The organism is Sulfurospirillum sp. SCADC (assembly GCF_000743525.1).
Classification (GTDB): Bacteria; Campylobacterota; Campylobacteria; order Campylobacterales; family Sulfurospirillaceae; genus Sulfurospirillum.
In genome coordinates, this window is the sequence record NZ_JQGK01000002.1 from 115,344 (window position 1) to 173,014 (window position 57,671).

Annotated in this window: 54 protein-coding genes (2 of these 54 cut by a window edge); 34 read left to right on the forward strand and 20 right to left on the reverse strand. The window is 41.7% G+C overall.

Annotated features, from left to right (window positions below):
• The 6 genes in view from JU57_RS02025 to JU57_RS02050 are tightly spaced (at most 3 nt apart) and all read left to right on the forward strand, a layout consistent with a single transcriptional unit that may run on beyond the window.
• Nucleotides 1-161, forward strand: the 3' portion of a protein-coding gene (locus JU57_RS02025) for a DVU_1555 family C-GCAxxG-C-C protein (RefSeq protein ID WP_037956308.1). Its footprint begins 286 nt before the window's first position; 161 of the gene's 447 nt are visible here — the last part of the coding sequence; its start codon lies beyond the left edge, outside the window; the stop codon is at nt 159-161.
• The gene (trsS, locus tag JU57_RS02030) at nt 139-1,488 is read left to right on the forward strand and encodes a radical SAM (seleno)protein TrsS (RefSeq protein WP_037956479.1); all 1,350 of its coding nucleotides are present in this window, start codon (nt 139-141) and stop codon (nt 1,486-1,488) included. The genes JU57_RS02025 and trsS overlap by 23 nt, the downstream gene beginning before the upstream one ends.
• The gene (locus tag JU57_RS02035) at nt 1,488-2,789 is read left to right on the forward strand and encodes a DVU_1553 family AMP-dependent CoA ligase (protein WP_037956311.1); all 1,302 of its coding nucleotides are present in this window, start codon (nt 1,488-1,490) and stop codon (nt 2,787-2,789) included. The genes trsS and JU57_RS02035 overlap by 1 nt, the downstream gene beginning before the upstream one ends.
• Nucleotides 2,786-3,820, forward strand: a complete 1,035-nt coding sequence (locus tag JU57_RS02040; RefSeq protein ID WP_037956313.1) for an XdhC family aldehyde oxidoreductase maturation factor — start codon at nt 2,786-2,788, stop codon at nt 3,818-3,820. Before JU57_RS02035 ends, JU57_RS02040 begins: the two co-directional genes overlap by 4 nt.
• Nucleotides 3,821-3,823: 3 nt before the next feature.
• Nucleotides 3,824-4,930 carry a DVU_1551 family NTP transferase gene (locus JU57_RS02045; protein WP_037956315.1) on the forward strand — a complete coding sequence of 369 codons (1,107 nt, stop codon included), beginning with the start codon at nt 3,824-3,826 and terminating at the stop codon, nt 4,928-4,930.
• Nucleotides 4,923-5,504: a histidine phosphatase family protein gene (locus tag JU57_RS02050; RefSeq protein WP_037956317.1), complete on the forward strand. Its 582-nt coding sequence runs from the start codon at nt 4,923-4,925 to the stop codon at nt 5,502-5,504. The genes JU57_RS02045 and JU57_RS02050 overlap by 8 nt, the downstream gene beginning before the upstream one ends.
• Before the next feature lie 39 nt (nt 5,505-5,543).
• Here the strand turns inward: JU57_RS02050 and JU57_RS02055 are convergent, their stop codons facing one another.
• The 6 genes from JU57_RS02055 to JU57_RS02080 all read right to left on the reverse strand — a co-directional run bounded on the left by JU57_RS02055 (nt 5,544) and on the right by JU57_RS02080 (nt 10,940).
• The gene (locus tag JU57_RS02055) at nt 5,544-6,620 is read right to left on the reverse strand and encodes a hemolysin family protein (RefSeq protein WP_037956326.1); all 1,077 of its coding nucleotides are present in this window, start codon (nt 6,618-6,620) and stop codon (nt 5,544-5,546) included.
• A 112-nt stretch (nt 6,621-6,732) separates the two neighbouring features.
• Entirely contained in the window at nt 6,733-7,098 is a 366-nt protein-coding gene (locus tag JU57_RS02060; RefSeq protein WP_037956328.1) for a methionine-R-sulfoxide reductase, read from the reverse strand.
• 131 nt (nt 7,099-7,229) lie between these two features.
• The gene (locus JU57_RS02065; RefSeq protein WP_037956330.1) at nt 7,230-7,892 is read right to left on the reverse strand and encodes a TrkA family potassium uptake protein; all 663 of its coding nucleotides are present in this window, start codon (nt 7,890-7,892) and stop codon (nt 7,230-7,232) included.
• The gene (locus JU57_RS02070; RefSeq protein WP_037956331.1) at nt 7,889-9,220 is read right to left on the reverse strand and encodes a TrkH family potassium uptake protein; all 1,332 of its coding nucleotides are present in this window, start codon (nt 9,218-9,220) and stop codon (nt 7,889-7,891) included. The genes JU57_RS02065 and JU57_RS02070 overlap by 4 nt, the downstream gene beginning before the upstream one ends.
• The gene (locus tag JU57_RS02075; protein ID WP_037956333.1) at nt 9,217-9,924 is read right to left on the reverse strand and encodes a response regulator transcription factor; all 708 of its coding nucleotides are present in this window, start codon (nt 9,922-9,924) and stop codon (nt 9,217-9,219) included. The genes JU57_RS02070 and JU57_RS02075 overlap by 4 nt, the downstream gene beginning before the upstream one ends.
• Complete coding sequence (locus tag JU57_RS02080; protein ID WP_037956345.1) at nt 9,921-10,940, reverse strand: ATP-binding protein; 1,020 nt, start codon at nt 10,938-10,940, stop codon at nt 9,921-9,923. Before JU57_RS02080 ends, JU57_RS02075 begins: the two co-directional genes overlap by 4 nt.
• A gap of 111 nt (nt 10,941-11,051) precedes the next feature.
• Here JU57_RS02080 and JU57_RS02085 point away from each other — a divergent pair, with 111 nt between their 5' ends.
• The 8 genes from JU57_RS02085 to JU57_RS02120 all read left to right on the forward strand — a co-directional run bounded on the left by JU57_RS02085 (nt 11,052) and on the right by JU57_RS02120 (nt 22,108).
• The gene (locus JU57_RS02085) at nt 11,052-13,055 is read left to right on the forward strand and encodes a TonB-dependent receptor (protein ID WP_051906488.1); all 2,004 of its coding nucleotides are present in this window, start codon (nt 11,052-11,054) and stop codon (nt 13,053-13,055) included.
• Nucleotides 13,055-13,615 (forward strand): hypothetical protein, encoded by a 561-nt coding sequence (locus JU57_RS02090; RefSeq protein ID WP_037956347.1) that lies wholly within the window; start codon nt 13,055-13,057, stop codon nt 13,613-13,615. The genes JU57_RS02085 and JU57_RS02090 overlap by 1 nt, the downstream gene beginning before the upstream one ends.
• Nucleotides 13,616-13,695: 80 nt before the next feature.
• On the forward strand, nt 13,696-15,567 hold the full coding sequence (locus JU57_RS02095; protein ID WP_294875301.1) for an AMP-binding protein: 1,872 nt from the start codon (nt 13,696-13,698) through the stop codon (nt 15,565-15,567).
• Nucleotides 15,568-15,628: 61 nt separating this feature from the next.
• Complete coding sequence (locus JU57_RS02100; protein WP_037956352.1) at nt 15,629-17,023, forward strand: MBL fold metallo-hydrolase; 1,395 nt, start codon at nt 15,629-15,631, stop codon at nt 17,021-17,023.
• 129 nt (nt 17,024-17,152) lie between these two features.
• The gene (locus JU57_RS02105; protein WP_037956354.1) at nt 17,153-20,062 is read left to right on the forward strand and encodes a hybrid sensor histidine kinase/response regulator; all 2,910 of its coding nucleotides are present in this window, start codon (nt 17,153-17,155) and stop codon (nt 20,060-20,062) included.
• A complete protein-coding gene (locus JU57_RS02110) occupies nt 20,055-21,086 on the forward strand; it encodes an HD domain-containing phosphohydrolase (protein ID WP_051906490.1) in 1,032 nt (343 codons plus the stop codon). Before JU57_RS02105 ends, JU57_RS02110 begins: the two co-directional genes overlap by 8 nt.
• The gene (locus JU57_RS02115) at nt 21,071-21,757 is read left to right on the forward strand and encodes a transporter substrate-binding domain-containing protein (RefSeq protein WP_037956357.1); all 687 of its coding nucleotides are present in this window, start codon (nt 21,071-21,073) and stop codon (nt 21,755-21,757) included. Before JU57_RS02110 ends, JU57_RS02115 begins: the two co-directional genes overlap by 16 nt.
• 69 nt (nt 21,758-21,826) lie before the next feature.
• Nucleotides 21,827-22,108 (forward strand): flagellar basal body rod C-terminal domain-containing protein, encoded by a 282-nt coding sequence (locus JU57_RS02120; protein WP_037956363.1) that lies wholly within the window; start codon nt 21,827-21,829, stop codon nt 22,106-22,108.
• 196 nt (nt 22,109-22,304) lie between these two features.
• Here JU57_RS02120 and JU57_RS02125 read toward each other — a convergent pair whose 3' ends face one another.
• The 4 genes from JU57_RS02125 to tatB form a co-directional block, all read right to left on the reverse strand.
• Nucleotides 22,305-23,543 (reverse strand): asparagine synthase-related protein, encoded by a 1,239-nt coding sequence (locus tag JU57_RS02125; RefSeq protein ID WP_037956365.1) that lies wholly within the window; start codon nt 23,541-23,543, stop codon nt 22,305-22,307.
• Nucleotides 23,544-24,112: 569 nt separating this feature from the next.
• Complete coding sequence (gene queA, locus JU57_RS02130) at nt 24,113-25,132, reverse strand: tRNA preQ1(34) S-adenosylmethionine ribosyltransferase-isomerase QueA (protein ID WP_037956367.1); 1,020 nt, start codon at nt 25,130-25,132, stop codon at nt 24,113-24,115.
• Nucleotides 25,133-25,135: 3 nt separating this feature from the next.
• Nucleotides 25,136-25,894, reverse strand: a complete 759-nt coding sequence (gene tatC / locus JU57_RS02135; RefSeq protein ID WP_037956369.1) for a twin-arginine translocase subunit TatC — start codon at nt 25,892-25,894, stop codon at nt 25,136-25,138.
• Nucleotides 25,894-26,319 (reverse strand): Sec-independent protein translocase protein TatB, encoded by a 426-nt coding sequence (gene tatB, locus JU57_RS02140; RefSeq protein WP_037956371.1) that lies wholly within the window; start codon nt 26,317-26,319, stop codon nt 25,894-25,896. The genes tatC and tatB overlap by 1 nt, the downstream gene beginning before the upstream one ends.
• 147 nt (nt 26,320-26,466) lie before the next feature.
• Here tatB and JU57_RS02145 point away from each other — a divergent pair, with 147 nt between their 5' ends.
• Both JU57_RS02145 and purL read left to right on the forward strand, forming a co-directional pair.
• Entirely contained in the window at nt 26,467-28,353 is a 1,887-nt protein-coding gene (locus JU57_RS02145) for an EAL domain-containing protein (RefSeq protein ID WP_037956373.1), read from the forward strand.
• 60 nt (nt 28,354-28,413) lie between these two features.
• On the forward strand, nt 28,414-30,615 hold the full coding sequence (gene purL / locus JU57_RS02150) for a phosphoribosylformylglycinamidine synthase subunit PurL (RefSeq protein ID WP_037956376.1): 2,202 nt from the start codon (nt 28,414-28,416) through the stop codon (nt 30,613-30,615).
• Nucleotides 30,616-30,818: 203 nt separating this feature from the next.
• On the opposite strand, the gene JU57_RS02155 is transcribed toward purL, so the two are convergent.
• The 3 genes from JU57_RS02155 to JU57_RS02165 all read right to left on the reverse strand — a co-directional run bounded on the left by JU57_RS02155 (nt 30,819) and on the right by JU57_RS02165 (nt 33,410).
• The gene (locus tag JU57_RS02155) at nt 30,819-31,592 is read right to left on the reverse strand and encodes a hypothetical protein (protein ID WP_037956378.1); all 774 of its coding nucleotides are present in this window, start codon (nt 31,590-31,592) and stop codon (nt 30,819-30,821) included.
• Complete coding sequence (locus JU57_RS02160) at nt 31,589-32,209, reverse strand: hypothetical protein (protein WP_037956379.1); 621 nt, start codon at nt 32,207-32,209, stop codon at nt 31,589-31,591. Before JU57_RS02160 ends, JU57_RS02155 begins: the two co-directional genes overlap by 4 nt.
• A 61-nt stretch (nt 32,210-32,270) precedes the next feature.
• Nucleotides 32,271-33,410 carry a PatB family C-S lyase gene (locus JU57_RS02165; protein WP_037956380.1) on the reverse strand — a complete coding sequence of 380 codons (1,140 nt, stop codon included), beginning with the start codon at nt 33,408-33,410 and terminating at the stop codon, nt 32,271-32,273.
• 76 nt (nt 33,411-33,486) lie between these two features.
• Between JU57_RS02165 and JU57_RS02170 the strand changes: the two genes are divergently transcribed.
• Together JU57_RS02170 and JU57_RS02175 are read left to right on the forward strand one after the other, a co-directional pair.
• Nucleotides 33,487-34,239 (forward strand): DnaJ domain-containing protein, encoded by a 753-nt coding sequence (locus tag JU57_RS02170; protein WP_037956382.1) that lies wholly within the window; start codon nt 33,487-33,489, stop codon nt 34,237-34,239.
• A complete protein-coding gene (locus JU57_RS02175) occupies nt 34,240-34,722 on the forward strand; it encodes an acyl-CoA thioesterase (protein ID WP_037956385.1) in 483 nt (160 codons plus the stop codon). It abuts the gene before it with no gap.
• 10 nt (nt 34,723-34,732) lie between these two features.
• Here the strand turns inward: JU57_RS02175 and JU57_RS02180 are convergent, their stop codons facing one another.
• Nucleotides 34,733-35,359: a thioredoxin domain-containing protein gene (locus tag JU57_RS02180; protein ID WP_037956386.1), complete on the reverse strand. Its 627-nt coding sequence runs from the start codon at nt 35,357-35,359 to the stop codon at nt 34,733-34,735.
• Nucleotides 35,360-35,361: 2 nt separating this feature from the next.
• The gene (locus JU57_RS02185) at nt 35,362-35,796 is read right to left on the reverse strand and encodes a disulfide oxidoreductase (protein ID WP_051906492.1); all 435 of its coding nucleotides are present in this window, start codon (nt 35,794-35,796) and stop codon (nt 35,362-35,364) included.
• A gap of 102 nt (nt 35,797-35,898) precedes the next feature.
• Here JU57_RS02185 and purH point away from each other — a divergent pair, with 102 nt between their 5' ends.
• From purH to JU57_RS02215, 6 genes are all read left to right on the forward strand, one after another.
• Nucleotides 35,899-37,431 (forward strand): bifunctional phosphoribosylaminoimidazolecarboxamide formyltransferase/IMP cyclohydrolase, encoded by a 1,533-nt coding sequence (purH, locus tag JU57_RS02190; protein ID WP_037956387.1) that lies wholly within the window; start codon nt 35,899-35,901, stop codon nt 37,429-37,431.
• Between the two features lie 140 nt (nt 37,432-37,571).
• Nucleotides 37,572-37,925: a hypothetical protein gene (locus JU57_RS02195; RefSeq protein WP_037956388.1), complete on the forward strand. Its 354-nt coding sequence runs from the start codon at nt 37,572-37,574 to the stop codon at nt 37,923-37,925.
• On the forward strand, nt 37,885-39,192 hold the full coding sequence (locus JU57_RS02200) for a hypothetical protein (RefSeq protein ID WP_294875323.1): 1,308 nt from the start codon (nt 37,885-37,887) through the stop codon (nt 39,190-39,192). Before JU57_RS02195 ends, JU57_RS02200 begins: the two co-directional genes overlap by 41 nt.
• 3 nt (nt 39,193-39,195) lie before the next feature.
• Entirely contained in the window at nt 39,196-39,492 is a 297-nt protein-coding gene (locus tag JU57_RS02205; RefSeq protein WP_037956392.1) for a metal-sulfur cluster assembly factor, read from the forward strand.
• An 85-nt stretch (nt 39,493-39,577) separates the two neighbouring features.
• Nucleotides 39,578-39,901: a hypothetical protein gene (locus JU57_RS02210; protein WP_051906494.1), complete on the forward strand. Its 324-nt coding sequence runs from the start codon at nt 39,578-39,580 to the stop codon at nt 39,899-39,901.
• Nucleotides 39,886-41,475, forward strand: a complete 1,590-nt coding sequence (locus tag JU57_RS02215; protein WP_037956399.1) for a methyl-accepting chemotaxis protein — start codon at nt 39,886-39,888, stop codon at nt 41,473-41,475. The genes JU57_RS02210 and JU57_RS02215 overlap by 16 nt, the downstream gene beginning before the upstream one ends.
• Before the next feature lie 14 nt (nt 41,476-41,489).
• Here the strand turns inward: JU57_RS02215 and JU57_RS02220 are convergent, their stop codons facing one another.
• Entirely contained in the window at nt 41,490-43,448 is a 1,959-nt protein-coding gene (locus tag JU57_RS02220; protein WP_037956400.1) for an ABC-F family ATP-binding cassette domain-containing protein, read from the reverse strand.
• A 93-nt stretch (nt 43,449-43,541) separates the two neighbouring features.
• On the reverse strand, nt 43,542-45,152 hold the full coding sequence (locus tag JU57_RS02225) for a methyl-accepting chemotaxis protein (protein WP_037956401.1): 1,611 nt from the start codon (nt 45,150-45,152) through the stop codon (nt 43,542-43,544).
• Nucleotides 45,153-45,364: 212 nt separating this feature from the next.
• Between JU57_RS02225 and JU57_RS02230 the strand changes: the two genes are divergently transcribed.
• The 3 genes from JU57_RS02230 to JU57_RS02240 are packed head-to-tail and all read left to right on the forward strand — an operon-like array spanning nt 45,365 to nt 47,866.
• A complete protein-coding gene (locus tag JU57_RS02230) occupies nt 45,365-46,588 on the forward strand; it encodes a M48 family metallopeptidase (RefSeq protein ID WP_037956492.1) in 1,224 nt (407 codons plus the stop codon).
• Nucleotides 46,578-47,393 carry a peptide chain release factor N(5)-glutamine methyltransferase gene (prmC, locus tag JU57_RS02235; RefSeq protein ID WP_037956402.1) on the forward strand — a complete coding sequence of 272 codons (816 nt, stop codon included), beginning with the start codon at nt 46,578-46,580 and terminating at the stop codon, nt 47,391-47,393. The genes JU57_RS02230 and prmC overlap by 11 nt, the downstream gene beginning before the upstream one ends.
• A 2-nt stretch (nt 47,394-47,395) precedes the next feature.
• Nucleotides 47,396-47,866, forward strand: coding sequence for a DUF4149 domain-containing protein (locus tag JU57_RS02240; RefSeq protein ID WP_037956403.1), 471 nt, complete (start codon nt 47,396-47,398; stop codon nt 47,864-47,866).
• Between the two features lie 52 nt (nt 47,867-47,918).
• Here JU57_RS02240 and ftsZ read toward each other — a convergent pair whose 3' ends face one another.
• The 3 genes from ftsZ to JU57_RS02255 are packed head-to-tail and all read right to left on the reverse strand — an operon-like array spanning nt 47,919 to nt 51,889.
• Complete coding sequence (ftsZ, locus tag JU57_RS02245) at nt 47,919-49,037, reverse strand: cell division protein FtsZ (RefSeq protein ID WP_037956404.1); 1,119 nt, start codon at nt 49,035-49,037, stop codon at nt 47,919-47,921.
• 14 nt (nt 49,038-49,051) lie between these two features.
• On the reverse strand, nt 49,052-50,428 hold the full coding sequence (gene ftsA / locus JU57_RS02250) for a cell division protein FtsA (RefSeq protein ID WP_037956405.1): 1,377 nt from the start codon (nt 50,426-50,428) through the stop codon (nt 49,052-49,054).
• Entirely contained in the window at nt 50,429-51,889 is a 1,461-nt protein-coding gene (locus tag JU57_RS02255) for a SurA N-terminal domain-containing protein (RefSeq protein WP_037956406.1), read from the reverse strand.
• A 104-nt stretch (nt 51,890-51,993) separates the two neighbouring features.
• Between JU57_RS02255 and JU57_RS02260 the strand changes: the two genes are divergently transcribed.
• From JU57_RS02260 to JU57_RS02285, 7 genes are all read left to right on the forward strand, one after another.
• Nucleotides 51,994-53,298 carry an adenosylmethionine--8-amino-7-oxononanoate transaminase gene (locus JU57_RS02260; RefSeq protein WP_037956408.1) on the forward strand — a complete coding sequence of 435 codons (1,305 nt, stop codon included), beginning with the start codon at nt 51,994-51,996 and terminating at the stop codon, nt 53,296-53,298.
• Nucleotides 53,299-53,325: 27 nt separating this feature from the next.
• Nucleotides 53,326-54,243, forward strand: a complete 918-nt coding sequence (gene rsmH / locus JU57_RS02265) for a 16S rRNA (cytosine(1402)-N(4))-methyltransferase RsmH (protein ID WP_037956410.1) — start codon at nt 53,326-53,328, stop codon at nt 54,241-54,243.
• On the forward strand, nt 54,243-54,527 hold the full coding sequence (locus JU57_RS02270) for a hypothetical protein (RefSeq protein ID WP_037956411.1): 285 nt from the start codon (nt 54,243-54,245) through the stop codon (nt 54,525-54,527). Before rsmH ends, JU57_RS02270 begins: the two co-directional genes overlap by 1 nt.
• A 34-nt stretch (nt 54,528-54,561) precedes the next feature.
• Nucleotides 54,562-55,866: a DNA recombination protein RmuC gene (gene rmuC, locus JU57_RS02275; RefSeq protein ID WP_037956412.1), complete on the forward strand. Its 1,305-nt coding sequence runs from the start codon at nt 54,562-54,564 to the stop codon at nt 55,864-55,866.
• 97 nt (nt 55,867-55,963) lie between these two features.
• A complete protein-coding gene (locus JU57_RS02280; RefSeq protein WP_037956415.1) occupies nt 55,964-56,197 on the forward strand; it encodes a hypothetical protein in 234 nt (77 codons plus the stop codon).
• Nucleotides 56,198-56,393: 196 nt separating this feature from the next.
• Nucleotides 56,394-56,624, forward strand: coding sequence for a hypothetical protein (locus tag JU57_RS13625; protein ID WP_294875345.1), 231 nt, complete (start codon nt 56,394-56,396; stop codon nt 56,622-56,624).
• 102 nt (nt 56,625-56,726) lie between these two features.
• Nucleotides 56,727-57,671 carry the 5' portion of an HD domain-containing phosphohydrolase gene (locus JU57_RS02285; RefSeq protein ID WP_294875348.1) on the forward strand. The gene runs 492 nt beyond the window's last position, so the window shows 945 of its 1,437 coding nt (coding positions 1-945); the start codon lies at nt 56,727-56,729; its stop codon lies beyond the right edge, outside the window.

Genomic DNA, 57,671 nt, shown 5'->3' on the forward strand with positions numbered 1-57,671 from the left:
AATGTGGCTCAACGCAGTGTGCCGCGCTGATTGGCGTGAGAGATTTTCACAGTGGCGACCAAAGTTTCAAACCCATTTGCGCCGGAATCATCCAAAAAGCGTATGTCAAAGTCTATGAGATTTTGCTAGAACATGGCTATGACTACGGAAATAGAGCGTAATGCAATGATGCACACGGAGAGTTTATGTCCGATCTGCTTGCGCGTGCTTGAGGCGTTTATTGTTGAAGAAAACGGGAATGCTTCCATGCTTAAAACTTGCCCAGAACACGGATCGTTTGAGACGGTTTTGTGGCGAAGCAAAACGCCGATGAATGAGTGGATACGTACCAAAGAGAGAGCGTATATTAAAAATCCTATCACAGAGGTTGACAAAGGGTGTCCGTTTGATTGTGGTTTGTGCAGTGCGCACCGACAACACACCTGCACGGCACTGATTGAAGTAACGTCACGGTGTAATCTTAGTTGTCGTTTCTGTTTTGCAGACGCGATGGATGCTAAAAGCAATGACCCGACCTTGGAGCAGGTACGGTTTCAGTTTGAGAGCATTTTGAAAGTCTCAGGCAGATGCAATATCCAACTCTCAGGCGGTGAGCCAACGGTAAGAGATGATTTGGCGGAGATTATTCGCATCGGTGTAGAACTAGGCTTTCCATTCATTCAGGTTAATACCAATGGTATTCGCATGGCTAAAGATGAAGCCTATGTCAAAGCCTTAAAAGAAGCGGGACTGAGTTCTCTTTTTTTACAATTTGATGGCATTGATGATAGGATTTATGAAACATTACGAGGGCGTGCGCTTTTTGAGCTTAAAGTTAAAGCGATTGAAAATTGCCAAAAGTATGGCATTGGCGTTGTGCTCGTTCCCACCATCGTTCCTCATGTGAATGTGAAGAGTATCGGTGAGATTATCCGTTTTGGCATCAGCCATTCTCCTACGGTTCGAGGGGTGCATTTTCAGCCTGTGAGTTATTTTGGACGGATTCCAGAGCCTCCCAAGGATGAGGATAGAATCACCTTGCCTGAGGTAATGGAGCATATTTGCGAACAGATGAATGGCATGGTGGAGATGCAAAGTATGCAACCTCCAGGGTGTGAAAATGCGCTTTGTTCGTTCAATGGCAATTACCTTATTGAAGAGGGGACATTAAAGCCTGTAAGCAAACGCTCCTGCTGTTCAACCACTGTAGAAAAAGCTGAAGAGGGAGCGGACAAAGCCAAAGCTTTTGTGGCACGCAATTGGTCATACCAAAAACAAGCCAAAGAAGAAAAACTCTCCGATTGGGACAAAATCTTAAATGCTATTGCCAACAACACTTTTAGCCTCTCAGGTATGGCGTTTCAAGATGCGTGGAATGTCAATTTGGAGCGGATTCGGGATTGTTGTATTCATGTCTCCACGGCTGATGGAAGACTGATTCCTTTTTGTATGTACAACATCACCAACATGGACGGGATGTCACTTTACCGAGATGCAAAGAGGGCATGATGCAGGTTACACCGCTGGAAGACTGGATAATTGAGCGTACACACCTTGCGCATAAAAGCCAAGAGGCTTTGAGAGCATATCAGCTTGAAAAACTCATTCACACCTTAGCGTATGCCAAAGACAAAAGCCGATTTTATAACGAAAAATTAAAAGAGACTGACCTAAATTCTATTACCTCACTGGGGGATTTTGAGCAAATTCCTTTTACAAAGCCTTCCGATATTAAACACAATGCTCATGACTTTTTATGTGTTTCTGCCCATGAGATAGAGCGCATTGTAACCCTCAACACTTCAGGTACCACAGGCGATGAAAAGCGCCTCTTTTTTACGCATGAAGACCTAGAAGAGACCATCGACTTTTTTCAATACGGCATGAATTGTGTGGTGGAAAAAGGTGACAAGGTAATGGTACTGCTTCCAGGGTCTGCGTTTGGTAGCATCGGGGATTTGCTCAAAAAAGCTCTTTGGCGCTCTGGCATTGAGTGCGTTGTTCATGGTCTTTTGCAAGACATTGAAAAAACGGCGGCGTGCATTGAAGAACATCACATTACCTGTATTGTAGGCATTCCGATGCAAGTGCGCTACCTTAGTCTTATGAAACCTGAACTGTTTGAGCGACACATTCGCAAAGTGCTTTTAAGTACCGACTATGTCCCCGATGTACTCGTCAAAACCCTCAGTCGTAACGGTACATGTAAGGTTTTCAACCACTACGGCATGACCGAAATGGGCTATGGCGGAGGCGTGGAGTGTGAATGCCTGGGTGGCTACCACCTACGAGAAAACCATCTGTATTTTGAAATTATCGACCCAGAAACTGGCAAACTTGTGAGAGATGGCGAGTATGGTGAGGTGGTTTTTACCACGCTGAATCGCCAAGCGATGCCTTTGATTCGCTACAAAACGGGCGATAGGGCGCGGTTTTTAACAAAGCCTTGTGCGTGCGGTACGTTTTTGCGAACCATGGAAAAAGTGCAAGGGCGCATGGAAAACAGAGTTTTTATCCATGGGCATGAAATTCACCTAAAAGCGTTAGATGAAATCCTTTTACACTTTGATTCTATTTTAGATTATACGCTGAGCGTGGAGGAAAATAATACCTTACATGTAAAGCTCATTCTTGCAAATAAAGAGCGCTCAGTAGCGCTTAAAGAGGAGGTCATTAGACGCATTCGGGAGCATTTTCCTTTTGCGTTTACACTTCGGATCGACGCCCAAGAAGATGATCGTTCACCTAAAATAACCCGTAGCATGATCAAACGAACATTACACGACAACAGACAAGGAGCAAAGGTATGAAAACCATCGTAGAACACATTGTAGATAGTTTAAATGAACAACACGAAATCGTTACGGCAACCATATTGCACAAAAGTGGTTCAGCGCCTAGAGAAGCGGGCACGAAGATGGTGATTCGCAAAGATACGTCCATTGAAGGCACGATTGGGGGTGGCACTTTGGAAGCCATGGCGATGCAATTAGCCCCTGAGGTGTTTAAAACCAAACAGAGTTCCATCGAAGAGATTGAACTGACCGATGATGACGCAAGAGCTTCGGGTATGGTGTGTGGTGGCGAAGTCAGCGTGTTGTTGGAGCACATCGATGCGCTCGATATTGCGCAACTCAACATCTATCATAAAGCCAAAGAGCTTAAGGCATTGGGTACGGATTTTATTATGATCACAAACATTTCGCAGACGAACAGGCGTGTGAATGGCAAACATAAATGGATCTGCACTGAGGCGGATCTGTTTGGCGAGAAGGACAAAGAGGTACAAGGCATTGTGCAGGATCTTCGGGAAAATTTTTACCATGTCAAATTTCATTTACATGTAGGCAAAAATCGTTACATGATCGAGCCTTTTTACGCGATGGATCGGCTCTACATCGTGGGAGCTGGGCATGTTTCTCAGCAAATTGCCTTACTCTCCAAATCGCTTGGGTTTTACACGGTTGTCATTGATGATAGAGAAGCCTTTGCCAATCAAGAGCGTTTTCCCTCCGCCGATGAAATTCATGTGGTCTCTTCGACATATGAGGGATTGCTTCAAAAAGTGGGGATTCCGCCTAACAGTTACATTGTCATCGTGACCAGAGGCGTTGATAAAGTCGTGTTGGAGCAAGCCCTTCACATGCGCGCCAAATACATCGGGATGATTGGGAGTAAAACCAAACGAAATTATGTGTATGCTGAGCTGTTGAAAGAGGGATTTGCGCAACAAGCGTTAGATGAGGTGCATTGTCCTATCGGTGTGTCTATCAATGCGCAAACGCCTGAGGAGATCGCCGTTAGCATCGTTGCTGAATTAACCCAAGTGAAAAGAAGTTAGACGATGACAAAGCGTAGTATCGGTGTTTTGATTCTTGCCGCTGGGTATTCGTCGCGCATGCACGATTTTAAACCCCTCTTGCCTTTTGGAAAAACGAGTGCATTAAAACGGCTTATTTTGACCTACCAAGCGCATGGAATAGAGTCTATTTACGTGGTCGTTGGGCATCGCCAAGAAGAGATCAGAGAGGTCTTAAAAGAGGAAAAGGTTACGATTGTTTACAATGAGGATTACGATCAAGGGATGTTTAGCTCGATTCAAACAGGGCTTCGAGCGATGGATGAAACACTGAGTGCATTTTACATGCAACCTGTGGATATTCCGCTCATCAAAGCTCAAAGCCTTGAGCGGTTGTTTGAGGCGTATGCAAGCACGCGCAAAGGGGTCATTTACCCAACATTTTTGGGGCATAAAGGGCATCCTCCACTCATTGATAAGAAATATAAAGCGCAGATTTTAGCCAGTAACAGCGAAGGTGGACTTAAAAAAGTGCTCGAAGCGTTTCAGGATGATGCTTTACATGTAAACGTCTGCGAGCAGTCGGTTTTAATGGATATGGACACGAAGGAAGATTATGAAAACCTCCTGCGCTACGAAGCGTTGAGCGCGCCCAATAAAGAAGAGTGTTTGGCGATGATGCTTCAAAACGAGGTGCCACCCCACATCATCAAGCATTGCGAAGCGGTGGAAAAAATGGCGTGCAATCTGCATGAACAGATCGCCTGTTTTGGGATTGGCATCGACAAAGATGCTTTAAGTGCAGCGGCGTTGCTGCATGACATTGCGCGGAGAGAAAAAAACCATGCGCTGGTGGGTGCGCAAAAGCTTCGCGCGATGGGCTACGATGCCATTGGTGATCTGATCGCAACACACATGGACATTGACGTCGATGTGAATGCGCCGATCAGTGCGCATGAACTGCTCTTTTTAGCCGATAAATTGGTCGACGAAGATGAGGTGTGTGGTTTTGAAAAGCGCTTTATTAGGGCATTTCAAAAATGCGAAGGCAACCTCGAAGCACAACGTAACATCACCCAACGCTTAAATGCCACACGCATGATTATTTCCAAGATCGAAAAGCTTACATGTAAGGTGTTTCCTTATGGTTGAAAAAGTCTATCTGCTTCGTCATGGGCATGTTGATAACGGAAGTGAGAAAAGGTATTTGGGGCGTACGGATGTGCCACTGGATGCGTTAGGATTAGAGCAAGCACAAGTGTTCGGTGATTATTTTAAGGCGATTCCTTTTGATGCCATTTTTACCAGTCCTTTGAAGCGTTGCGTGCAAACGACACAGATGCTCTCTGAGAAATTTCAGATTGTGGAGGCATTGACTGAGATCGATATGGGGGATTGGGAAAATGTTCCGATGGCAGACATTCAGTCATGCTATCCTAAACTGTATGCGCAACGAGGTGAAAATTTGGAGTACTTTACCCCACCCAATGGTGAGAGCTTTCGCATGATGGCACAGCGTGTGAGGCAGGCATTTGAGAAAATCGTACAGAGTGGTGATGGAACCATCATCATCGTTGCCCACGCAGGAGTCAATCGCATGATTCTCTCACATCTCTTTGGCATTGAGATCAATGACATGTTTAGCATTGTCCAACCGTTTGCGTGTGTCAATGAATTAACATGGGATAGGGAACGTACGCAGTGGGAGTATCGAAACGTGTTGTAAAGAGGCTTTATTGACAAAGCCTCTGGTAGTTCAATATCTTTAATTAACCTTCGCTTTTTCGAGTTTTTTACGCTCGACTTTCATACGGTCTTGGAATTTTTTACTGCGATCTTTGGCAAAGAGTTGCATGTCTTCGACTTCGTCCATCTCATCCACGATCTCAACCCCTAAAAGCGTTTCAATCGCATCTTCAAGGGTTACAACACCCGCGGTTTGTCCGTAGCTATCAAAGACCACAAACAGATGCGTTTTACGTTTAATGAACTGATCGATAAGGTTAGGTACGGGAAGATTTTCAGAGACCATATGCACTTCGTGTGCGATGTGTTCGAGTGTGATGGTGTCGTGGTCTTCTACGCTCTCTTCAAGGATGCGTTGGTTAAAGACGATACCCACAACATCATCCAGCGTCTCACCAAAAACAGGGATACGTGAATGAATGTACATACGATCATCCTCAATCGCATCTTCGATGGTCGTTGTAGCAGGAAGCGCAAACACAACGCTACGTGGCGTCATAATGTCTTTGGCTTTAATGTTTTTGAGTTTTAAAAGATTTTCAATGAGGTCACTCTCTTTACTGAGGATCGATCCCTCTTTTTCGCCCATCGCAACAACAGCCATGATCTCATCACGCGAGAAATTGTTTTGGTGTTTTTTGTTTTTGGAAATAGAGTTGGTTAAAAGCGATGAAATCCATGTAAATGGCGTGGTGATCGTGACTAGAAACGAGATCAGGTACGCTGAGGGAATCAAGAGTTTTTTCCAGTAAAGAGCCCCGATGGTTTTAGGGATAATCTCTGAAACATACAAAATAAGCAGTGTCACAACAAACGCAACCGCTGTTTGCCACTCTTGTCCAAACAAGATTTGCGCTTGCGCACCCACACCTGCCGCTCCCATCGTGTGTGCGAAGGTATTGAACGTTAAAATTGAAGAGATCGGTTTGTCGATGTTGGCTTTGAGCTCTTTGAGTAGGACAATAGCATTTTCGTTCGTCTCTTTGGGAAGTGTTTCAATGTAAGAGTGCGTGCTTGAGAGCAAAACAGCTTCAAGAACAGAGCAGATAAACGAGATAATAAGCGCGATAGAAAGATACGTAATCAATAGCGTCATAGAAGTGCCCCTAAGAAAGAAGCAAAGTTAAAGCTACACGAGTCCGGTTCGCTTTGGGTCATACAGAATTCCTTTAAAATAATTTGTGTCGTATTATAGCATAAAGAAAAAACTACTTGATTACAGGCTCGAATAGGAGCGAGATGGAGTTGACACAATGACGCGTGTTTTTTGGGGTCAAATGCTCACCCTCAAAAACATGTCCTAAGTGCGCTTCACAGGCGTTGCAAAGGATTTCAGTGCGTCTGCCATCGCGGTCAGTTTCGCGCTTAATCGCCCCTTTGATCTCATCATCAAAACTGGGCCAGCCACAACCCGAATCAAACTTATCAGACGAAGTATAAAGAGGTGCATTGCACTGTTTGCAGTGGTAAACACCTGCTTCATGAAAGCTATTGTATTGCCCAGAATAGGGCATTTCCGTTCCTTTGTGAAGGATGACACGCTCTTCTTCTGGGCTAAGGGCGCGAAGCGTCATAAGGACTCCTTTGGCATGTGATGAAAAATAGTGCAATGGCGTTTGAAAAATCGTTGAAAACGAGCTCAAAACCTCTTTACATGTAAAACGTTATAACGACTTTGTGCTAAAAGAGGCTTTACATGTAAAGATTAGCTCTCTTCTTTGGTAAGGTTTCTCAGCTTCTCAATAAAGGCTTTTTTACCGATAAACGAGAGCATGTCATTTTCGCGAACTTTGTAGGTTTTATCGACATCAAAGGTCCAGTTATCTCTGGTTTTGCAAGCAATAAGATGGATCTCATTTTCAAACATCAGCTCGATCTCTTGTACCATTTTGCCCATCAAAGATTTGGTGACCGTAAACTTTGCAATTTTGATCGTGCTGCTAAAATCAATTTGGTCGATGACGACGTTTCCGACAAGGTTTTCCACGAGCTTTTTAGCCGATTCGCGTTCAGGATAGATGACCTTAAACGCTCCTAAGCGCGCTAGAATTTCACCATGCGTCAGCGTGATGGCTTTGGCGATGATGGTTTTATTGTCCAACTCTTTAAGCGCCATCAGGGTTAAAATACTCGCCTCGATGTTCTCGCCAATGCTGATAATAACCGTATCAAGCCCCACAACGCCCGCTTCTTGAAGGGCTTTGATGTCGGTACTGTCTAAAATAAGCGCGTCTTCAATGTGGTCGCTGATCAGTTGAATTTTGTGGGGATCGTTGTCAATGGCGATGATGTCCATGCCTTGTTCCGCTAACCCTTTGGCGATGTGAAAGCCAAATTTCCCCAAACCTATAACAGCGTATGTTTTCATAATAAAATCCTTCCTTCTGGGTATTGAATATGTTTGATTTTTTCTTTGCCGATGATGAGAAATCCAAAGGCAAAAATGCCCATCCGTCCGATGAGCATAAGGGCGATAATGATGGATTTACCAAAAGGGCTAAAGTGATCTGAGAGGCTCAGAATGTCGCCATTGCCAACGGAAACTCCCACCGTACAAAAAGCCGATACGACTTCAAAGAGTGTTTTCATAAAGGTTGTGTGTTGGGTTTCGACTAACACAACGGTGGAGGTGATTGTGATAAACGAAGCGACTAAAATGATTGCAGACGAGCGATTGATGATCTCTTGCGTAATGGTACGTTTAAAGGCGTGTGGCGCTTGATTGCTGATCTTCATCGTGTGGATAGTCGCGATGATAAGCACGGCAACGGTCGTGATTTTGATGCCGCCTGCGGTACTGCCTGCTCCTCCTCCGATCATCATGTAAATGGTCGAGCAAAAAAGCGATGCGTCACTCAGAAGTGAGAGATCAATACTGTTAAAGCCAGAGGTTCTAAAGTTGACGGAGAGAAAAAAGCTGTTCAGAAGCTTGTGATAAAGCGACATGTGTGTAAAAAGACCTTTGGTGTCCCACTCGATGGCTAAAAAGAGCATCATGCCTGAGAGGAGCAAAATCAGTGTCCCTAAAAGAGTGATTTTGGTGTGCGCGGAGAGCATAAAACGTTTGTGGGTCGCTTTGGAATGAAGCTCTACCAAGACCAAATAGCCCACACCGCCCAAAATAATTAAAAAAGCAATCGTGATTAAAACGGTAAAATCGGTTTGGTACCCCAAGAGATTGTCACGAAAGGTTGAAAACCCAGCATTATTGAACGCAGCAACCGAGTGGAAAATACCTTGCCAGATCGCTTTATTAAGAGGCATATGGGTGGCAAAACGCATCGTTAAGATGAGTGCACCTAGCGATTCGATGATGAGCGTAAAGAGAAAAACCTTTTTTAAAAAGCTTTGAATGTCGAGGTTATGGGCGTAATTGAGCGAATCTTTTGCCATGTTTTTTTCATGAATGGTCAGGTTCTTCTTCATAAATAAGAAGAAGAGGGTGACGATACTCATATACCCAACACCACCCACTTGCATCAAAATCAAAATAACACATTGCCCAAAAAAGGTAAAATGTTCAGGGGTTACTTTAACCACAAGCCCTGTCACGCACGTTGCAGAAGTCGAGGTAAAAAGTGCATCGATAAACGCGAGTCTTCCCACATGGGCAAACGGGAGCATCAAGACAATGGCACCACAAAAAATAACCGCTAAATAGCTAAAAAGGATGATCCTTAAGGTTTTTTGATTCATTCATCTCCTTGTTCGTGTTCACATTGGCAAAAACGATACCCAATGCTGGACTCTGTTGTGATGTACTCGGGTCTGGTCGAGCTTTTTTCAATTTTCTTGCGCAAAGAATTGATGTAGGTTCTGAGATACTGCATTTCGTTTTGATACCCAACACCCCATACCGCTTTTAAAATCTGCTGATGCGGAAGGACTTTGTTGGCATTTTGCATCAAGTAACGCAACAGTGCGTATTCTGTGGGCGTGAGCTTTAAGAAAGATCCCTTTAACGTTACCTCTTTCTTGGTAAAATCAATGGTAAGATCTTTACATGTAAGGATTTCGTGGGAAATTTCATGGTGCACGCGTCGTAGCGTTGAGCGCACACGTGCAAGCAGTTCACTGGTCGAAAAGGGCTTGGTGACATAGTCATCCGCACCCAAATCCAGTGCCGCGATAATCTCTTTTTCATCGCTTTTCGCTGAGAGAACAATGATGGGCGTTTTGCTCTCTTTGCGCACCGCTTTGATCAGTGTTTTACCATCGCCATCAGGCAATCCAAGATCTAAAATAATGAGCGTAGGATTGTGGCTGATGTATTCACGTTTTGCAAGTGTGAGCGTATTGGCACAGCGCGTTTTATAACCGTATTCGAACAGTGAAATGGTTAAAAGTTTGGAGATGGCATCGTCATCTTCAACGATTAAAATAAGCTCATTGGGTTTCATTCTGCCTCTTTTTGGAGCGCACTGAGGTGTTTGAGCCTTGGTAAGGTTATCTCAAAACAGACGCCATTTTCGTGGTTATACGCTTTTATTTTTCCATGGTGTGCGGCGACGATGCTTTGGCAAATGAACAGTCCAATGCCACTGCCTGAAATATCTTTCGCGTTTTCAAGGCGGTAAAATTTATCGAAAATTGTCTCTAAATACTGCTCTTTGAGGGGATTGCTTTCGTTGAAGAAGGTGATCTTCACATGTTTGGGTTCTTGAATGATCGTGACACTGATCTGTTTGGTCTGGTTGGAGTATTTAAATGCGTTGTCTAAAAGATTGGCAAAAAGGCGCACTAAAAGATTGTAATCACCCCAGAAAAGCTCCAAATTTGCATCTACATGTAAACGTAAAGAGCGCTGTATGTGGGCTTCATCAAAATCTTGCAACGCAACACCCAAACTATCTTCCAGATCGCACCATTCCATCTTCAGCTCTAAGTGCTTGTCTTTCAGGCGCGCATTGTCTAAGAGGTTATTGATGAGGCGGTTCATGCGATCCGAGCCATTTTTGATCTCGTGAAGCAGTGTATTTTGCGTCTCTTCGCTCATTTTTCGATCTTCCAAGAGCAGTGTAATCGAGCCCAAAATGGAAGAGAGCGGTGTTTTAAGGTCGTGCGAGAGGGTGCTTAGTAAAATCTCTCGTATCTCATTGGTTTGAATTTTTTTCGCTTGTGCCGTGATGATGTAGCCCACCAGTACAAAAATAGCAAAACTCCAGAGATAAATCGCATCATGGACGCTGAAGCTGTAAACGGGCGGAACATATAAAACATTGAAAAGTAAAATCGCCATAAGAGTGATCACGGCTGTAGCAGAAAAGTTACCACGAAGGGCAACCACAATGATGGGAATCAGATGAATCAGTGCGATGTTCACTAACTCCAGATAGCTTTGAAACACAACGCTAATCAGCGTAATAATCCCCAAGACACCCAAAGCAGTTAAAATGTAATTGTAGCGATGAAACACGCCTGATCCTCATAGTCTATTTGGGATTATTATAGAGCAGAATCCATCAAAAAGTTATCAAAATAGTGACTTTTAGGATAAAATAGTTTTCCCAATTTTCAAGGAGAATGAATGAAAAATCTCAAAGGTTTTCGAGGAAAGTATTTCAGCCTAGCCGCGATACTTGCTTTAAATGCTACATTAACTTTGGCAAGCGATGTTCAAAGTGTTGTAGACACTGAAAAGCAACTCTCTACGCCAAAAGTTGAAGCATCCGCGGAATCAACAGAAGTGCTCGAAGAAAGCAGCGCCCCTGTTGTGGTGATCTCGAAAAAGATCAAAGCCCAAAAGTCTGAAGTCTACACCGCTTCTAAATCCTTGGTCAGTGCGACCAATGTCACCGATAATGTCAGCATTATCACCTCCGAAGAACTCTCCCTCAAAGGCATTACTACTGTTGTTGAAGCGCTCAATACCATCGCAGGTCTTAGCTTTACTTCCAATGGTGGGCTTGGCAAATCAACTGCTGTAACGATGCAAGGTATGGCAAATCAATATATTCTCTTAATGGTGGATGGTGTGCGTTATAATGACCCGAGTGCGCTTTTAGGCGACGCTGATTTTAGCCATCTTTTGGTTGGAGATATTGAGCGTATTGAAGTGATCAAAGGAGCTCAAAGTGGTGTGTGGGGAGCGGACGCGGCTGCGGGTGTTATTAATATCATCACAAAAAATTCGCAAAATGGAACGCATGCCAGTGCGGGTGTTGAAGTTGGAAGCTATGGACATAAAAATGTCAATACGTCATTCTCTCATAAAACCGATAAATTCGATGTCATGCTCTCTGTACAACGTCTCACGGAAGATGGATTTACAACGTATGCACCAAGAGGTGAAAACATAGATCAATATGAAGATGATGCCTATCGTAATACAACGCTAAATCTTAAAATGGGTTACTGGATTGATGAGCGTAACCGCATTGAAGCAGGATACCATGATGTCAATGCGATGAGCAATTATGATGACTTTGGCAATCCAAACAGTGCACAACATACCGATGCCCATCTGCAATCGGCTTATTTAACCTATAAATATTTTACTACTAACCATGCGATTGAAACAACGCTGTCTCAAAGCTCCTTTCATAAAAAAGAGTTGGATGCTTCGTATACAGGCGATTTAAATGATTATCAAGGCAAAGTGCCTTCCATAGAGCTTAAAGATACATGGAAATACTATGATAATAGCTCTTTAGTATTCGGAACTTCGTATGAAAAACGAGAACTGACCTACACGGCAATAGGCGATAGTGAAAAAGAGCGCGATGAAAACTCCAAAGCCCTTTACATGAACAATACCAATCGATTTGGCAATGTCATCCTAACAGAAGCGTTGCGTTACGATAGCTTTAGTGCCTTTGATGATAAAGTAACGGGTAAAATTGGTGCAAAATACCTCTTTAGTGATCAGTTTAATATCTATACCAATTATGGTACCGCGTATAAAACACCTTCGATGTTTGAGATGATTTACCCTTGGGCAAGCTATGGCATCAGCAATTTTGATCTTAAACCTGAAAATATTAAAAGCTTTAATGTCGGTATGCAATATGCTGGATTTACGATGAATATCTTTAGGAATGAAATCGAAGATATGATTGATGCACGACTTAATTCTTCTTGGAAATACCAATACGTCAATCTTGATGGCACGTCCGTTATGAAGGGCATAGAGCTTTCGTATGAACAACAGCTGTTTCAATCACTTTTAATGGGAGCAAACTATACGTATGTGGATGCTAAAAGTGAAGATGGCGAGAGACTTAAAAAACGACCGCGTTATCAAAGTACTGTGTATGCAACATATATGCCGACAAGCAAAATTAAAATCAATGTTAATGGTACCTATATCGGTTCACGTGAGGATGTCTCAATCGATCCAAGCACGTATGCAACATCACCTGTTGATACCGGAAACTATTTTGTTGCCAATACCAAAGTGAGTTACCAAGTGGATAAAATATGGAATGTCTATGCCAAAGCCAATAACTTGCTTGATCGCTACTACCAAACCGTCGATGGTTATGCAACGGCAAGACGAAGCTATTACGCTGGTGTTGAGGCGAGATTTTAATGAAACTAACCTTGCGACCCTACCTATGGTATAAACTGCTCAATTCACTTTTTTTTGGGCTGGCGGTGGGGAGTGTTTTTGTGCTTTACACGCCGCTTGAGCCCTCTGTCTTTTCGCTTGGAGGCATTGGGCTTGCCATTGGTTTGCTTGTGGTGGCAAAAGTCTACGAGAAGATGATGAATCTTCTCGTTTTTTACCGCATCACACTTTTGGTGGAGTTTTTAGCGCTTCTCATTGTGGTGAGTTTTCTTCTGTTTCGCTACAGTTACAGCAGTGTCTTATTTATCTATATCTCATATCAGCTGACTTTTGTGTTTGGCAATTACCTGATGCGTATTGAAACGCTTGCTTTGAAACGTACCATCTTACTCTCGTTTGCGGATGTTCTGAAGCAAAAGGGCTATCTGATCGGTATGGTGCTTTCGTATCTGTTTTACAAGAGCATTGAATGGTATGGCATTAGTGACAAACAAGAGCAAGTGTATGCTTTACATGTAGGACTTTTGTTTATTCAAATCGTTATTATTTTTCTTGTTTTCAAGGCATTTCGCCCACGTTGAGCCTCTCTTTCAGGAATTTATGATTACAATTCATTAATTTGAAATGTTAAGGATTGTGCTTGCATCGTGAAGAGAACACGTTGTTTCATAGGTTCATTGCGAGCTATGAGCAGTATAAAGAGAGAAAAGCCTTTATTTACAGAATAGGCGATCAAGAGTTTGAAGTCAGTTACGAGAAATTATTTGAAGATGTTTTGATTCTTTCACGTGCGTTAAAAGCTAAAAAGGTCACAAAAGGCTCTAAGGTGATGTTTTTGTGTGACAACCGCTATGAGTGGATGGTCACCGATCAGGCGTTAATCGCCCTTGGTGCCATCGGCATTCCAAGAGGCTGTGACACACCCACACAAGAGTTAGAGTTTATTCTCTCCCATTCTAGTGCCGAATTTTTGATCATTGAAAATGAGAGCGTGTATGCACGACATGAAGCGATGCTAGATAGTTTTAAACTTAAAGCTATTTTTATTGTCGAAGCACCTAAGGTTCACTCCCTTTTAAGCAACCTCTATTCGTATAACGATATTTTAAAAGATCGTACGATTCATGCGGATGAGGTTGAAGCGTTTATCAAAGGTAAAGAGGCGCTTGACGAAGAAGATCCTGTCACGCTTATTTATACTTCAGGTACGACTGGCACGCCTAAAGGCGTTATGCTGAGTCATAAAAATATCATGTACAACGTACGTGAAATTCCGCCATTGATTGCGCTTCAAAGTGACGATGTGTGGGTTTCGATCCTTCCTTCGTGGCATATTTTTGAACGTGCTGCCGAATACGTCGCCCTTTCACGAGGATGCTGTACGGTGTATTCGACCATTAAAACCTTTGCTGCCGATTTGGAGCAGTATAAACCCACCATTGTGGCGACGGTGCCAAGGCTGTGGGAGTCGATGTACACACGCATTATGACTACGCTGGAGAAGAAAGATCCTAAAAAAGCCAAACTTTTTAACAAACTTGTCGCCATTTCAGCCGCTTACCGACATGCAAATCGCGTTTTAAACGACGAACTTCCCTGTTATCAAAAGCCCTCATTGATGTTTACATGTAAAGCTAAAACCATTGCATTTGTGACGCGTTTAGCGCTCTATCCACTCTACGTGTTTGCTCAAAAAAAGCTCGCACTCGTTCAAGAAAAATTTGGAGGAAGACTACGCCTTGCCGTCAGTGGGGGAGGTGCTTTGCCTGATTTTTTAGATGCGTGGATTGATGCCATTGGGATTCGCATTGTGAATGCGTATGGTATGAGTGAGTGTGCACCAACAATCGCAGGGCGAGCGTTACAATGTAATACTTTCTCAACACTCGGACTCCCTCTTTACAACACACATCTCAAAATTGTCAACAAAATGGGCGTTATGTTAGGTGCAGGTGAAGTAGGTGAAATTTGGGTGAAAGGTGAGCAGGTATTTAACGGTTATTACAAAAATACCGAAGAGAATGTCAAAAGTTTTAGTGAAGATGGCTTCTTTAAAACAGGCGATCTTGGCAAGCTGACCCTCAAAGGTGAGTTGGTTATCACGGGGCGCTCTAAAGAGATTATTGTCTTAGCCAGCGGTGAAAATGTCGATCCAAGTCGCATCGAATCTACGCTCTCCATGTTGCCGTTTATTACCGATGCGATTTTAGTCGGGCATACCAAAAAAGGGTTGGGTGCGCTCATCGTGCCTGATTTTGAAAAGCTCAAAGAGTATGTCGCGTTAAATTTCAACAAAGCCGTACACAGCATTGAGCAAGTGATGGAAGATAAACAGATCGTATCAAAAATCAAAAGTGAGATGAATGAGCTTTTGCATCAAGGACAAGGGTTTAAGCCCTTTGAGAAGTTGCAAAATATTCACTTTTTAGACCAAGAGTTTACCGTAGGCGAAGAGCTGACCAACACATTTAAGAAAAAACGACACGTCATCGAGAAAAAGTACAAAGAAATCATCGATAAATTTATACATTAAAGCATTTCGTGCCATAATGGTGTCAGAGCCTTTTAAAGGCGTTTTTGACAAAGGAGAACAGATGGCAAACGTCACATCATACGGTGCTGCTTCCATGGTTACGGGTTCGTGTCATCTCTTAGAGATTAACTCCATTAAAATCTTAATTGATTGTGGCATGATCCAAGGGGAGCTGTGGAAGAGCAACTATGAGCCTTTTGGGTTTGAGCCTTCTTCGATTGATTACCTCATTTTAACGCATGCGCATAACGACCACATCGGGCGCGTTCCAAAACTGGTCAAAGAGGGGTTTCGTGGCGAGATTATATCCACGGAAGCGACGTTGGATATTGCCTACATTATGCTTTTAGACAGTGCCAATTTATTGCAAGAAGAGTACGAGACACAGCTTCGCAAAGCGTTGCGCAGAGGGGAAGAGGCAAGTGTAGTTGAGCCTCTTTACACCAAAGAGCATGTTGAGCAGGTTTTCACCCACAAAATGCGTCGTGTGCAGTACGATGAGATCATCACCATTGCCCCTTTTTTAAAGCTAAGCCTTCACAATGCAGGGCATATTATGGGAAGTGCGTTTGTTGAGATTAATTATGACGAAGAAAATGTCTCCAAAACGGTTGTTTTTTCAGGCGATTTGGGCAGTAAAAACCGTCTGCTTCTCAATGATCTTGTGCCGATTTTCCATGCAGATACCCTTTTTATCGAATCGACCTATGGCGATAGGGAACACAGGGCACTCAAAGAGAGCCTTCAAGAGTTTAAAGACGCTGTGGTTTCAACCCTCAATGATGGCGGAAATATCGTCATTCCTTCCTTTGCGCTGGAGCGAACGCAAGAGATTTTGTGGCTGTTGCATCAGATGCACCAAGAGGGGCTTTTGCACAATTGCCATGTCTTTTTAGACAGTCCTTTAGCGATTGAAGCGACCAAAATTTACCAAAAATACCCTGCACAAATGAACCAAACGGTAGGGTTACATGTAAGCTTGGGTGATGATCCTTTTTCATTTCCTCAACTCAAACATACACCGCGTCGCAAAGACTCTATGCAAATTAATGATGTCGATAAACGTGCTATCATTATCGCAGGAAGTGGCATGTGTACGGGTGGGCGCGTGTTACACCATCTCAGACAGCGCATCTGGAACCCTAAAAATGCCGTTATTTTTGTAGGGTTTCAGGTCAAAGGCACGTTGGGACGTGATATTATCGATGGGGAGCCTTTTATTCGCATTTATGGGGAAGATATTAAAGTGCGCTCCAAAATCTATACGATCAACGGACTCTCAGCCCACGCCGATAGAGCGGATATGCTCGCTTGGATTCAACACATTGAAGGGCTAGCGATGATTCATCTGATTCATGGTGAGATAGATAAAATGGAGCTTTTTAAAGCCTATTTGAAAGAAAACATCGAAAGTAAGGTACATATTGTCAAAAAAGCGGAAACAATTTACCTTTAAAATTGACAAGGGCGATTTGAAAATGTTATAGTTTATTTTGACTTCGTTTATTGCTTCCTGATAGGGTCTATAAGCTTTAATGCCTTCGTGGTAAATGTCGTAAAATAGCTTTAGAAAGAGTCCTTGAAAATGATTAGAGCGATGTTGTACCGTGTCTCCTTATTGCAAGCTTTAGCGGTGATGATTATTATCTCACTGTTGCTTCCTTTACCTCTTGTCATCCTGACGTATGTTAACAGTACGTATAAAAATAAACAAGCAACCTTTACCACACTCAATACCAAAAAATTTAACCTCTCTTCCGCTGTGTTTGTTGAGTCTTTATGGAATTTTTACCCAGAACTTGGGCAGAAGATGATCGACCAGCTTTTGCTTGATCCGAGTGTTCAATTTGTACATGTTAAAGACAGTGACGACAAGCTCTTTTTAGGGTGGGAAACGCACGAAAGAATTGCAGACAACGACAATACGCTCTTTTTACAGAAAATTTTAGAAAAAGATGGGGTGGTCGTTGGCTCATTAGAGATGGGTTTTAAACGCCAAGATCTTGTAGACTCTATACTCTCTGACATGACGCTGTTTGGGGGCATGATTTTTTTGCAACTGCTCTTTTTAATCACCGTGATTTCATGGATTTACTACTACAAAATTATCCGTCCGATTCGTCGTTTGGTCGGGCACTCCACCCTTTTGGCACAGCAAAAACTGAATGAGCCTTTTGTGTGGGATGAAAACGATGAGATCGGCACCTTGGGCTTTGCATTAGATAAAACACGCATGAAGCTCAAAGGCTTTTTTGAAGCGCTCAAACATGAAAATGAGATACTCGATGAAAAAGTCAAACAACGCACCAAAGAGCTTGAAGATGCGAGTCGCTATAAGTCTGAATTTCTTGCCAATATGAGCCATGAAATTCGTACACCGATGAATGCCATCATGGGAATGTCCCATTTGATGAGCAAGACAGCGATGAACAGTACGCAAGTGGGGTATGTGGCTAAAATTAAAGAGGCATCTTCGGTTTTGCTTCGTATTATCAACGATATTTTGGATTTTTCCAAAATTGAAGCGGGCAAAATGGAGGTTGAATCCATCGCGTTTGATCTGCACAAAGAGCTTAAAAAAAGCAGTTCGATCTTCTCAGTGCTTGCCAAAGAGAAAGGGATCGATTTTCAGTGTGACTTTGTGGAAACCAATCGCTTTTTCAAGGGCGATCCATGCAAGATTATGCAAATTGTCAACAATTTTTTAAGCAATGCGATCAAGTTTACCAAAGAGGGCGCTGTTGTGTTAAGCGTTGAAGAGCAGATTCAGGATGACCAGAGCGCAACGCTGAGCTTTCATGTCAAAGACAGTGGCATTGGCATCGCTAAAGAGAAACAGTCGCTTCTGTTTAAAGCCTTTGGTCAACTAGACGCTTCCATCACACGAAAATACGGTGGAACAGGGCTTGGGCTTTACATCTGCACACAGCTTGCGGAGATGATGCACGGGCGTATCCGTTTGGAGAGCGAGGAGGGCAGAGGAAGTCTTTTTAGCCTTACATTGACGCTTCCACTTGCTAAAGGCATTGATATACAGCATGAAAACAGTGCACTCGATTATGAGCCACTGCATATTTTAGTCATTTGCGATCAAAAAAAAGTAAGCGAGGCATTAAGTGAGCTGATTCGCTCTTTTGGATTTTTTGTCACCGTCTGTAAAAGCAGCGATAATGTCAATGCCATTTTTCACAAAGAGGGTGAACCTTTTCATCTGGCTCTTTTGGATTATGAACTGGCTAAAAAAGCCAATGGTGTTGATTTTTACGAGCAACTGGTTAATAAAGTCGGTATGGAGGCACTTCCTCCGTTCTTGATGATGGCAAGTAATGACGATGCGGAGCTCAAAGAGCGCATTTTGGGCACAGGCATCAAAGCGTTACTCAAAAAACCCATCAACCCTTCGATGCTCTATGATGAAGCCGTCTCTTTATGCGCGATAAGGTCGCAAGTGTCACTTTTCGACCCTTCTAAAATCAACCTCTCCTCCAAACGAATTTTGGTTGTGGAAGACAATGACATCAATCTTGAGGTCGCAACCTATCTGCTCAAAGAGACACATGCCACTGTTGAAATAGCACGCAATGGGCTGGAAGCGGTGGAGATCATTCAAGAGCAAATCCACCCGTTTGATCTTATCTTAATGGATGTTCAGATGCCACTGATGGATGGGTATGAAGCCACACGCATCATTCGCAAAGAGCTCAACCTTCTGACACCCATCGTTGCGATGACCGCCAATGTGATGATTCATGATATTGAAAAATGCCTTGCCGCTGGAATGGATGCGCACATTGGCAAACCTTTTGAAGTGGAAGACTTCTATGGTACGCTCTTGGAGGTTTTACATGTAAACGTTCCCATGACGCCAAAAACACATCCTATCGCTCCCAAAAGCCCTAAAACTCTTTTTGCGAAGCAAGAGGCGATTAAGCGCTTAGGAGGCAATGAGGCGCTGTGGGAGAAGATTTTTCGAAACTTTTTTGAGACCTATCTTCACTTGCCTGAGCAATTGCACACTTTGATCGCTGCGGAAAATAGAACCACCTTGATGGATTATGTGCATACCACCAAAGGGCTAAGTGGTACGGTTGGATTGAGCCAGTTGGAGCAGAGTCTTGGAGTGTTGGAACGCTCAATTAAAGAGCAAAATAGCTTTGAAAATCTGCCTTTAGACGCCGTTTTAAAAGAGCATCACGCACTGATGAGCATCTTGCGCAGTGAGTATGAAAAACTAAGCACGCCTTCATCTTTCCACCAAATCCATTTTTCCTTTGAAGAGAAAAAGGTTTTAGAGTCCCTTTTGGTAGAACTTCAAATGGCGCTTGAACTCTCCAATGTCTCCAAAGTGACGTTTGTGCTTGAACAACTTCTTTCCCATGGCGAGGTGGCAGGTAAGGCATCGTTTAAAGAGCTTCTTTTTACATGTAAACAGTTTGATTTTGAAGCCGCCTTGCAAAGTTTGGAGCGTTTAAGTGAGGAGTTAAGCAATGGCTAGAATTTTAGTCATCGATGACACGCCAGAGTATCTTGAAATGCTCAGTTCGCTTTTGAATGAGCATGAAGTGTATGCCGCGAAAGAGGGCAAACGGGGCTTGAGTTTAGCGCAAACGGTGATGCCCGATCTCATTTTACTGGACATCAATATGCCTCTGATGACAGGGTATGAAGTGTGTCGTAGGCTTAAAACGATGGAAAACGTACGCGCGATTCCTGTCATTTTCCTTACCGCCAATGAGGGCAGTGATTATGAAGAGATCGGGTTCAATTTAGGAGCAGTCGATTTTATCGCCAAGCCGTTTCATGCAGGACTCTTAAAAGCCAGAGTTCAGACGCACATCGCGTTATACCAACTGCAATCCAACCTGCAAAGCCAAGTGACAAATCAAACTGAAGAGATTCGCAAACTCAACCATGAAATGACCTATCTCTCCGCTTCGATTGCGGAGCTCAAATCTAAAGAAACCGGCGAGCATTTAAGACGTGTCGCGGAGTTTTGTTACCTTTTTTGTAAGTTTTTAGGCAAAGAGGAAGCTGAATGCGAAAAGATCAAAATGGCAGCTGTCCTTCACGACATCGGCAAAGTGGGCATTAGCGATGAGATTTTGAACAAGCCTACCAAATTGGATGATGCTGAATGGGAAATTATGAAAAATCACTCCATGCTTGGGTATGAGATGCTCATCGACTCTGAATTTGAGCTGATGCAACACGCTGCGATGATTGCGCTTGAACATCATGAACGTTGGGATGGCGAGGGGTATCCGCATGGGAAAAAAGGTGAAAATATCTCACTGATTGGACGCATTTGCGCGGTGGCGGATGTGTTTGATTCACTTTTGGACAAACGCGTTTACAAAGAGCCTTGGGAAGAAAAAGCTGTAAGAGACTATTTTATCATGATGCGTGGAAGCCAATTTGACCCTCAGATAACCGACATTTTACTGGAAAATTTTGATATGTTTCTCTACACATGGAAATCACTCCAAAGACCTAAAGGGAAACGATGCGACAGGGTTTAGTCCTCGCACTTTTGGCTCTTTGTGCGTATGCGGACGTCTTTAAAGTCTACACGGAGCAAAATCCACCGTATAATTTTATGGAAAATGGCACGGTTACAGGAAGTTCTACCAAGCTTTTAGAAGCACTTTTGCAACACTCTGGACATCAGCTAGAAGGAAATCGTATTTGGTTTTTGCCATGGACGCAAGCTTATCATGAAGCGTTACATGTCAAAAACAGCCTTCTTTATAGTACTGCTCGAACGCCTGAGCGAGAAGCACTTTTTCAATGGGTTGGTCCCATCGGTAAAATGACCTTAGGTGTGGTTGCAAAAAAACAAACGCATATTCGCATCGCTTCATCTGATCAGCTACAACGTTATAAAATTGCGACAATTCCAAATACAGCTTCTGAGAAACTTTTACTCAAGCTAGGTGTGCATGAAACAACATTAGAGCGTTTTGGGCATGTGCCTTCACAAATTAAAAAATTGGCACAAAATCGTGTGGACGCTGTTGCTTACAGTGTGGATGCCACGTTTAATATTTTGCAAGAAATGGGGTATGACACAGACGATTATGAAGTGGTGTATCTGCTCAAAGAGAGTGATCTCTACTTTGCATTTCATAAAGAGACCAATCCTCAAACCATCACAACACTCAACGAAACGCTCAAAACCCTCTTAAAATAGCACCAAAAATTTCTTTAGAATTTTTTCAAGAGAAGTAGAGTATAGTTCAAAAAATATAAAGGAGCGATCATGAACATCAATGCTACTTCCATGACAGCCATGTCCAACTGGATGAACAACAGCGCTCAAAATGTCGCCAATGTCAACACCGAGAACTACAATGCCACGCAAACGACCATCTCCAATCAAGGTAACGCCGTGGTTGCCCAAAGTAGCCAAACCGAAAACGGTACGGATCTAGCAACCGAATTTACCGATCAAATCGCACTTGAAACGAATTTTGAAGCCAACACCAAACCCATTCAAGCCGAAGACGAGATGATCGGCAGCCTCTTGGATATGAAGGCGTAATAAGTCAATCACCATTGTCTTAAATTCTTTTTTTGTTTGAAGATTTGTCTAATAGGATCCATTTTATCCGGATATTTGGTTACAGTATTTCTTTTGGTCACAATGTATTTAAAAGCTAGTAGTTGTGTCCTTAGCTGCTATGTTGGCTTTATTTATGTTCTCTTGCTTACGTAGGCAGCATCCTAGCCTATTATTTTTAATCTTTTATTAACGCATATAGGCTAGCAACTTCTAGATTACGAATGTATTTTGCATTGACTTCTAAGCGCTGACTATCGATATTAAGATATTTATTGATAATAGCGTCAGTTTTACTTTTATGGAAATTAATATATTTTTTTGGATCCCATCGTAGACCTTGATCATCTTTTCTCCAAACGACTTCATCTGAAATAATTTTATCCATTGCTAATCGTGATATGATTTTAGGAATTTTTTGATGAAATCGTCCTTCTAATTCAAGCATCATATACTTCTCTAAAAGTTTATTAAAATATGGAGTAAATGAAGAAATTCCAGATACTTCTATGTTGTTTCTTACTCTGTTAGTATCATGTTTAACACTACCACAGCATAAATTATACATATGCAAATAATCAAGATTTATATTTTTTATATTTTTATATTTTTTTAATATAGAAAAAACTTCTTTTTGTTTTATTTTTCTTAAGTTAAAAATCTGTTTTAAAAGTTTTAAATATTTACTATCTCTAAACAAAACTTGTAAATAATTTTCTTCTAAACTCTTATAAATATTTATCGAAATAGTTTCACCTGCCATACCATGCATTAAACAGCTACCTCCATTAAATTTTACAGCCTTCCCTATGAAACTTAATGGAACAACACCAATATTGGCTGGACCAAAATTAAGATTTGACGATTCCTTTAAAATATCAAAATCAAATTCTGATTCATAATTGACTTCTATAGTATTCAATTTGATACCCACTGAATCAGCAGATTTTTTAGCAAAGTAGTAATCATTCCCTGCAGGTGTCTTAGTTGTCCATACTCTAACCTTATGTAGCCAGTCTGCATCAGCTAAGACAGCAAGTAAAAGAGAACTATCTACCCCCCCCGATATAACTAAATCAATATCTTTATCTTTATAATGATTAGCAATGATATTGAATAATTCCTCTCGTAATATTGATGCATTAAAATTGCTCATAGAAATGTTCTCCAAGGGCATTTCAAGTTCAAGTTTTTCGTTTTTATTATGATTTTCAAACGTATAAGAATGAGCATTTTTTAATAGTTCAATTCCTTCAATAAAATTTTGTCTAGTACCATTTCTTAAAAATGTTTCTATGTGTTTGGATATACAAAGGCGATCTTTAAATTCTACTAATTTTGAGTTACATAAAACAGTATTTTCAGAATTATCATATATATAATTATAATATGCATACTGATCAACATGAAAAAACATTTTTTCTCCTAAGCGCTATTATTCTAAGAAAATATTATAACCCAAAATACTTGTTAAATAAAGAGTTTAAGTTTGCCTAAAACTCCATAAAAAGACATGAATGAGACGTTTATGGAGTGGAATATTATAACAGTTTATTGTTTAATTGAAAACATTGACGCTAATTAAGTTTTAAACTGTTGTCTCGAATTGACTACATCGGTGATTGAATATACAAAAACTGCATATCTGTTCCCAAGAAGACATACGAGCATGAGTAAAAATCGGATACGAAAAGCCATTGGATTCCTTAACATAAATGTGTGTGTCTTTTGGACACTGCAAAGGCGGATATAAAATGGGGCTTTTCAGAGTGAATGTAATACATCTGAGGATATTAGCAGATATGTGTACAATGCTCATTAGCCCCCGCTTTGAGAAAATAACATAATTTTGATGCGTATAGTGTGATATAAAAGTGGTATTTTATTCGTTATAACCTTAAATCTTATAACGATAGATATTATTTTTTATAAGATAATGAGAAATTATGAATAAATATTCAATGAAACAGCGTCGTAAACTTAGTTTTAAACGATTAGCATCGCATCACCGTAAGAAAAGAAACGGTACTGCTCTTTTACGGCCTCTTCGTAGAGTTCAAGTGTTTTTTCAATCCCCACAAATGAAGCTACTAGCATAATCAATGTCGATTTGGGAAGATGAAAATTGGTTAAGAGATGGTTGACACGAAGAGGGGGATTTTGCGGATGCAAAAAGAGGTCGCATTTTCCTATAGGCTCTTTGGTTCTGGCAAAATACTCCACTGTTCGTGTGACCGTTGTTCCCACCGCTAAGATGTTTTTTGGGCTTTCAATGCGTTTACATGTAAGTTCTGGAATGGCGTAAATCTCGGAGTGCATCACATGATTGTGAATGTGTTCGGCTTCGACGGGTTTAAACGTTCCTGCGCCTACATGTAAGGTTAAAAAGTGAGTTTCGTAACGCTTTTTTAACGCTTCAAACATCGCATCGGTAAAGTGCAACGAAGCCGTTGGTGCAGCCACAGCACCTTGCTCTTTGGCAAACACGGTTTGATAATCCACGCTGTCTTCATCAGTGTCTTCGCGTTTGATGTACGGTGGGAGTGGAATGTGTCCGATTTTATCTAACACAGTAAAAAGCACTTGGGTGTGCAGAGGTTTTTCTGCTTGAAAAAAGGCAACAACACGCGTACCGTCCTCTTTGAGTTCCATAATTTTGGCGTGCATTTTTTCATCAAAAAAGAGCTTGGTTCCTACTTTGACACGACCTCTGATGTAGACCGAGTAGAGATTGTCTTGCAAAGGAGCGTTCAGCAGTACTTCAACCTCTCCGCCGCTCTCTTTTTTCCCAAAAACACGTGCTTTAATGACTTTGGTGTCATTGAGAAGTACGGCAATGTCTAAGGGTAAAAAGTCAAAAAGGTGTTTGAAATGGGTGTGTGTGATGCGACCACTTTGGCGATCAAATACCAAAAGCCTCGCCTCATCCCTAGGTTCAACGGGATGGGTGGCGATCAGCTCTGGTGGAAGTGTGTAGTCGTAGGTCGATTTTAAAAGCGGGTCTATGGTCTATTCCTCACTCTTTTGTTCAGCTTCTTCTGTGTCATCCTCTTCAGGTGGAATGTACGGATTGACAATTTTGGCGACCAAAATAGAGATACCATAAAGGATAAGAAGCGGTGCTGCCATTAAGAACTGAGAGAGAATGTCGGGAGGCGTTAAGATACCTGCGACGACAAAGATAATGACAATGGCATAGCGGAAGAACTCTTTTAAGCCTTTATCATCCACAAGCCCTAATTTTGCAAAGAAAAAGATGACAACAGGCATCTCAAAGGAGAGTCCAAATCCGACTAAAAATTTTGTAAAGAAGCCAACGTATTCGCCAATGCTAGGAAGTGCGGTAAAGAGTGCACTACCAAAACCAATAAGAAAAGCAAAGGCTAATGGGACAACAACGTAATAGCAAAAAGAGGCACCTATAGCAAACATCATCGTTGCTGCAAGCACAAAAGGAATCACCAATTTTTTTTCATTCTCATAAAGGCCAGGGGCTACAAAAAGCCAAAATTGCCAAAATATCACGGGTAGTGAGAGTACAAATCCTGCAAAGAAAGCGACCTTCATTGCGGTGAAGAAAGGTTCTTGCACACCCGTAAAGATGACATTGCTTCCTTCTGGGAGAACGGCTTTTAGAGGGGAGATCATCCATGCAAGAATGGGTTGCCAAAATGAAAAACAGATAATAAACATCACAAGAATAGTAACGAGTGAAACGGAAAGTCTTTTACGAAGTTCTGCTAAATGGGGCTTTAACTCATCAAACATTATACATTTTCCTCTTTTTTTGTCTCTTTAGGTGTTTCGATCACTTGAACGGGAATGGGTTCAGATGAGAGCGTTGAAGGCGTCTCAAGCGAGGCACTCTCTTTCACACTGCTTTCAAGTTCTTTTAAAGAGTCATTGACTCCTTGGGTTGTTTTTTTGATCTCTTCGAGTTCATCGAAGGTGATGACTTTACGGACACTGCTAGCCGCTTCATCCAGTTTTTTCTTGTAAGTGAGGGCTTCATCTTTGAGTTCTTGAATTTTCATCTCTTGCTCAAAACTGCTTTTGACATCATTGATGCTGTTTTTAAAAGATTTGAAAAATTTTGCACCTTTGACCATAGCGTCAGGAAGTTTTTCCGGACCTAAAAATATAATAGCGATTATTGCGATAAGAAGGATTTCTCCTATACCCATACCAAACATGAAAGGCACCGCCTTGAAGTTAAATTGAAGTTGGATTTTATCTGAATTTTTATCAAAATACTATAAATGTCACGAACGTGGGGTATAATAGGATTAAATAGTGTGACAAACGCTTTGCCTAAAAACTTCGACAACAGAGGTAAGAGGATGCAGATTCGTATCAGTCCGTTACGTATAGTTCTTATTTATGCACTTTTCGCGACACTGTGGATTCTCTTTTCCGATCATTTGGTTGAGTCTTTGATCGATAATGTTGCTTACTTAACATTGATTCAGACTTACAAAGGGCTTTTTTTTATTGTTGTGACTTCCTTGCTGCTGTATGGGCTGATTCGCGCGACAGTGACGAAGCTTGAGATGATGCAAAAAAAGCTCAAAGTGCATGAAGAGCGCTTGGAGTATGTAATCCAAGGATCCAATCTTGGGTATTGGGACTGGGACTACGTGCATCAACACCATGTTGTCAACGACAAATGGCTCTCGTTTTTGGGGTTAAAACGTGAGGATATTGAGAATGATGTGACGGATTGGGAAGAGCGTATTCATCCTGAAGATCGTATGTTGACCCATAAAGCAGTGGAGCATACCATCAAACACCATCAACCCTATGTCGTAGAGTTTCGTATGCGCCATAAAGATGGGCATTGGGTTTGGATCGAGGGTTCTGGTGCGGTGGTGGAGCGCGATGATAAAACAGGTGCACCGCTTCGGCTTGCCGGAACTCATCGTGACATCAGTGATCGTAAAAATGCCCAAAGAGATATGCTTTTTCTAGCCCTCAACGACACACTAACGAAACTTCCCAATCGTGCATACCTGAGGCAAGAGCTTGAAAAGCGCTTGATGGAAGAGTCGTCGTTGTGCTTTTTATTTTTAGACTTGGATCGTTTCAAAATCATTAACGATATGTATGGACACACGATAGGCGACAAAGTGATTCAAGTGGTCGCCGAACGGTTAAAATCATTGTTGAATCATTCCGATTTTATTGCCCGCGTTGGTGGTGATGAGTTCGTTATCTTAAGCAATGAATCCTTACATGTAGAAGCGTTGTGCCAAAAACTCATTGCAGGTTTGGACGCGCCCATTGTCGTGGCAGATGAACATTTTAAGCTGAGTGTGAGCATTGGCGTTGCGTGTTCTCCTCATGATGGCAAAAGTTTTGAAGCACTTTTTAAAAATGCCGATACCGCCATGTACGAAGCTAAAAATCACCCGTCTAAACATTATCTTTTTTACACATCATCGATGACAGAGCACCTTTTAAATATCTCAAAATTTGACAATGATCTCAAACATGCGATTGAAAATGATGAATTTGTCCTGCATTATCAGCCGCAGATCAACCTTCATAACAATGCAGTGATTGGCATTGAAGCGCTTGTTCGGTGGCAACACCCTGCTCAGGGCTTGCTCTCGCCTTATAATTTTATTGCAAGGGCAGAAGAAACCAGACTCATCATCCCTCTTGGATTGCTGATTTTCAAAAAAGCGTTGGAGCAGATGAAACGGTGGCAAGATGAGATTTTTTTCAATGGCATCATCGCGATTAACATCTCGAGTGTTCAGATTGAAGAAGAAGATTTTATCGATCAGATCGAGGCGATACGCCAAAAAATAGAGGTGAGTGCGCTTAGCATTGAGCTTGAAGTCGCAGAGAGCAGTTTTATGAACAATCCGATGCAATCGTCCAAAACACTGCAAAAACTTGAAAATTTGGGCTATAAAATCTCGATTGATGATTTTGGAACAGGCTATTCGTCTTTGAGTTATCTCAAACAATTACCCTTGCATAAACTCAAAATTGACCGCTCGTTTATAAGTGATTTACCGCGCGATAGAGACGATCAAGCGATTGCTAAAGCGATCATTGTGCTTGGGAAGACCTTGGAGTTGGAAGTTTTAGCCGAAGGGGTGGAAACAGAGGAGCAAAAAGCGTTTCTCATCGAAAATGGATGCGACAGCATGCAAGGGTTCCTTTTCTCAAAACCCATGAGTGCGGAAGCGTTGAAAACCTCTTTATATCAAAACTAACTTTTAGCTCCTTTTTTGTACAATAAGCGCACTTTAATTACACACATAGGGCGATAATCCATGGAAAATTTAGACGCAGTGTTAAAAAAACATAAGTTAACCAAAGACGAATATGAAAATATTTTGAACATTTTAGGACGTGAGCCAAACATGCTTGAAATTGGCATCTTCTCGTCGATGTGGAGTGAGCACTGCTCGTATAAATCCAGTAAAAAATACCTCAATGGTTTCCCAACCAAAGCGCCATGGGTGATTCAAGGACCTGGTGAAAATGCGGGTGTTATCGATGTGGGTGATGGAATGGCAGCCGTCTTTAAGATGGAGTCACACAACCACCCAAGCTTTATTGAACCGTATCAAGGTGCCGCAACGGGTGTGGGTGGAATCCTCAGAGACGTCTTTACGATGGGTGCGCGCCCCGTTGCAAACATGAACTCTCTTCGTTTTGGCAATGTCACTAACAATGACGACACATCGCATCATCAACGCTACCTCGTGCGTGGTGTGGTTGCAGGTATCGGCGGATACGGTAACTGCATGGGTGTGCCTACCATCGGTGGCGAGACCTTCTTTGATGAAAGCTACAATGGCAATATCTTGGTTAATGCGTTTACCCTTGGTCTTGCAAAAAGTGATGAAATTTTTTACGGAAAAGCGGAAGGCCTTGGTAACCCTGTTGTGTATGTGGGTTCAAAAACAGGTCGTGACGGTCTGGGTGGTGCTGTTATGGCGAGCGATAGCTTCACTGAAGCCAACAAAAGCCTACGCCCAACCGTTCAAGTAGGTGATCCATTTGCTGAAAAACTACTTTTGGAAGCGTGTTTAGAACTCTTTAAAACAGACTATATCGTGGGCATCCAAGATATGGGTGCTGCGGGTCTTACTTCAAGCTCATTTGAGATGGCAGGACGAAGTGGAAGCGGTATGATTATGCACTTAGATAAAGTTCCTGCTCGTGAAGAGGGGATGCAACCCTTTGAATTTATGCTCTCTGAGTCACAAGAGCGAATGCTCATCTGTGCGAAAAAAGGGTATGAAGATAAAGTGGTTGACATCTTTAGAAAATGGGACTTGAATGCTGAAATCATCGGTGAAGTAACGGCGACGGGCAACATGGAGCTTTTCTGGCATGGTGAGAGAGTGGCAAATATGCCCGTACAACCTGTCAGCGAGCAAGCACCGATTTACGATAGACCAACCAAAGAGCCAGCTTATTTGGCTACTATTAAAAACACAACGATTAATGATTTTGCAAAAGTTGAGAACCAAAAAGCATTTGACACACTCCTCAATTCAGTTGAAATTAGCGACAAATCATGGATTTTTAACCAATACGATTCAACGGTACAGACTAATACGATTAAAGCACCAGGTAGTTTGGATGCAAGCGTGATTCGTATCAAAGAAAACGGCAAAGCACTTTCTATGAGCAGTGACTGTAACCCACGTTATAACTACATCGACCCTAAAATGGGTGCTGCTGCGGCAGTAGCTGAGAGTGGAAGAAATGTTGCGATGAGTGGCGCACGACCTTTAGCCATTACCGATTGTCTCAACTACGGAAATCCTGAAAATCCTGAAGTGATGTGGCAATTTGCACAAGGGTGTTATGGCATCAAAGAGGCGTGCGCAAAACTCAATACCCCTGTTGTCAGTGGTAACGTTTCCCTTTACAACGAAACCAATGGTGTGGGCGTTTTCCCAACCCCTGCGATTGTGATGGTAGGTTTGAATGATGATGCGAACACAACCCTTCCATCCAGTTTCCAAAAAGAGGGTGCAAGCGTTTATCTCATTGGCGATACCCAAAGTGATTTTGGCGGTAGCTTGTATATGAAAGAGCTTTTTGGCAAAGTTGAAGGTACATTAGCAGAGCTTGATTATGACAAAGAGTTGAAATTGTGGGAGCTTGTCATCGAAGCCAATAAAAAAGGTTTCTTGAACGCAGCCAAAGATGTTAACGTTGGCGGTATCGCGATTGCTCTTGCTAAAATGGTCGCCAAAAGTGGAAAAGGCGTTACATGTAAGTTTACATGTAATGATGCTAAAGACATTTTTGCTGAGAGTTTCTCTCGCGCTATCGTTGAAGTCAATGATGAAGCAAGCTTTGAAACAATGGCTAAAACGATTGGAATTACTGTTGCAAAAATTGGAAATGTTGGTGGAGAGAGCTTTACATGTAATGATATTTCTAAGTCAGTTGAAGCTATTAAAGAGCGTTATTTTAACCGCTTTCAAGAAGTGATTGAACAAGACATCTAAATTATTGTATATGAACCTAAAGGCTAAGTACATTAATAGACTTAGCCTTTAGGGAATTATTTTTTTGGAGGGTTGTTACCGCGTCCACCACCAGATGGTTTTCCCGTAGTACTTGGCCAATTTGGGTTATTTGCCATTTGATCTCCTTTATAAATTTATTGACATCATTATACAATAAGCTTAGCTTTCTTTACATGTAAAATCTAAAACGTTCCATAAGCGACAAAAAAGGCGATATTCATACACTGAGGTTGTGCCGCACCTTGTTTGGAGGGGCAGCGTTTCATATAGGTGTTGATGACTTTACCGTCTTTGTTGGTGAGCATCGGATAGTTAAAATTCATATAATCCAAAACATTTTTACCATTGGAGTGGTGGATAAACTCAACCGTTCCATCAGGTTCTACTTTCGTGACAATGCCTACGTGTGTGATGTTTTCCGCCACTTGCACTGCCGGTTGTTTAGTCGCTACTTTTTCTTTGCCTTTGGCTTTGGCTTTTGTTTTCACCGCAGGTTTGCGCTCGGTATTTTCAAAGAAGACGAGATCGCCGAGGTTGGGAAGTCGGGTCTCATACGCATTGCCTTTTTTAGACATCAGGTTGAACATGGCGCGTGATTTTCTGGCGTTATCAAAACTTTGACTGAGCTCTTTTTCTTGGTAAAAAGGTGTTCCTGTTTTGTAGTTAATCAGACTTACAAAGCCCGAGCAGTCGCCTCCGTCACGTTTCCCCAAATACATCATGGCATTGTGTACGATGGCTTCACGCATAGAGAGTTCAGGCACGGGGCGCAAGTCAAAACTCTCATGCTCTTGTCTGAGGAAAAAATCGTTGGAAGGTTTTTCACCCAGATATATTTTGGGCTCTACTGGAGTTTTTTCTTCTGCAATGGGAAGTGTGGGTGTCTCAATTGTTGTTTGTTGTGCACACCCTGCGAGTAGAAGCGCTGTGACGCCTAAAGCGATCCAACGTCTCATTTGATGCTCCCATACGCGCTAAAATAAGCAGGTGCTAAGCATTTATGCCCTTCATCTTTAGGGCATTTTTCCATGTAGGAGTTGACGACTTTTGTATCGTTCATCGTGACCGTTGGATAGTTGAGATTCATTTGGCTAATCAAATTTTTTCCTTTGGTATGGTGAATAAAATAGACGGTTTCATCAGGATCAATTTTCGTGATGATACCGATATGGGTGATGTTATCGACGCTTTTTTTCGCCTTAGCATACTTTTTAACGGTATTGGCAAAAAAGATCAAGTCTCCCACTTTGGGTTTTTCGTGATAGAGGCGGTTTTGGTCCTCTAAAAGGTTGTAGATTGCAAGAGAGCGTCTCGCATCTTCAAAATAATCATTGAGCTCAGTTGCGCTAAAGTAGGGCTGAATACTCTCTTTATTGACCAAAGTTACAAAGCCTGAACAATCACCCCCGTTAGGTTTGCCTTGGTATTTAAGCGCGTTTTTGATGATCTCTTGGCGTTTGGGTGTGTCGTCTTTAACCTGTGGAAGTTCGGGAGCATTTTGTGTTAACTCTTTTTGAGCACAACCGCTCAGTAAAAATGTGCAGGCACACAGTGCCACTAGATACAGTCTCATTCAAATCCTCATGATAATTTCATTATGGTAACGATTTTTTCCTAAAAATTTGGAATAAATTTTATATGTTTAGGCTATCCATCGCTTTTTGCATACGTTCTAAAATCATTTTTAAAACACTTTTTTGGGTTCCAAAGTTGAGGCGTACAAAGTTTGGATTGCCAAAGGGTTCTCCATCGCTCAATCCTACGCCAAAGTCCAGAAAAAACGCATACAGACTCTTTACATGTAAAGCGCTTGCGTCGATCCACGCGAGAAAGGTTGCTTCTTGATCTAGGAGTTTAAGCTTAGGATTATGCGCGACAAACTCTTGAACCATTGTGAGGTTTTCAGCCAAGTAGAGACGAAGTTCTGCTAGCCACGCATCGCCTTCTAGGTACGCTGCTTTAAGAGCGGTAATGCCCAAAAGATTGATGCCTCCGACCATACTTCCCATCGTTTTTTGAAAACGTTTACGCAGTTCCACATTGGGAATAACCGCAAACGAGGCTTGAAGTCCCGCGATATTAAACGTTTTGCTCGGTGCCATCAGCGTAATGCTTTTTTGCGCTAATGCCTCGCTAAGAGATGCGATAGGAATGTGTTTTGCCTCTGGATTTAAAAGCAAATCGGCATGAATTTCATCGGAGCAGATAGTAAGGTCGTACTTTAAACAAAAATCTCCCAGTCTCTCCAACTCTTTACATGTAAAAACCGTTCCTGCTGGATTGTACGGATTGCAGAGCATAAAGAGTTTACATGTAGGCGTTATGGCTTGCTCCATTGCTTCAAAATCAAGTGTCCAACGGTTTTTCTCTTCTTTCATCGCAATGGCTAAAACCTCTTTATTCGCATGACGAGGCGCTTTGATAAAGTGCGGATAAATCGGTGTCGTGGTCATCACGCTTTCCCCTTGCGTCGCAAGGCACGCCACATTCATACTGCTGACAACCCCATGCGTAAATAAAATCCACTCTTTTTTGATCTCCCAATTGTAATGGCGTTTCAAAAAGGAAATGATCGCATCGTAGGTTTCATCGTCAATGCCGGTATACCCAAAAACACCCTCGCTCACTCTTTTTTGAAGGGCGTCTATCACACATGGAGGCGATTTAAAATCCATATCGGCAACCCACGCAGGGATGATGTCTTGGTCTTTGTATTTGTCCCATTTCTCACACGGTGTTTTAGTTCTATCAACGATTTCATCAAAATTAAACATCAAAATTGTCCTTTTTTTTAGTGTAATGATTGTAGCATATTTGCCAAAAATTCGTTTTACATGTAAAGGTGAAAAAATGACCTATATCATTATTGCAGTCGTTATTGTAGTGTTTTATTTGTTAACCAAAAACTATCAAACCGAAGCGTATCAGCACATCAATATCGATGCAAAACAGACACTTAGAGGTGATTTGGCGGAGCATGAGGCTGGGCTTTTGGTTGCATTGATGGCAAAAGTGGCAAAAGCTGATGGCAGGGTGTGTGAACTGGAAGCGGAGCTTTTAAAGCATACGTTTAGTGACATCGCACGTGTGTTTGAAAACAGCGAAAGCATTCGTGAAGCGCTCAAATCAATTTATGAGAAAGAGATAAAAAGCTTTGATAATACGCTTATTGTCTCACAAAAATACCTTAAACTCACCCAAAACGACTATACTAAACGTCTCAAAGTGATGGAGTATCTGCTCAATCTTGCCTTTATCGACAAGAGTTTTTCGCAAGCGGAGCTGATGATCACCGAAGATATTGCGGATGCACTCATGATCAAACGCGCTGATTTTGAAAGACTCATCGCTGCGTTTGAGCAATTTTATGCGAACAAAGCCTCACACGCACAGATGGGAATACAAAATGCCTATGCCATTTTAGGCGCAGATCCGAGTGAAGATATGGAGAGTATTAAGAAAAAGTACCGTGCGTTAGTCAAAGAGTATCATCCTGACATTTTAATGGGGCAGGGGAAAGATCAAAACATCATTGATGCCGCAACGACAAAGCTTCAAGAGATCAATGAAGCGTATGAGATGATTAAAAAGGAAAAAAACTAGATGTTAACAACCCCGTTTGAGAGGCACACCTTGAGTATGTCCGTGTTAATGACGCCCGATAAAGCCAATTTTTCAGGCAATGTGCACGGAGGTGATCTGTTAAAATTGCTCGATCAAGTGGCTTACGCATGCGCATCACGCTATTGTGGAGGCTATGTCGTAACGATGTCGGTCGATCAGGTCATTTTTAAACAAGCGATTCCAGTAGGTACGTTGGTGACCTTTTTAGCCAGTGTAAATTTTACAGGAAAAACATCGATGGAAGTGGGCATTAAAGTGATTGCGGAGAACATTCAAAAAGGGATTGCAACGCACACAAACAGCTGTTTTTTCACGATGGTTGCGGTGGATGAGAACGGACGTCCCAAACCAGTTCCTGCGTTAGTGCCAGAAACCGATGTGGAAAAAAGACGCTATCATGATGGCAAACGCCGCCGTGACATCAGGCTTCACGGCTACAATGAGATCGCACCCCAAAAATGAGGGGTGATCTTTAGAGTTCAGATTTGATAAGGTCTTCTAACTCTTGTTTTCCAAATTTGACCAGTGGTTTTCCATTGACAAAAAACTCTGGGGTCGCGTTGACGCCTAGGGTTTTGGTATCGGCGATATCTTGCTTAATCAGCGCATCAATCTCAGGTTTTTTCATATCATTTTTTAATGTGTCGATGTCAATTCCCACTTCGGGTAAAAATCCCCAAATCAGCCCAATATTGGGTGTGCCATGGCTTGCCCATTTGTCTTGGTATTTGTAGATGACTTCGAGTGCTTCGAGGTATTTACCTTGCAAACGTGCCGCTTCGATCATCGCGACGACATAGTAAGAGTCGGTGTGAAAAGGAGCGTAACGAAGAACCAGTTTGAGTGTGTCAGGATTTTGTTTGAGAATGTTTTTGACAAACGGGTAAAAACTTTTACATGTACCACACGCTGGGTCAAAAAACTCGACTATCGTGGTTTTCGCGTTGGGATTGCCAAGCACATAGGCGTGAGGTCTCACCAATGCAGACGTTTTTTCGCTGGAAACCGAATGGTCAGCATTCTTATACAGATAACTTCCTCCGACAAAAAGAAGCACAAGAACAAAGAGTGACGCAATAATAAGGGTCTGTTTTTTCATGGTTACGAAGCCTTTGGTTTGATAAAAATTAAAGTAATAAAAATAAGCGCAAATGCAACGAGTGAGAGGAATTGAATCGTGACAAATCCAAACCAGTTGATGTAGTCACTCGTGCATGAAACACCTTGCGAACACGGAGCAAGCGTTTCTGGAACGATGCCAAAGTAGAGCAAATTATGGTAAATCGCAAAGAAAAGTCCGATGAGGACGAGTGGCATGGCGTATTTAAACACATGTGTATCATTGCTAAAAAGTGCGACGAGAAAAATAACGCTTAAAGGGTACATACAAATGCGTTGATACCAGCACATAACACAGGGTGGAAACATCATAATTTCACTGAAAAAGAGGCTTCCCAGTGTTGCGACCATCGAAACGATCCATGCAAAAAAAAGCAGTGTAAAAAGCGTATTTGAGCACGTTTGCGTTTGATTCATTCAATCTCCAAAAATTTGACTATCTTCTTTAATCCGTCCTAAAAGGAACGTATTGTAAAATAAAATCATCAATAAATTATTAATACGATAAAAAGGACGAGTGTGAGAGCGTTAATAAGTGTCAGCGATAAAACGGGGATTATGGAGTTTGCCAAGGAGTTGGTGGCGTTGGGTTTTGAGATCATCTCAACGGGTGGAACCTATAAACTTTTAAGCGAAGAGGGTGTTCGTGCGCTTGAAATCAGTGAGGTGACCAAGTTTCCTGAGATGTTCGACGGACGTGTGAAAACGCTTAATCCAATGATCCACGGAGGCATATTACACCGAAGGGATTTACCTTTACATGTAACGCTTGCTAAAGAGCATGGCATCGAGGGAATTGATCTTGTGTGTGTCAATCTGTATCCGTTTAAAGAGACGATTGCCAAGACGGATGATTTTGATGAGATTATTGAAAATATTGACATCGGTGGACCTGCGATGGTGCGCAGTGCGGCGAAAAACTTTAACGATGTCTTGATCGTGACTGATGTTTTGGACTATGACAGCGTGATTGAAGCGCTCAAATCGGGTAACAATACCCTAGAATTTAGACGAGATTTGATGATCAAAGCATTTGAGCATACGGGAGCGTATGATAGCATGATCGCCAACTACATGAACAAGCGCTTTAACAACGGTTTTGGTGAGAAACAGTTTATCGTAGGCACCAAAGCATTCGATACACGTTATGGTGAGAACCCACACCAAAAAGGTGCATTGTATGAGTTTGACTACTTCTTTAGCAACAACTTCAAAACCCTTAAAGGCGAAGCGAGTTTTAACAATATGACAGACATCAACGGTGCCGTTAAAATCGCTGCATCTTTTGGTGACGCTCCAGCGGTGTGTATCATCAAACATGCCAATCCGTGTGGATTTGCCATTGGTGGTGATCTTTTGGACAGTTACATCAAAGCACTTAAGTGCGATCCTGTTTCAGCCTATGGTGGCGTTGTGGCGATTAATGGAACGCTCAATAAAGCCTTGGCTGAGAAAATCAATGAAATTTTCGTCGAAGTGATCATCGCTGCTAACGTCGATGAGGATGCGTTACATGTCTTTGATGCCAAAAAACGCATCAAAATCTTTACGCAAGAGAGCAAATACTTGGTGCTTAGCGAAGATGCGTATGACTTTAAACACGTTGATGGTGGCTTTGTTTTCCAAGAGAGCGACAGGGTGAATGATGATGAGATTAAAAATGCAAAATGTTTAACCTCGCGAACGGCTTCCAAACAAGAGCTGAGCGATCTTGAAATTGCCTATAAAGTGGCAAGTTTGACCAAATCAAACTGTGTGGTTTACGTTAAAGAGAGCTCAATGGTCGCGATTGGTATGGGAATGACGAGTCGTGTGGATGCTGCCAAAGCGGCACTTCGCAAAGCCGAAGAGATGGGCATTGATGTGAGTGGTGCAGCCTTAGCGAGTGAAGCGTTTTTCCCGTTTCGTGATAGCATTGATGCCGCAGCTGCCGCAGGGGTGAAAGCGATCATCGAACCAGGGGGTAGCATTCGTGATGAGGATGTCATTGCCGCTGCGAATGGGCATGGTATGGCACTTTACTTTACTGGCGTGAGACACTTTTTACATTAGTAGCTTTTTAGAGAGCCTTAAATCAAGGCTCTTCCTTCTCTTTTTGTTTAATTCAGATACGATTTGTCTTTTTCTTGATGTAGATTAAGGAAATTAACCTCACTTTGCATTATAGTTTCATCAAAAATAAGGATGAAACCATGAATACAGATCATTTTCCTAGCGATGCAAAACTTTTACATGTAAACAATGCAACAGTTCCTTTTTTCACGTACTCTCAAGAGGGGATAGAGTTTATCAGCTTTGATACTTCAACATGCGTGCCACCCGAACCGATGGTGAATGCGATGATCGCCCTTGAACTTTTAGATGCGCCCACAAAAAAAGTGGTGATGATCAACCACCGTTCACCCGTTGGACTGCTTGCCAAAGTAGAATCCTTTTACGACATTGAGGTGAGCGAGCTTGATGGTGGCAAACTGCAACTGATTTTTTCCTACAAAGAAGGCGTGAGTGACAAAGTCGATCTTAGCCAAAAACAGTGCGCAGGTTGAGAGCATGAAAGTCTCACTCGCCACGGAGATGGCACCACCGTTTGTCTTGGTCGCGCACTTTTTTATCGCAGGGATTCTCTTCTTGACGCTGAGCGGTGTGGCGCTTTTGTCGATGAGTTCAGAGCTTTCAGGCTACATCATCTCCTCTTCGCTTGCAGCATTTTCACATCTTTATCTGCTGGGTTTTGTGATGATGATTATCTTTGGGGCAATGTATCAGCTGTTGCCTGTCGTGCTTGAAGCGCCCATTTTTTCCAAAGATTTTGCTTATGTGCAGTTTTATATGTACGTTGTTGGCTTTTTGATGATGGTGAGTGGCTTTAGCGTTGCAGAGCTTCATCTATTGATTCCTTATGGCGCAGTTATTACCTATCTTTCGATGCTGATTTTTTGCTTCAATGTGTTTCTGACCTTTTACCGTTTAGAGAAGATTACTTTAGTGAGTCAGTTTTTACTCATTGGTACGATTTTTTTGTTTATCTCGGTGAGCCTTGGGTTGATCATTGGGCTGAGTTTAGGACATGGTCTTTTAGCCATAGACATCGATGCTTGGGTGAAAGCGCACATCATAGGCACCCTTGGTGGCTTTGTGCTGATGATTGTTATGGGCGTTTCAATGGTACTGATTCCGATGTTTTCACTTTCGCATAACTTTAGTGAGCAGTGGATCAAAAGGGCATTTTACTTGCACAGTTTTGGTGTGACGCTGATGATGATTGCACTGATTGCGCCATTCCCTCTTTTTGTGCAGAGCATTGCCGCTTTGTGTATGGTTTTAGGCATACTCTCTTTTGTCGTGCAAATCGCTGTGATTCTAAAGCAAAGAGTGCGCAAACAAAATGATTATTGGGTCAAAAATATCCTTTTTGCACTGGTCTGTTTGGTCGCTTCGGTGTTGACATGTACGCTTTATTTTATTCTAACAGAGGCATATTTAGGCATCCTTTCAGGCGTGCTTTTCTTCTTTGGCTTTTTGCTCTCGTTTATTGTGGGGCATATCTATAAAATTTTGCCTTTTTTAATCTGGTATGAGAAATTTTCACCCCTTGTCGGAAAGCAAAAAGTGCCTTTGTTGCATCAGATGATTCACACCAAGATGGCAGACAGCCAAACATGGATGCTGTTTGTTGCAGTAGGGATACTGTGCAGTGGTGTTGTCACTCAGATAGAGAGACTTTTTTTTCTAGGAAGCGTGTTGCTGTTAAGTTCACTTGCCTTAGTCGCGTTGAATGCACTTTACGCATTTAAGTATCAAATGAAGGAGTAAAAAATGATAACAAAAGAAGCAGTTTACGCTGCCATTTCAACCGTTATAGACCCTGAAGTTGGGTTTGATATTGTCGCTTTGGGGCTGATTTACGATGTCAAAATTGACACTAACCAGGTATTCGTTACGATGACGCTCTCCACCAAAGGTTGCCCTCTGCATGAGTTGATTCAACAGTGGACGAAAGATGCGGTTTTAACGATAGAAGAGGTGGAGATGTGCGAGATCGAAATTGTGTGGGAGCCTGCTTGGAATATCTCAATGGCGAGTGAACGTGTCAAAAAGGAACTATGTGGTTAATGTGTGTCATTATAAGGATTTATTAATTCCAAAATCGAGTAAATATATACTATAATAAAGACTGATTTTTGATTTTGGAGGCAGAATGGATTTAATGACCAAAGTGCACAGTGAACATGTTGATATTGTGGTTTCAGGTACCATCAAAACAATCGCAAATGCACAGACAATTAAAGAGGCAATTCGAAAAGCGCATGAACAGCATTCAGATACCATCATCAATCTTATCATTAAAGACTCTTTCATTATTACGTCGTCTGTCATTGGTTATGTCATTAAATCGATTGAAATGGACAAAATCGCTTTACATGTAAACGTTGGAAGTGAAGAGTTGTATGAAATGCTTGAAGATATGAATTTAATTGATGTGATGAACGTTCGAAAGGATTATAGATGCGCAAAGGCATAGGTTTAAAAATAGGGTTAACGCTTATTCCGCTTTTATTGTGCAGTTTTATTGTTTTACAATTTTTCATCGTCGGTGAGTTTAAAAAATCATCTCAAATGCAAAGTGAAAATAATCTTAATTTACTCAGTCAATCGGTTTTTCAAACCGTTCGTGCTGCTATGAATTTGGGTGATCGTGCTTTGATTGAAAAATCATTGCAAGAAGCAGGTGCGATGAAGGGAATCAAAGAGCTTAAAATTCACCAATCACAAGCGGTCATTGATACCTTTGGCATCAATGCTAAACCTTCAACCGATGTCGCTGTTGTTACTATTTTTAAAAATCCAACCCAACATAATATAACGCTTGATGATGACAAAGGGCATCGTTTGCGCCTGTTGAAGCCATTGATTGCCGAAGAAGATTGTTTAGCGTGTCATGCAACGTCTCAAAAAGGAGATGTGTTAGGGGTTATGGATATGACCTTCTCGTTTGCCGATATTGATGCGTACATTGGTGATATTAGTTGGAAATTGGTCAGTATTTTTACCCTTTCATTGCTGATCACTTCGGTATTGATCATGTGGGTACTTAAACGTGTTGTGGGCAATCCTTTGGAGATTTTACTGGAGCGTGTGCGTGATCTCTCCAGTGGAAATGGTGATTTGACGGCGCGCGTAAAAATCAACAGTCAAGATGAAATGGGTGAGATCGCTCACTCCATTAATATTTTTATCGAGAAGATCCAATCTATTATTTTAAGTTCACAAACCATTTCACAAAATGTTGAACATACCGGTGAAATGCTCAATTCCAATGCGGTTGAATTTTCCAAAGGTGTGGTCGAACAAGCCCAACAGATTAAGATGTCGTTTGATTTGATGAAAGACATTGAAGCCGATCTAGACCTCTCGGAAGAGCTTGCGATTCACACGGTTGAAGACAATAGCGCTTCGTTTAGTGTTTTAGAAACGATGAGTCTATCGCTCAATGAAGTGGTGCAAAAAATTAATGCAGCGAGTGATTCAGAACAAGAGATGGCGCATCAGATTCAAAGTGTGGTGGCACAAACTGAGCAGATTAAAGGCGTGTTGGCAATGATCAAAGATATTGCTGATCAGACCAATTTGCTCGCGCTCAATGCTGCCATAGAAGCAGCGCGCGCAGGTGAACATGGTCGTGGATTTGCGGTGGTGGCGGATGAAGTGCGAAAACTGGCTGAACGTACCCAAAAATCATTGGCTGAGATTGATGCGACGATTGGAGTGATTGTTCAAGGTGTGACGCAGCTCAGTTCCAATATGGAAGTTAATGCTGAAAATATTAGCCAGATTTCCCAAAACGCATTTGGAGTTCAAAGTGCGACAGAAGAGACCAAAAATCGCACATTAGAGTCGATTGAAGTTTCTAAAAAAGCCTCTAAAAAAGTGGTTGAGATCTCCCATCTGACCAATCAAATGATGGAGCAGATGAAGCGAACCCTCAGTTTATCGGACAATAATGAAAAAATAGCCGTGGAGCTTTCTCACATTTCTCAAACAATGCTAGAGTCTTCGCAAAATCTAGACTCTACGCTTTCAACGTTTAAAGCCTGATGCAGTGAGGCTTTTTAGCCTCTTTGCATCATCTCAACTTTCTCTTCGATCTCTAAAAGCTCTTCAATTAAAGGCTCTAAAAGTGCCTCTTTCGCTTCTAAATTTTGACTCAGCTTTGTAAGCCCAATCTGTTGGTAACATTCAGGATTTTCAAGACATTTTTTAATCGCAATGATCTCATCTTCAAGGGTTTGAATCTGTTGTGGCAAAGTTTCAAGAGAGCGTTGTTCTTTGTAACTGAGTTTCGTAGGAACACTCTCTTTGGCTTTTTGAGCTTTTGGCTCTTCTCTCTGAGGAGAAGATACTTCTTGTGCTGATTCCATCGCATCAAGCTCTTTAATCTCTTTTTCAATCTCCAAGTATTCGCTGTACCCTTGATAACTCTCTTCAATGATCCCTTCACCTTTAAAGACATACAGCTTGCTGGCAATTTTATCGACAAAGTAACGATCATGGCTGACAAAAATAACCGCACCGCCAAAGCTTTGAATGTACTCTTCTAAAATATTGATCGTGGGAATATCCAAATCATTGGTCGGTTCATCGAGAATGAGACAATCCACCTCTTGCGAAAAAAGTAAGGCAAGTGCCACACGGTTTTTCTCACCACCGCTTAAAATGCCGATCTTTTTATTGAGATCTTCTTTGGGAAAGAGAAAGTCTTTAAGATACCCAAAGACATGAAGGTTTTTACCCTTAACATCGACCCGATCGCCGCCATTGGGGCAAAAGGTTTCGATAAGGTTTTTGTTATCATCGAGCATAAGGCGTTGTTGGTCAAAATAACCGACTTTAAACTCGCCTTTGTCAAATTTCCCCGCATCAACGCTCATATCGCCGAGTAAGATTTTAAGCAGAGTCGATTTTCCAGCCCCATTTTTTCCCACAATCGCAATGCGATCTTTTTGTAAAATACGCGTGCTAAAGTTTTTAATCAGTAGTTTATTGCCCAGTTTTTTATCGATGTTGTACATCTCAAAAAGCATCTTTTGCTTGTTGATGATCTTTTCACCGTTAAAGTTATGCTTTTCGCGCTCAAGTTCTAGTTTAAGTTTTCGAACCAGTGAAGGGTTCTTCTTGGCAGATTCGCGCAGTTCAAAAACCCTCTGTTTTCGCCCTTCATTGCGTTTGAGTCTCGCTTTGACACCACGTCTGAGCCACTCTTCTTCGCCCTTGAGGTATTTGAGTAGATTCTCATGCTGTTTTTGGAGCGACACGATCAATAACTCTTTACATGTAAGGTAATTTTCATAGCCTCCCTCGAAGCTTCGAACCGTGCCATCATCGATTTCAATCGTACGTGTGGCTAAGTGATCAATGAAATAACGATCATGCGAAATGAAAAGCAGGGTGAATTTGGACTTTAAAATCATCTGCTCTAAAAACTCAACCATGTAAACATCCAAATGGTTGGTAGGTTCATCTAGAAGCAAAATATCGGGTTTTTGAAGAATGAGACCTGCAAGAGTAACACGACGTTGTTCGCCACCGCTTAAAAGATTGACATCGCTGTGCTCAAATTGTTTAAGATCAAACTCGTGTAAAACGTGCTCGATCTTTTCATCCAAACTCCACGCATCGTGTAGATCTAAAAAGGTGACTAATTGAGACTGTTCCGCCAATAAGGCTTCATTATGGTAGTCATGCTCTAACGTTTTAATAACCTCTTCATAGCGAAGACGTGCGGTTTTAAGCTCTTTAAGTTCTTCTTCAATCGCCTCTTTGACGTTCATGCCCTCTTTAAATCGAGGGGTTTGGTCTAACATACCGACTTTGACATTTTTTTGCAGAATCCGTCTCCCAACGTCAGCTTCCAATACGCCAAAAACGATCTTCATCAGGGTTGATTTTCCCCCACCGTTTTTGCCAATGATGGCAACACGTTCGCCCTCATGCAGCGAAAAATCAACGTTGGTTAAAATTTTTTGGGTTTCATAGGCTTTGCTGATACCAATTAAATCTAAAAGTGCCAAATAGATGCCTCATTTCGTTTTTTGCGCGTATTATACCATTAAGATGAAAAACAGAGGATGGGTAAAGTTTTGACGCTTTACCCATGAGGTTGGTTAGGATTGGAACTGATTGAGTTTGTTATTAAGATTTTCAGCCAAACGAGAGAGGTGATCTGCTGCTGCAGCGATCTCTTCAACACTTCTAGCATTTTGTGATGTCAATGTATTGATATTGGTGACCATGTCAACGATCTTGTCCGTATCTTGTGAAATTTTTCGAGAATTTTGAGCACTGATTGTAACCGCCTGCACACTCTCATCCATGACCTGCGTGGTTCCTAAGATGGTTGTTTCAACACCACTGGAAACCGTCGAGAGTCTTTGAATGTTTTTAGCATTTTTGCCCATCTGCTCTGAAGAGTCGACGATAGATTGGACGATGACATTGATGGTGGCATTGATCTCGGTAAGAGAGCTTTGGGTACGCTCCGCTAACTTTCGTACTTCATCCGCAACCACCGCAAACCCACGTCCATGTTCCCCAGCCCGTGCTGCTTCTATGGCAGCATTGAGTGCCAACAAATTGGTCTGATCGGCAATATCAGAGATAACCGTCAGGATCTGTTTGACTTGTTCCGCATCATGGCTCATCTGTTCTAGTTTTTGAGCCAAAGCAGATTCGGATTGGCTGGCTTGATCCATCTCTCCTCGAAGTGAGATAACCTCATTTTTGGCATTATCAAGGCGACTTCCTGCTGTGGCGATGCTCTGTTTCATCCCTTCAGAGAGTGTTGCTGTCTCTTGAACAAACGTTTTAATGGCTTCAATTTCATGGATCGTATTTTCCACAATCGTCGAACTTTGCTCTGCATTGCGACCTATTTGCATACTGGTCGTACTGAGTTCATGGGAAACGGAGGCGTTTTCATTGGACGAGTTTTTCGCATCTTTAATGGTAAGTTCAAGTGTTTCGACTAAGGCATTAAAACTATCTACCATCTCTTTAATCTCATTGTGTTTGGTGTAGGAAATACGGAAATGAAGCTCTTTCTTTCGAACGAAATTACCAATGCTATCTCGTACAAGATGCACGCCTTGCATAATGTTATTGCGGATGATAATGCTTAAGAAGATGGTGGCTCCAACCACGATTAAGAGGACAATGATCATACTCGTATTGGCACTTTGTTTCTCTTCAGCCGCATGCGATGCCATTTTCTTTGCTAATTCCAGATTATAACTCATATGTTCATCAAGCGCTGATGTTAAGGTTTTCAGTGTAGCTCGTGCTTTGTTAAAAGCGACAGAAGCTTCCGCTTTGTGCCCTGTTTCTGAGAGTTTTAAAATATCGTTCACCAATACTTTAAATTTCTCCAAGGCTTCAAGGTCCTTTTCAAGCAGTGCTTTATCTTTCGCATCACTGGTCAGTTTTTCATACTGATTCAACTCTTTTGTAAGGTCATTTAAAGCGCCGAGGATTCCCTCTTTAGACTTTGCATTGGTCTCTTTATCCTCTTGGGTAATATGCTCCCACATGACCAAACGAAGACGGAGTCCATACAGCATTGCATGATTGAGAGAGAGAACGCTTGGGAGTGAATTGACAGTGACATAATTCGTTTCCTCATAAACTGTATCCATCTTTGTCATGCTAATACCAAAAATCGTACAGGCTCCGATAATTGCGATAGCTAGCATCGCTATGAGTTGTTTTCCAATAGTCATATGTGACTCCTTTTTGTGTTGTGTGCTATTCTAAACTCATTTTCCTAATAAAATATTTAAACTACACGATGTGTTACTAGAAAAAGAGAAAAGAATTTATTTCTGAGAAAATCATATCACGCATGCGTTGCAAAGGTGTTGCATTTGTTTAGAGAATATTGATGAAAAACTGGTATGATAATGTTTTTCAATTTGTCAAAGGAAAAGACTCTATGTTAGAACTTTTAACGCTCTTTTACATTATTTATCTGCTGATTAAACTCTACGCAGCCTTTATGGAGATAGGTTTTGTGAGTAACGCTCGTGGTTTGAAAGCGATTATTCTCTCTCCTTCCAATTATGCTAAGGCAGCGGCGTATAAAATTGCTTCGCAAAAATTCTCTATTGCCAATACGTTGTTTGATTTTGTCCTCTTTTTTGGTTGGATCACGTTTGGACTCTCCGCGCTTGATGCCGCACTTATCATGGAAAATGAAGTGCTTCGTTCGGTACTCTTGGTGATGAGCTTTAGTGCGATTAATTACCTTTTAACATTACCGTTTGATCTGTATCAGACCTTTGGGCTCGATAAAAAGTTTGGGTTTTCAACGATTGATATAAAAACATTCATACTCGATCAACTCAAATCAACAGTGATGTTTTTACTTTTTGGCGGTGTCTTTTTTTGGGCAATGAGTGCGATTATCATGGCGTATGAATATTGGTGGTTTTATGGATTTTTATTTGCGTTTGGGGTCATTTTGTTTATCAATATGATCTATCCCATTGTGATCGTTCCGCTGTTCAATAAACTAACCCCACTTGAAGATGAGAGCCTTAAAAGCTCCATTGAAGCCCTTTTGCAAAAAGCAGGGCTTAAGAGCAGTGGCGTTTTTAGCTTGGATGCCAGTAAACGGGATAACAGGCTCAATGCTTACTTTGGAGGGTTAGGACGTTCCAAACGCGTTGTACTGTTTGATACCTTAATCGCAAAGCTTGAAAAACACGAATTACTTGCCGTTTTAGGACATGAGTTGGGTCACTTTAAACATAACGATATTCTTAAAAATATTGCCTCCAGTGCGCTGATGCTGTTGCTTATGTTCGCACTCTTTGGAAACCTTCCCGAAGAGCTTTTTGACGCTTTACATGTAAACCAATCTGCAGGCAGTGTAATGATACTTTTCTTAATGCTTTCACCACTGCTTTCATTTGTTTTGATGCCTCTGTTTGGACTGGTGAGTCGTTACAATGAGTACAGAGCCGATGAGTATGGCAGTGAGTGCGAGAGTCAAAATGCCCTCGCTTCTGCCTTGGTCAAATTGGCAGATGAAAATAAGAGCTTTCCGCTTTCACACCCGTTAACGATTGCACTTTATTTTACCCATCCACCGCTGACGGAAAGGCTTAAAAAGCTTGGAATGCGTTTTGATGAAGGAGAGGTTCTTGCGCATTAATGAGCTTGTACGTTTAGGCACAGAACAACTGCGTGGTGTCACAGAGATTCCTCAAAAAGAGGCGATGATCCTTTTGGGCGAAGTCTTGGGTAAAGAGATGAGTTGGATCATGGGGCATGGTGAAGACGAAAGTGGTGAAGATGCGCGGTTTATGGAACGTTTAAACCGTCGTGCTCATCATGAGCCTTTGGAGTATATTGTAGGTCGCGCTAGTTTTTATGGAAGAGTTTTTGATGTCGATTCGCGCGTGCTGATTCCCCGACCTGAAACAGAACTACTGGTCGATAAAGCTGTTGAACTTGCCAAAACATTGCCTGAAAATGCGCATATTGTCGAGATTGGCTGTGGGAGTGGCATTGTCTCCATTATGCTCTCTCTGCTGCTTCCTAAGGCTCATATAACTGCGGTTGACATTTCTCCTGATGCTTTACATGTAAGCTCTCATAACGCCAAAAAACAAGGCGTGAGTGAGCGTATTACTTTTGTGGAAGGGAGTTATATGGATGGAGTAACAGAAAAGATCGATATGATCGTCTCCAATCCTCCTTATATTGCGAATAACGAGCCTTTAGGCATTGGACTCTCTTTTGAGCCTTCATTAGCGTTATATGGCGGAAACAGAGGCGATGAGATGCTCTGTCATATTATCGATCTTTTTGTGCAACGAGAGGCTAAGGCATTGGTCTGTGAAATGGGATACGACCAGCGTGAACCTATTGCTTTACATGTAAAAGAAAAAGGTTTGAACGTAGCGTTTTACACAGATTTAGCAGGACTTGATCGTGGATTTTGGATTAAGGAGTAAGAATGAGAAGTTTTATGGTGATTTATTTGGTGATGCTTGGCATTGCGATGGGTGTTGAAATTGCAGCAGGTGCGTTTATCGCACCGGTGATCTTTTTCCCACAAAAGTATTTGGGTGAGGGCGTTTTAAGCCATTTTCAAAGCGGTATTTTGATGACACAAGTCTTCTTAAAGATGAACCTTGTCATTGGTTTTGCAGCACTTTACAGCATTATTTATGAAGTGGAAGTCTTTATGATGCGTAAAAATTATGATTTTCTCTCATTCGTTTTATCGCTTATGATTGTCGTTGGCACGGGGCTTTTTCTCTATTACTATACGCCCTTTATCGTCCATGCGCAACAATTAGGGGCTAGTGAGACAACAACCGAAGCGTTTGCTTCCATGCACAAACAGAGTGAATGGGTGATGAAAGCTTTGATAGTCATGCAATTTGGGTTATTTATCAGGCGAGGTTGGTTAAGTCAAAAATAGGAGAAGAAGCGAAGGCTTCTTCTCCTGCATAGAAGAGGGTTAGAAGGGTTGATTAATCCATTTGGTGTCTGATATAGGTTGGGATGTCAAGATAGTCATCTTGTCCCTCATAGCCACCACTTACTTTTTTCATGCGTAAAATACGCTCTTTTTTGATTGATTCTTGATTGCTGTTCAGCATTTTGAGCTCTTTGGATGCTTCGACTTTATTTTCAAAGCCTGTTGCAACAATGGTCACTTTAACACTGTTTTCTTCCATATCTTCACTGGTAGTTGTACCAAAGATAACATCAGCATCTTCATCGGCACAATCAAGAATAAGTTGCATTGCATTGCTGATTTCAGTGATAGGATAGCTTGAAGGAATTTGGAAGTGAACCAAGACACCAAGTGCGCCATTAATAGAGAGGTTATCAAGTAGAGGGGACTCAATAGCACTCTTAATCGCTTCCATCGCTGCATCTTCACCCATGCTCTCGCCAATACCCATAAGCGCCATACCACGATGACTCATAACGGTTTGTACGTCAGCAAAGTCAACGTTAATGTCGCTTTGACCAGAGGAGAGAACCACCAAACTCATACCACTAACAGCCCTGCTTAAAACGTCATCAACGATTTTAAAACTGTCTTTGATCCCAAATTTTGCATCGACAATCGCAAGAAGTTTATCGTTAGGGATGATGACAATCGAATCACTCTCTTTACGAAGTTCATTAATGCCAAGTTCTGCTAATTTTGCTCTTTTTTTACCTTCAAACATAAACGGACGTGTTACAACAGCAACCGTTAATGCACCGACTTCTTTAGCCGCTTGTGCCACAACAGGCGCAGCACCTGTTCCCGTACCGCCACCAAAACCAGATGCGATAAAAACAATATCCGCTTTTTCTAAAGAGCTTTTGATCTCTTCGTAACTCTCTAATGCAGATTCACGACCAATATCAGGGCGCATACCTGCACCTAAACCTTTTTTACCAAGTTGAATTTTTGTTTTGGCTAAACAATTTTCAAGGGCTTGTGCGTCAGTGTTTGCTGCGATAAGGTCGATACCTTCGATACCTTCTCTTACCATGTGGTTAATCATATTACCACCGCCACCGCCAACACCGATAACTTTGATTTTAGCTCCGTATACACATTTTGATTCTTCTATGCTAAATCCGTTCATACCTCTTACCCCTCTTAAAATAATTGTGTCAGTCTGTTCCATAGTTTTGAGCCAAAACCCTCGCTATGTTCTTCCTGGATGTTTGCAAGGTCTTTTAATTTCTCCTTTGCATTACTATCAAAAGCAGGAAGTGTTCCAATTTCATTTTCTTCAGTCTCATCGCCATCATCAAATGTCTCTTGGTGGTGGTGTTTGGTTGGTTCTATCGTCTCATCTTTGTAACGTAATTTTTTGTTAGAATCGATCTCATACGGTGTGAAATGACCTCCGCCGTATAAAACAAGACCAATGGCTGTTGCATAGCTTGGATCTCTGAGTGTCTCAAAAAGTCCATCCATCTCTCTTGGTTTGGCAATTCTGATCGGCACATTGTCGAAAATGGCAGATGCCAATTCTCGAATACCATCCAGTTTTGTCATGCCACCTGTTAGCACCACACCTGCACCAATTTGCTCTTTAAAACTACTGTCTTCGAGTGTTTTAGCTAAGATCATCAGAGTCTCTTCAACTCGTACATAAATCACATTGGAAACAATGTTGAGAGAGACTTCATGCGTTGAGCCATCATCTCCAATGACAGGAAGTTCAATAAGCTCATTGGAGTTGCTTTTAAGAGAGCCGTAATTGATTTTGATCTCCTCAGCTGCACCAAGTGGTGTATGCAGCGCCGTTGAGAGATCATTCGTGATGTTCAGTGAACCTACGCCTAAGTAGTCATTAAAGCGCATGGAGTTGCCTGCATGGATCATCACGTTACATGTAGCGCCACCCATATCAATCACCGCAACGCCTAGTTCTCTCTCGTCGTGATTTAAAACAGCAATCGCAGAGGCATAACAACCCAGAACGATGTTGTCAATTTCAACGCCTGCTGATTTAACGGCTTTTCTTAGATTGCTTAGGGATGATTTTTGAGCGGTAATAATGTGGACTTGCACTTCAAGACGCGCGCCATTCATGCCAAGAGGATCTTCAATAAACTCTTGATCGTCTACTTTGAAATTGTAAGGGAGTACGTGGAGTTTTTCATATTCATTGGGAATATTGGCATTGTGATCGGCCATTTGCATGGCACGATTGATCTCTTTGATGCCAATGTCACGATTTGGAATGTTGACAATGCCACTGCTATCAACACTTTTTGTGTACGCTCCAGAGATCGAAACGATGACTCTTTCGTACTGTGTTCCTGCGACTCTTTTTGCATCATTGAGTGCATTACGAATCGACTTTGATGCAAGGTCAATATTGGTAATAATACCTTTTTTAAGACCTTGAGACTTTGCAATACCTGCCCCTAAGATTTTAACATCGCCATCATCGTTTGTTTGAGCGATAATAGCGCAAATCTTGGTTGAACCAATGTCGATACCTAAAATCGTAGTGCTCAACTATTTTCCTTTGTAGTATTGCTCGACTTTGTATGCAGTAGCGAGCTTTTTAATAAGATTTTGGTTTAATTCAGCTTGTTTCACTTGTAAAACATTTTCACTAATCATACTAACATACTGCTTAGCCTTGTCCTTATTAAGCAACTTTTGTTCCAGAACCTCGTATACAATGGCCTTCCCATCGATAACCTTATAACCTTTTTTGGTGGTGTTATCAAAAACGTGACTTAGAAATTCAGCACTTTTTGCTTCACTAAGACCTGCAATTGATTTGACAGAATCACGACTAACGAAGCCAATGTCACTTCCTGTGAAATTTTCAAGTTTTGCAGCAGCTTTTGAATCTAAAGCGGCACTTTTAAGCTCTTCTAAAAGATCGTGACTGGCATTTTTCTTCGCCATTTCATAAGGCATAGGCTCAGGGAATTGAATGGTTTTTACTTTGATAATAACGTAATTTTCTTTTATAACAACAGGTTTTAAGACTTCATCTTTGGCTGCCACTTGAATTTTATCAAGTGGATAGGTGGTGTCATCATCAAAAATTGTTTTTGTTTCAGTTGCTGGCAGTTCGCCTTTTTTGAAAGCGAGGAAGGCTTCTAAAGAGCTCTTTTTATCATTTTTAAGTCTTAAATCAACAGCAACTTTTGTTTTTGCCTCTTCAAAACTCATAAGCTTTCCATCGGGATGAACGTAGTTGTGTTTCTCTTGTGTGTAAAATTCTTCTAACGTTTTATCATCAAATTTAGTTTGAGAAGCAGGAAGATTGAGCAGTTCAAGGGTATAGCTTTTTTTCGTAAGGTATTTGGATTTGTTTTTCTCCCAATAAGCTTTGATAGCATCTTCATTCACCGTGACTTCATTGGCATCAAGGCTAACCGTGGCAATAGAGAGACGATCTTCCATAAAAAAAGCTGAGGCAAAAAGGTCAATCTCTTTAGGTGTTGGCGTTAGCTTAAAGAAGTTTTCAAGCTTTGCATGTAAAATCTCTTTTTCAAGACCATTTTCATAATCACTAGGGTTGATGCGATTGGCTTTAAGAATAGAGTAATAGAGTTCTTTGTTAAACACGCCATCTGTTTGAAAGGTTGGAGTGTTGATAAGGCGTTCTTTGACATCTTCTTTGGTCGCAAGAAGACCGATTTCATCAGCGTAGTTAAGCAGAAGTGCTTGATTGACCAGCGTATTCATAACGATCTTATCAAGGCCTATTTGATCGGCTTGCTCTTGGGTAAGTTTACCACCTAGAAGATTGTTGTAAAAGTTATAGTGGCTGGCATAAGCGGATTGGAATTCTTGGACAGAGATGGTTCGATGACCTACTTTTGCGACAGATGCGGCACGATCTGTGTTCATATCATAAGCACCCCATCCCACAAAACCAGCGCCTACAAACGCTATTGTGCTAATCCAGATAGTGATGACTAGGTATTTTTTGTGACGTTGCATCCAGGTAATCATTCATGCCCTTTGAGAACTTTGTATTTTGCTATAATTCTATCTATATAGTTATTAAATAACCATAAATTGCGTGAAACTCCTAACAAAAAAGGTAAAAAGTAACAATGAACACGAAAATGTTAATTGAAGATGACCTAAAGCATATATGGCATCCATGTACGCAGATGAAAGACCACGAGACACTTCCGATTATTCCCATTCAAAGAGGTGAAGGGGTTTATTTAGTCGATTTTGAAGATAACCGTTATATCGATGGTGTTAGTTCGTGGTGGGTTAATCTTTTTGGCCATTGCAATCCCTATATCAATCAAAAAATTAAAGAGCAATTAGAGAGACTTGAACACGTTATTTTTGCGGGATTTACGCATGAGCCGATCATTAAGCTCTCAAAAAGACTCTGTGCTTTGGCGCCAAAAGGGCTGGATAAGTGTTTTTATGCTGATAACGGCTCTAGTGCCATTGAAGTCGCCCTTAAGATGAGCTTTCAATACCATAAAAACAAGGGGCAAAAACGCCCCCTTTTTATCTCTTTAGAAAACAGTTATCATGGCGAAACCATCGGTGCTTTAGCGGTTGGCGATGTTAAATTGTACAAAGAAGTGTTTGAAGACATCCTCTTACAAACGATTCAAACGCCTGTGCCTCAAGATCAAAGTGAAGCGAGTGCCATCAAAGCTGCTGATGCGCTAGAGCAAATTTTTAAAGAAAAAGCCGATCAGATTTCGGCGTTTATCATTGAACCTTTGGTGCAATGTTCAGGTGGTATGAACATGTACCACCCGCGTTATATCTCACTGGCACGCAAACTGTGTGATGTGTATGGCATTCACTTAATTGCCGATGAAATCGCTGTTGGCTTTGGTCGGACGGGTAAAATGTTTGCGTGTGAATACGCCCATGTTAGTCCTGATTTTATGACGCTTTCCAAGGGACTAACGGGCGGTTATCTGCCTCTTTCAGTGGTGCTAACAACGCAAGACGTGTACGATGCGTTTTATGGTGATTATTCCGAATTTAAGGCATTTTTGCACTCACACAGTTATACAGGAAATCCTTTGGCGTGTAGTGCTGCCAATGCGACCTTAGACCTCTTTGAACATGAGTCTATTTTAGAGAAAAATCAGGAAAAAATTGCTTTGATTGCTTCGAAGTTGGAGCGTTTTAAATCACTCGCTAATGTGCAGAAAGTCCGTCAAACAGGGATGATCGCAGCAGTGGAACTAGACATCTATCCGATTGATTTTCGGGTAAATCTTAAAGTATTTGAGTATGCCATGAAAAAGGGTGTGATACTGCGTCCACTGGGCAATGTTGTCTATTTTATGCCTCCTTATGTCATTACATGTAAAGAGATTGAGACGATGATGGATGTGGCGTATGAGGCGATTGTAAGCCTAAAGAGTCTATAATAGAGCCATTTTGAAGAAGGATACACCGTGAACATTCCCCATATTCCCGTACTTTTAGAAGAGGTTAAAGCGGCTTTTTCTGCTCTTTCTGAGGGAGTTATCGTGGATTGTACGCTCGGATACGGTGGGCATAGTGAGGCTCTTTTGGAGCAAAATCCCACCATCAAACTCATTGGCTGTGACCAAGACGAAGAAGCGCTCGCTTTTAGCCAAAAAAGGCTTGAGCGCTTTGGTGATCGCGTGAGTTTGCATCATGGTAATTTCGCTTCGGTGATCGCTAAGTATGCGCATTTACCGATTCGTGGTATCTTAGCAGACATTGGTGTTTCCTCTTTACAACTTGATAAAAAAGAGCGCGGATTTGCCTTTGATTCGGATGTGCTTGACATGCGTATGAATCCAAAGCAAGCGCTCAGTGCGTATGAAGTGGTCAACCACTACTTCCAAGAGGAGTTAGAGTTTATTTTGCGCGAGTATGGCGAGATTCATGAGTATAAAAAACTGGCACATGTGATCTGTGAGGCGAGAGCAAAAGCCCCGATTCAAAGTGCCAAAGAGCTTTCAAAATTGGCCGAAAAAGTGGGTGGCAAAAAGAGTATTCATCCTTCGACGCTGCTATTTCAAGCCATCCGCATCGAAGTCAATAACGAACTGGGGGTTTTAACAGAGCTTCTTGAGAGCATTAAAAATACCAATTTTGAGCGCTGCATTGTAGGTATCATCTCCTTTCACTCATTGGAAGATCGCATTGTGAAGCAGACGTTTAAACTGTGGTCTCAAAACTGCATTTGCCCACCTGCTGTGATGCGTTGTATGTGTGGCAATAATCATGCTTTAGGCAAACTCATCAGTAAAAAGCCGATTGAAGCAACAAACGCAGAAATCAAAAAAAACCCACGAAGCCGTAGTGCCAAACTTCGTATTTTTGAGATCAAGAGAGCATAATGGACGATAAAAACGATCTTTTAGAACAGTACGATGCTGAGCAGAAAGTTGAGAGAAACCTTGATTTTCGTTTTTTACTGCTTGTCTATATGGTAATGTGTGTCGCTTTTTTGGTCATTTTGCCACGCATTTACATCAAAAATCAGATCTATTACATGAGCCGTGACATCAATAAACTCTACGGCGAGTATTCGATTCTCAAAGAAGAGAACCGCGTTTTGAAACAAAATTTGGAAAATATTCGCTTCAAAAATCAAATCTTAGACACCATTTACATCGAATAATTGTTTTACATGTAAGCTTATAGGAGGAGTTTTTATGCCCCAAGAGATGCTATTGTTAGCCGTTTTTATCACTTTTGTTGTTGCAATGCTTGTACTTGGAGTGTGGATTAGAGCAGTCTTTAAAGAAAAAGCATCCACGCTCGTTGAGATGAAAGTCAAGAATGAGCAATTAAGTGCAGAAAACCTTGCCCTGAATATGAGAAGTGCAACCCTCCAAGCCGAACTGCAAGCCCAAAAAGAGAGCCATCAGAAGCTCAAACTTGATTTTGAAGAGCAGGGGAAAAAGCTTGAGCTCAAACTCAATGCCATTATGGAGCAACACCTCGAAAAAAAGCTTCAAAAACTGGACGATACCTCGATCAAATCGCTTGAAACACTCCTTAAACCTTTTAAAGAAAATTTAGAGCATTTCAAAAAAAGTGTTGAAAATTCCCAAGAGAACAGCACGAAAAAATTTGCAGAACTCTCCAAAGAGATCGAACTGGTTGCTCGTGCAGGTATGAATATCTCCAAAGAGGCTGAAAACCTTACCAAAGCGCTCAAAGGCAAAAAGCAGAGCCAAGGCAGTTGGGGTGAGATGATCTTGGAGAGTGTTCTGGAGTATTCGGGGCTTGTAAAAGGCGTTCACTACGAAACACAAGAAAGTTATAAAGATGAAGAAGGAAGAATGAAACGTCCCGATGTTGTCATCAAACTACCACAAGATCGTACCATCATCATCGATTCTAAAGTTTCACTCAACAGTTACGATGAGTTTATAAGAGCGGAGAGTGATGAGGAGAAGCACATCGCCTCCAAAGCGCTTATGCAAGCTTTTCGTGAACATATTGATACGCTAGATTCTAAAGATTACGCGCACTATAAACAAGGAACGCTTCAATACGTCTTTATGTTTGTGCCGATTGAAGGGGCATTTTCAGTCGCGATTAACGAAGATCCAAAACTGTATGAATACGCGCTTCGCAAACATATTGCCATTGTGAATCCTTCCACATTGACTGTTTCTTTGCGCACGATTTATCTCTACTGGCAAAGTGAGCAGTCGAGTACACTTGCGACGAAGCTGTTTGATGAAGCAGGCAAGATGTACGACAAAATGGTTGGGTTTTCGGAGAGTTTTAAAAAAGTGGGTACTCAGCTTCAAACGCTCAATAACAGCTATGAAAGCGCTCAAAAACAGCTCAGTGAAGGTTCAGGCAACATCTTAGGTCGTGTGGAGAATTTGAAGCGTTTAGGGGCTAAAGCGACCAAAAATCTTAAAGACGCCAAACTTGAGTATCAAGATTTTAGTACGGACATTGAAGAAGTTGCGCTTCTTGCGGAAAAAAGAGAAGAATAATTTTATAAAAGTAGTGTTGATTGCTCTAAATCGTGTTACAATTTCTTAGAACCATAGTATTTATCCGCCTGCCTTTTTTGTTGTAAGGAGCATCGCTATGAAAAAAACAAAACGGTATACGTTCACGTTTAGCATTATTACCCTTATTTTAGGACTTGCAAGCTTTCTTTCAATCTCTTTGATTGGTCATAATTACCTGCAAAGCTCTAAAAATTCTTACAGTATGATTCAAAAGCGCAATGCGGAAGTGCGTAAAAATATCATTGAAACTATTAAAGTCTCTTTGCAAAAAACGTCTGAGCATCTTAAAGTGTTGATTCATAGCCAATAAAGCGATGATCTTTTTGCTTCAAGAGAGATTTTTACGCGGATGATGTGGGAGATCTTGCTCTCTGTCGTACGATCCGCGTGAACGCACGTGGTTTACACAAGCCACTTCTCCTGAGCATTTTTACTGGTCAGAACCTTATGCGTTTGCTTCAACCAATGAGATTGGCATAACCGTTTCATACCCTTTTATGAACAAAATGAGTGAAAAAGTGAAAGTGGCTGGAATTGATTTTACCATTGCTTCGATCACCAAACTGCTTCAAGAACAAAGTCTTGTTATCGATGGATCTATTGTCATTGTCAATCCTCATGGCGATGTGATAGCAAGCTCTTTACCAACCAAAGAGTCTAATCTGAGCGTTGATCAACTCCCCAAAGAGATACACGCTTCGTATGAGCAATTTTTGAATGGAATTAAGCGTGGTTGAGTTCAGAATGAAGCCAATGAAAACTATCTGTTTGCTTTTTCAGAATTTCCGGCGGATTTTGGAAAGCAGTGGTACATTGGAACCTATTTGGAAGAGAAAAAAGTGACCCAAGAGATTGATGCGATTATGATTCAAACCATGGTGATTTCACTTTTTATGATGTTCTTTATCATCATTGTGACATGGGTTTTTCTAAGACGCATTATCATCGCACCCGTTGATTTGCTTAAAACAATGAGTGATGGCGTGGTGCTCAAACAATACGACGCGGTGCATCACGTTAGAACGCGGATCAAAGAGTTTTACGCACTTAGCCATTCGATGGTACTGATGGCACGTTCGATCAAAGCGCATGAAAAAGCACAAGAGAACCTAATGGAGTCGTTTATCAAACTGATTGCCAGTGCCATCGATGATAAATCACCTTATACGGGTGGACATTGTGAGCGTGTGCCTGAACTTGCCACGATGTTAGCCGAAGTCGCCAATAGCAGCCATGAAGGCATTTTTAAAAAGTTCAATTTTAACGATGAAAATGCGTGGAGAGAGTTTCGCATTGCAGCACTTCTTCACGACTGTGGCAAAGTGACAACGCCTGAATATGTGGTCGATAAGGCCACCAAACTAGAGAGTATTCACAACCGCATTCATGAGATTCGTACCCGTTTTGAGGTGTTGCTTAGAGATGCGCAAATTGCCTATTTAAAAGGGCTTTTAGAGGGGAAAGACACTCAAGAGCTCTTAGTACAAAAACGCTCAGAGGCGGAAGCAAAACTCTTTGATGATTTTACCTTTTTAGCCGAGTGTAACATCGGTGGTGAGTTTATGGATGCTCAAAAAATAGAACGTCTCAAAGAGATCGCCTCCATCACGTGGACACGCCATTTTGATGATCGCCTTGGTATGAGTGAAGCGGAGAAAAAACGGTTGCTTGAGATTCCGATGAAGCCCCTTCCATGTGTTGAAACACTGCTGCAAGATAAACTAGAGCAGCTGATTACCAGAGAACAAGAGGTCGATATGAAGGTCTTTACGCGTCTTGGGATT

Excerpts from the sequence above, each read along its gene's own strand:
- trsS (WP_037956479.1), top strand. The coding sequence starts at position 139 with ATGACTACGGAAATAGAGCGTAATGCAATGATGCACACGGAGAGTTTA.
- JU57_RS02035 (WP_037956311.1), top strand. The coding sequence starts at position 1,488 with ATGCAGGTTACACCGCTGGAAGACTGGATAATTGAGCGTACACACCTT.
- JU57_RS02040 (WP_037956313.1), top strand. The coding sequence starts at position 2,786 with ATGAAAACCATCGTAGAACACATTGTAGATAGTTTAAATGAACAACAC.
- JU57_RS02045 (WP_037956315.1), top strand. The coding sequence starts at position 3,824 with ATGACAAAGCGTAGTATCGGTGTTTTGATTCTTGCCGCTGGGTATTCG.
- JU57_RS02050 (WP_037956317.1), top strand. The coding sequence starts at position 4,923 with ATGGTTGAAAAAGTCTATCTGCTTCGTCATGGGCATGTTGATAACGGA.
- JU57_RS02055 (WP_037956326.1), bottom strand. The coding sequence starts at position 6,620 with ATGACGCTATTGATTACGTATCTTTCTATCGCGCTTATTATCTCGTTT.
- JU57_RS02060 (WP_037956328.1), bottom strand. The coding sequence starts at position 7,098 with ATGACGCTTCGCGCCCTTAGCCCAGAAGAAGAGCGTGTCATCCTTCAC.
- JU57_RS02065 (WP_037956330.1), bottom strand. The coding sequence starts at position 7,892 with ATGAAAACATACGCTGTTATAGGTTTGGGGAAATTTGGCTTTCACATC.
- JU57_RS02070 (WP_037956331.1), bottom strand. The coding sequence starts at position 9,220 with ATGAATCAAAAAACCTTAAGGATCATCCTTTTTAGCTATTTAGCGGTT.
- JU57_RS02075 (WP_037956333.1), bottom strand. The coding sequence starts at position 9,924 with ATGAAACCCAATGAGCTTATTTTAATCGTTGAAGATGACGATGCCATC.
- JU57_RS02085 (WP_051906488.1), top strand. The coding sequence starts at position 11,052 with ATGAAAAATCTCAAAGGTTTTCGAGGAAAGTATTTCAGCCTAGCCGCG.
- JU57_RS02090 (WP_037956347.1), top strand. The coding sequence starts at position 13,055 with ATGAAACTAACCTTGCGACCCTACCTATGGTATAAACTGCTCAATTCA.
- JU57_RS02100 (WP_037956352.1), top strand. The coding sequence starts at position 15,629 with ATGGCAAACGTCACATCATACGGTGCTGCTTCCATGGTTACGGGTTCG.
- JU57_RS02105 (WP_037956354.1), top strand. The coding sequence starts at position 17,153 with ATGATTAGAGCGATGTTGTACCGTGTCTCCTTATTGCAAGCTTTAGCG.
- JU57_RS02110 (WP_051906490.1), top strand. The coding sequence starts at position 20,055 with ATGGCTAGAATTTTAGTCATCGATGACACGCCAGAGTATCTTGAAATG.
- JU57_RS02115 (WP_037956357.1), top strand. The coding sequence starts at position 21,071 with ATGCGACAGGGTTTAGTCCTCGCACTTTTGGCTCTTTGTGCGTATGCG.
- JU57_RS02120 (WP_037956363.1), top strand. The coding sequence starts at position 21,827 with ATGAACATCAATGCTACTTCCATGACAGCCATGTCCAACTGGATGAAC.
- JU57_RS02125 (WP_037956365.1), bottom strand. The coding sequence starts at position 23,543 with ATGTTTTTTCATGTTGATCAGTATGCATATTATAATTATATATATGAT.
- tatC (WP_037956369.1), bottom strand. The coding sequence starts at position 25,894 with ATGTTTGATGAGTTAAAGCCCCATTTAGCAGAACTTCGTAAAAGACTT.
- tatB (WP_037956371.1), bottom strand. The coding sequence starts at position 26,319 with ATGTTTGGTATGGGTATAGGAGAAATCCTTCTTATCGCAATAATCGCT.
- JU57_RS02145 (WP_037956373.1), top strand. The coding sequence starts at position 26,467 with ATGCAGATTCGTATCAGTCCGTTACGTATAGTTCTTATTTATGCACTT.
- purL (WP_037956376.1), top strand. The coding sequence starts at position 28,414 with ATGGAAAATTTAGACGCAGTGTTAAAAAAACATAAGTTAACCAAAGAC.
- JU57_RS02155 (WP_037956378.1), bottom strand. The coding sequence starts at position 31,592 with ATGAGACGTTGGATCGCTTTAGGCGTCACAGCGCTTCTACTCGCAGGG.
- JU57_RS02160 (WP_037956379.1), bottom strand. The coding sequence starts at position 32,209 with ATGAGACTGTATCTAGTGGCACTGTGTGCCTGCACATTTTTACTGAGC.
- JU57_RS02165 (WP_037956380.1), bottom strand. The coding sequence starts at position 33,410 with ATGTTTAATTTTGATGAAATCGTTGATAGAACTAAAACACCGTGTGAG.
- JU57_RS02170 (WP_037956382.1), top strand. The coding sequence starts at position 33,487 with ATGACCTATATCATTATTGCAGTCGTTATTGTAGTGTTTTATTTGTTA.
- JU57_RS02175 (WP_037956385.1), top strand. The coding sequence starts at position 34,240 with ATGTTAACAACCCCGTTTGAGAGGCACACCTTGAGTATGTCCGTGTTA.
- JU57_RS02180 (WP_037956386.1), bottom strand. The coding sequence starts at position 35,359 with ATGAAAAAACAGACCCTTATTATTGCGTCACTCTTTGTTCTTGTGCTT.
- JU57_RS02185 (WP_051906492.1), bottom strand. The coding sequence starts at position 35,796 with ATGAATCAAACGCAAACGTGCTCAAATACGCTTTTTACACTGCTTTTT.
- JU57_RS02195 (WP_037956388.1), top strand. The coding sequence starts at position 37,572 with ATGAATACAGATCATTTTCCTAGCGATGCAAAACTTTTACATGTAAAC.
- JU57_RS02205 (WP_037956392.1), top strand. The coding sequence starts at position 39,196 with ATGATAACAAAAGAAGCAGTTTACGCTGCCATTTCAACCGTTATAGAC.
- JU57_RS02210 (WP_051906494.1), top strand. The coding sequence starts at position 39,578 with ATGGATTTAATGACCAAAGTGCACAGTGAACATGTTGATATTGTGGTT.
- JU57_RS02215 (WP_037956399.1), top strand. The coding sequence starts at position 39,886 with ATGCGCAAAGGCATAGGTTTAAAAATAGGGTTAACGCTTATTCCGCTT.
- JU57_RS02225 (WP_037956401.1), bottom strand. The coding sequence starts at position 45,152 with ATGACTATTGGAAAACAACTCATAGCGATGCTAGCTATCGCAATTATC.
- JU57_RS02230 (WP_037956492.1), top strand. The coding sequence starts at position 45,365 with ATGTTAGAACTTTTAACGCTCTTTTACATTATTTATCTGCTGATTAAA.
- JU57_RS02240 (WP_037956403.1), top strand. The coding sequence starts at position 47,396 with ATGAGAAGTTTTATGGTGATTTATTTGGTGATGCTTGGCATTGCGATG.
- ftsZ (WP_037956404.1), bottom strand. The coding sequence starts at position 49,037 with ATGAACGGATTTAGCATAGAAGAATCAAAATGTGTATACGGAGCTAAA.
- JU57_RS02255 (WP_037956406.1), bottom strand. The coding sequence starts at position 51,889 with ATGATTACCTGGATGCAACGTCACAAAAAATACCTAGTCATCACTATC.
- JU57_RS02260 (WP_037956408.1), top strand. The coding sequence starts at position 51,994 with ATGAACACGAAAATGTTAATTGAAGATGACCTAAAGCATATATGGCAT.
- JU57_RS02270 (WP_037956411.1), top strand. The coding sequence starts at position 54,243 with ATGGACGATAAAAACGATCTTTTAGAACAGTACGATGCTGAGCAGAAA.
- rmuC (WP_037956412.1), top strand. The coding sequence starts at position 54,562 with ATGCCCCAAGAGATGCTATTGTTAGCCGTTTTTATCACTTTTGTTGTT.
- JU57_RS02280 (WP_037956415.1), top strand. The coding sequence starts at position 55,964 with ATGAAAAAAACAAAACGGTATACGTTCACGTTTAGCATTATTACCCTT.
- JU57_RS13625 (WP_294875345.1), top strand. The coding sequence starts at position 56,394 with ATGAGTGAAAAAGTGAAAGTGGCTGGAATTGATTTTACCATTGCTTCG.